At 33.0% G+C, this 42,446-nt stretch carries 35 protein-coding genes and 2 tRNA genes (1 of these 37 cut by a window edge); 20 read left to right on the top strand and 17 right to left on the bottom strand.

Going from position 1 to position 42,446, the window contains the following annotated elements; all coding sequences use genetic code 11:
- Nucleotides 1-246 (top strand): T9SS type B sorting domain-containing protein (locus tag K1X16_RS14705; RefSeq protein WP_225036945.1); only part of this gene is annotated, 246 nt, incomplete at its 5' end.
- Between the two features lie 6 nt (nucleotides 247-252).
- Nucleotides 253-1,266, top strand: a complete 1,014-nt coding sequence (locus tag K1X16_RS14700) for a type IX secretion system membrane protein PorP/SprF (protein ID WP_195871549.1) — start codon at nucleotides 253-255, stop codon at nucleotides 1,264-1,266.
- Nucleotides 1,267-1,457: 191 nt separating this feature from the next.
- On the opposite strand, the gene K1X16_RS14695 is transcribed toward K1X16_RS14700, so the two are convergent.
- Nucleotides 1,458-2,624, bottom strand: a complete 1,167-nt coding sequence (locus tag K1X16_RS14695) for a vWA domain-containing protein (protein ID WP_225036944.1) — start codon at nucleotides 2,622-2,624, stop codon at nucleotides 1,458-1,460.
- Between the two features lie 155 nt (nucleotides 2,625-2,779).
- Here K1X16_RS14695 and K1X16_RS14690 point away from each other — a divergent pair, with 155 nt between their 5' ends.
- Together K1X16_RS14690 and K1X16_RS14685 are read left to right on the top strand one after the other, a co-directional pair.
- The gene (locus K1X16_RS14690; protein ID WP_225036943.1) at nucleotides 2,780-4,996 is read left to right on the top strand and encodes a histidine kinase; all 2,217 of its coding nucleotides are present in this window, start codon (nucleotides 2,780-2,782) and stop codon (nucleotides 4,994-4,996) included.
- Between the two features lie 73 nt (nucleotides 4,997-5,069).
- Entirely contained in the window at nucleotides 5,070-5,804 is a 735-nt protein-coding gene (locus tag K1X16_RS14685; protein ID WP_195871546.1) for a LytR/AlgR family response regulator transcription factor, read from the top strand.
- Between the two features lie 347 nt (nucleotides 5,805-6,151).
- On the opposite strand, the gene K1X16_RS14680 is transcribed toward K1X16_RS14685, so the two are convergent.
- Both K1X16_RS14680 and K1X16_RS14675 read right to left on the bottom strand, forming a co-directional pair.
- Nucleotides 6,152-6,382 carry a PLDc N-terminal domain-containing protein gene (locus K1X16_RS14680; protein WP_195871545.1) on the bottom strand — a complete coding sequence of 77 codons (231 nt, stop codon included), beginning with the start codon at nucleotides 6,380-6,382 and terminating at the stop codon, nucleotides 6,152-6,154.
- A gap of 25 nt (nucleotides 6,383-6,407) precedes the next feature.
- Nucleotides 6,408-7,199 (bottom strand): DUF2797 domain-containing protein, encoded by a 792-nt coding sequence (locus tag K1X16_RS14675; RefSeq protein WP_225036942.1) that lies wholly within the window; start codon nucleotides 7,197-7,199, stop codon nucleotides 6,408-6,410.
- 53 nt (nucleotides 7,200-7,252) lie between these two features.
- Between K1X16_RS14675 and K1X16_RS14670 the strand changes: the two genes are divergently transcribed.
- The gene (locus K1X16_RS14670; protein WP_195871543.1) at nucleotides 7,253-8,770 is read left to right on the top strand and encodes a GH3 auxin-responsive promoter family protein; all 1,518 of its coding nucleotides are present in this window, start codon (nucleotides 7,253-7,255) and stop codon (nucleotides 8,768-8,770) included.
- Nucleotides 8,771-9,083: 313 nt separating this feature from the next.
- On the opposite strand, the gene clpX is transcribed toward K1X16_RS14670, so the two are convergent.
- From clpX to K1X16_RS14640, 6 genes are all read right to left on the bottom strand, one after another.
- Nucleotides 9,084-10,313 (bottom strand): ATP-dependent Clp protease ATP-binding subunit ClpX, encoded by a 1,230-nt coding sequence (gene clpX, locus K1X16_RS14665; protein ID WP_195871542.1) that lies wholly within the window; start codon nucleotides 10,311-10,313, stop codon nucleotides 9,084-9,086.
- A 68-nt stretch (nucleotides 10,314-10,381) separates the two neighbouring features.
- Nucleotides 10,382-11,062 (bottom strand): ClpP family protease, encoded by a 681-nt coding sequence (locus K1X16_RS14660; protein ID WP_195871541.1) that lies wholly within the window; start codon nucleotides 11,060-11,062, stop codon nucleotides 10,382-10,384.
- A 228-nt stretch (nucleotides 11,063-11,290) separates the two neighbouring features.
- Nucleotides 11,291-12,613: a trigger factor gene (gene tig / locus K1X16_RS14655; RefSeq protein ID WP_195871540.1), complete on the bottom strand. Its 1,323-nt coding sequence runs from the start codon at nucleotides 12,611-12,613 to the stop codon at nucleotides 11,291-11,293.
- An 80-nt stretch (nucleotides 12,614-12,693) separates the two neighbouring features.
- Nucleotides 12,694-13,041: a phage holin family protein gene (locus K1X16_RS14650; RefSeq protein WP_195871539.1), complete on the bottom strand. Its 348-nt coding sequence runs from the start codon at nucleotides 13,039-13,041 to the stop codon at nucleotides 12,694-12,696.
- Between the two features lie 24 nt (nucleotides 13,042-13,065).
- Nucleotides 13,066-13,830: an alpha/beta fold hydrolase gene (locus tag K1X16_RS14645; protein WP_225036941.1), complete on the bottom strand. Its 765-nt coding sequence runs from the start codon at nucleotides 13,828-13,830 to the stop codon at nucleotides 13,066-13,068.
- 69 nt (nucleotides 13,831-13,899) lie between these two features.
- A complete protein-coding gene (locus tag K1X16_RS14640) occupies nucleotides 13,900-14,613 on the bottom strand; it encodes a pyridoxine 5'-phosphate synthase (RefSeq protein WP_195871537.1) in 714 nt (237 codons plus the stop codon).
- Between the two features lie 90 nt (nucleotides 14,614-14,703).
- On the opposite strand from K1X16_RS14640, the gene K1X16_RS14635 reads away from it, so the two are divergent.
- From K1X16_RS14635 to K1X16_RS14595, 9 genes are all read left to right on the top strand, one after another.
- The gene (locus K1X16_RS14635; protein WP_195871536.1) at nucleotides 14,704-15,360 is read left to right on the top strand and encodes a CBS domain-containing protein; all 657 of its coding nucleotides are present in this window, start codon (nucleotides 14,704-14,706) and stop codon (nucleotides 15,358-15,360) included.
- 116 nt (nucleotides 15,361-15,476) lie between these two features.
- Entirely contained in the window at nucleotides 15,477-16,355 is an 879-nt protein-coding gene (locus tag K1X16_RS14630) for an NAD kinase (protein ID WP_195871535.1), read from the top strand.
- A gap of 109 nt (nucleotides 16,356-16,464) precedes the next feature.
- Nucleotides 16,465-17,154 (top strand): DUF6089 family protein, encoded by a 690-nt coding sequence (locus K1X16_RS14625; protein ID WP_225036940.1) that lies wholly within the window; start codon nucleotides 16,465-16,467, stop codon nucleotides 17,152-17,154.
- Entirely contained in the window at nucleotides 17,155-17,895 is a 741-nt protein-coding gene (locus tag K1X16_RS14620; RefSeq protein ID WP_195871533.1) for an isoprenyl transferase, read from the top strand. It begins immediately after the preceding gene.
- Nucleotides 17,896-17,905: 10 nt separating this feature from the next.
- On the top strand, nucleotides 17,906-20,491 hold the full coding sequence (bamA, locus tag K1X16_RS14615; protein ID WP_317196440.1) for an outer membrane protein assembly factor BamA: 2,586 nt from the start codon (nucleotides 17,906-17,908) through the stop codon (nucleotides 20,489-20,491).
- 140 nt (nucleotides 20,492-20,631) lie between these two features.
- A complete protein-coding gene (locus K1X16_RS14610; RefSeq protein WP_225036939.1) occupies nucleotides 20,632-21,768 on the top strand; it encodes an OmpH family outer membrane protein in 1,137 nt (378 codons plus the stop codon).
- A 77-nt stretch (nucleotides 21,769-21,845) separates the two neighbouring features.
- Entirely contained in the window at nucleotides 21,846-22,349 is a 504-nt protein-coding gene (locus K1X16_RS14605) for an OmpH family outer membrane protein (RefSeq protein WP_225036938.1), read from the top strand.
- Between the two features lie 68 nt (nucleotides 22,350-22,417).
- Entirely contained in the window at nucleotides 22,418-23,197 is a 780-nt protein-coding gene (murI, locus tag K1X16_RS14600; RefSeq protein ID WP_195871530.1) for a glutamate racemase, read from the top strand.
- 34 nt (nucleotides 23,198-23,231) lie between these two features.
- The gene (locus K1X16_RS14595) at nucleotides 23,232-23,579 is read left to right on the top strand and encodes a GTPase (RefSeq protein WP_225036937.1); all 348 of its coding nucleotides are present in this window, start codon (nucleotides 23,232-23,234) and stop codon (nucleotides 23,577-23,579) included.
- Nucleotides 23,580-23,597: 18 nt separating this feature from the next.
- Here K1X16_RS14595 and K1X16_RS14590 read toward each other — a convergent pair whose 3' ends face one another.
- The 5 genes from K1X16_RS14590 to K1X16_RS14570 form a co-directional block, all read right to left on the bottom strand.
- Nucleotides 23,598-24,113, bottom strand: coding sequence for a gamma carbonic anhydrase family protein (locus K1X16_RS14590; protein ID WP_225036936.1), 516 nt, complete (start codon nucleotides 24,111-24,113; stop codon nucleotides 23,598-23,600).
- A gap of 137 nt (nucleotides 24,114-24,250) precedes the next feature.
- The gene (gene rpsU / locus K1X16_RS14585; RefSeq protein ID WP_195871527.1) at nucleotides 24,251-24,445 is read right to left on the bottom strand and encodes a 30S ribosomal protein S21; all 195 of its coding nucleotides are present in this window, start codon (nucleotides 24,443-24,445) and stop codon (nucleotides 24,251-24,253) included.
- A gap of 332 nt (nucleotides 24,446-24,777) precedes the next feature.
- Complete coding sequence (locus K1X16_RS14580) at nucleotides 24,778-25,641, bottom strand: RNA polymerase sigma factor RpoD/SigA (RefSeq protein ID WP_195871526.1); 864 nt, start codon at nucleotides 25,639-25,641, stop codon at nucleotides 24,778-24,780.
- Between the two features lie 116 nt (nucleotides 25,642-25,757).
- Nucleotides 25,758-28,418 (bottom strand): AsmA-like C-terminal region-containing protein, encoded by a 2,661-nt coding sequence (locus tag K1X16_RS14575; RefSeq protein ID WP_225036935.1) that lies wholly within the window; start codon nucleotides 28,416-28,418, stop codon nucleotides 25,758-25,760.
- 109 nt (nucleotides 28,419-28,527) lie between these two features.
- Nucleotides 28,528-29,232, bottom strand: coding sequence for a queuosine precursor transporter (locus K1X16_RS14570; RefSeq protein ID WP_225036934.1), 705 nt, complete (start codon nucleotides 29,230-29,232; stop codon nucleotides 28,528-28,530).
- Nucleotides 29,233-29,682: 450 nt separating this feature from the next.
- Here K1X16_RS14570 and folK point away from each other — a divergent pair, with 450 nt between their 5' ends.
- On the top strand, nucleotides 29,683-30,813 hold the full coding sequence (gene folK / locus K1X16_RS14565) for a 2-amino-4-hydroxy-6-hydroxymethyldihydropteridine diphosphokinase (protein WP_225036933.1): 1,131 nt from the start codon (nucleotides 29,683-29,685) through the stop codon (nucleotides 30,811-30,813).
- A gap of 160 nt (nucleotides 30,814-30,973) precedes the next feature.
- On the opposite strand, the gene K1X16_RS14560 is transcribed toward folK, so the two are convergent.
- Complete coding sequence (locus tag K1X16_RS14560) at nucleotides 30,974-31,639, bottom strand: class I SAM-dependent methyltransferase (protein ID WP_225036932.1); 666 nt, start codon at nucleotides 31,637-31,639, stop codon at nucleotides 30,974-30,976.
- 125 nt (nucleotides 31,640-31,764) lie between these two features.
- Nucleotides 31,765-32,307 (bottom strand): RNA methyltransferase, encoded by a 543-nt coding sequence (locus K1X16_RS14555; RefSeq protein ID WP_225036931.1) that lies wholly within the window; start codon nucleotides 32,305-32,307, stop codon nucleotides 31,765-31,767.
- A 301-nt stretch (nucleotides 32,308-32,608) separates the two neighbouring features.
- Between K1X16_RS14555 and mutS the strand changes: the two genes are divergently transcribed.
- The 3 genes from mutS to K1X16_RS14540 all read left to right on the top strand — a co-directional run bounded on the left by mutS (nucleotide 32,609) and on the right by K1X16_RS14540 (nucleotide 35,710).
- The gene (gene mutS, locus K1X16_RS14550; protein ID WP_225036930.1) at nucleotides 32,609-35,221 is read left to right on the top strand and encodes a DNA mismatch repair protein MutS; all 2,613 of its coding nucleotides are present in this window, start codon (nucleotides 32,609-32,611) and stop codon (nucleotides 35,219-35,221) included.
- A gap of 292 nt (nucleotides 35,222-35,513) precedes the next feature.
- Nucleotides 35,514-35,585: transfer RNA gene (locus K1X16_RS14545), tRNA-Gly, on the top strand.
- Between the two features lie 41 nt (nucleotides 35,586-35,626).
- Nucleotides 35,627-35,710: transfer RNA gene (locus K1X16_RS14540), tRNA-Leu, on the top strand.
- Between the two features lie 252 nt (nucleotides 35,711-35,962).
- Here the strand turns inward: K1X16_RS14540 and K1X16_RS14535 are convergent.
- Complete coding sequence (locus K1X16_RS14535) at nucleotides 35,963-37,756, bottom strand: cation:proton antiporter (RefSeq protein ID WP_225036929.1); 1,794 nt, start codon at nucleotides 37,754-37,756, stop codon at nucleotides 35,963-35,965.
- Between the two features lie 262 nt (nucleotides 37,757-38,018).
- Here K1X16_RS14535 and K1X16_RS14530 point away from each other — a divergent pair, with 262 nt between their 5' ends.
- Nucleotides 38,019-40,823 carry a triple tyrosine motif-containing protein gene (locus K1X16_RS14530; RefSeq protein ID WP_225036928.1) on the top strand — a complete coding sequence of 935 codons (2,805 nt, stop codon included), beginning with the start codon at nucleotides 38,019-38,021 and terminating at the stop codon, nucleotides 40,821-40,823.
- 248 nt (nucleotides 40,824-41,071) lie between these two features.
- Nucleotides 41,072-42,446, top strand: the 5' end (the start) of a protein-coding gene (locus K1X16_RS14525; RefSeq protein WP_225036927.1) for a SusC/RagA family TonB-linked outer membrane protein. Its footprint extends 1,676 nt past the window's final position; 1,375 of the gene's 3,051 nt are visible here — the first part of the coding sequence; its start codon is at nucleotides 41,072-41,074; its stop codon lies off the right edge, out of view.

Genomic DNA, 42,446 nt, shown 5'->3' with positions numbered 1-42,446 from the left:
ACACCAAATGGAGATGGAAATAATGAAACTTGGAACATTGAAGGTGTTGGAAGTAATGCAAAAATTTATATATTTGACCGATACGGAAAGTTGTTAAAGCAAATAAGTCCAGATGGAGACGGATGGAATGGGACTTATAATGGCAAAGCCATGCCAACAGATGGCTATTGGTTTACAGTAGAATACGACGAACCAAGCAATGGTGAACGTAAAGAGTTTAAAGCCCATTTTACCTTGAAACGATAAAAAATTATGAAATTAAAAAAGTATTGTTTAGTAGCATTTATAGCTTTAGTAGCCAATTTTAGTATGGCTCAAGAAGGTATTCCTATTTATTCTGATTATTTAACAGATAATTATTATCTAATTCACCCTTCTATGGCAGGTGTTGCTAATTGTGCTAAGGTAAGATTAACAGCAAGACAACAGTGGTTTGGTGTAGATGATGCTCCGAGTTTACAAACGTTAAGTATGAATGGGCGAATTGGAGATTCTCCAGTAGCTGTTGGTGGTGTGCTTTTTAATGACTCTAACGGTTATCATTCTACAGTAGGTGGTTATGCTACTTTTGCTTATCATTTAATGTTTTCGAGAAATGAAATAGATTTAAATATGTTGTCATTTGGTTTAAGTGCTGGATTCTTACAGTATAAATTAGATGAAACAAGTTGGTTAGCACCTGGTGAATTTGATGCAGCAGTTGCAGGAATTGAACAAAGTGCAACAAATTTTAATATTGATTTTGGGTTTTCTTATCATTTTGTTGATTTCTATGCGCATTTTACGGCAAAGAATATTTTAGATAATGATGGTGTTAACTTTAATCAAGATGGAGAGTTTGAATTTAAAAATCTAAGAACTTATTTACTATCTACAGGTTATACGTTTAGCAGGTTTGGTAGCGAATGGAGTTATGAGCCTTCTATAATGTATATGTATAGAGATGCAACAGCAGAATCTTCAATAGATATAAATGCTAAGGTTTATAAGGAAATGGATTTTGGTAAAGTTTGGGGTGGGTTATCTTACAGACGTAGCTTAGATGGAGCAGAGTTTCAAGATGGATCAGGTGTAAGTAGTCAAAAGTTACAATACATTACTCCATTTTTAGGTGTAGATTATAATAATTTTGTGTTTGCATATACTTATTCGTATCAAGCAAATACTGTGAATTTTAACACAGGAGGTTTTCACCAATTAACACTTGGTTTCAATTTTAACTGTAGACGAGAAAAATATGAGTGTAACTGTCCTGCAGTAAACTAGAAATAAATAATATCAAAAACGAGGCTCAATGAAAATTGAGCCTCGTTTTTTTTAATAAATATCGAGCTGTAATTTAGTAATATTGAAGTCGAAACAATTTCATTATTAAAGTTTGAAACTGTGCTCAAACTAACACAATAGCTTTATCCTTTTTGGGAATTTGAAATTTCTTATTTTGGAATTTAATTGAATTATTCCCATTTATAGTTTTTCTGTTCAGCTTGAGACTTTAAAGCTTTTATCATAGCACTTTCTAAGCCGTTATTTGAATCTTTAGACTGCTTAGCAATATAATTTCGTCGGTTTAAATTTAAGGCAGCTATGTCATCTTGAAGCTTTTTACGCATCTTCGCTTTTTCTTCAACATAAGTTTTAATTTCAGATTTAGACTTTCCTTTTAATTCTTCAGGCAATTCACTTTCTTTTAAATCATCATAAGAGAATCCGTCTTCTTTTTCGGCATCTACCAAATCCCAAGAACTATTTTTATATAAACGCGAACTTTTACTAACCGTTCTACTTACAGCATTGGCTTTATTGTAACTTCTAGCGTTAGAGTCTTGTTCTGCTTGCATTTCCATTTTAGCGCTTCCAGCACTTCCATAAGCCACATACGTTTTGTTTAACTTCTCATTGAGTTCTAAAATTTTATCATCGTAAGGCGACGCTACATGGACTGTTGCTTGGTTGTGGTTAATAGCCATATAGTTGCCATGTGTTAAATCGGCACCATCTTTCCATTTGGTTGCAATACCTTGATTATAATCGCCACAAAAGATAGTGTTTACGGTAACATCATTTTGATGTGCTAATGTTGAGGCATCTTTATAACTCACGTTTCCTTGCGTATAAGGTTCATTTCCGGCAATGAAAATTAATTTTAAATCTTCTTTATGGTTTCCCCATTCTAATTGATGTAAAGCCGTATTAATTACTTTTCCACAGTATTCATTTCCACCATTTGTCGTTAGTGAGAACAGTGACTTTGAAATTTCGTCCAAATCATCACTAAAAGCAATGACTTGTCTTAAGTAGCCTTCATCTGCATTAAGGTTATCATTTCCGTATTCGTAAAGTGCAATTTTTAAATTTGGACTTTGGTCTTCACATTTTGCATAGGATAATTCATTTACAATTTTCCAAAGTTGTGCTTTGGCTTGGTCAATTAAACCATCCATACTATTACTAGTATCTAGTAGTAATGCGACTTTAATTTCAGGTTTTTTAACTTTTAAAGTTGTTTTAATCACTGTTTCAGAGATGGCTAAATCTTGAGTTCTGTTTTTTGAATTTGCATTACAAGCTGTAAGCGACGCTAGGCTTATTGCAAAAATTAAGGTTTTGAATTCTGTTTTCATGTTTTTTGATTTATGATGTAAAATTCAGATGAAAAAACAACGAATAAAAACCACAATGAGCAAACTGATACTTTCGGTGAGTGACATCGTATATAATTTTAGTAGAAGCGACTTTTTAGGTGTAAAACGGTTTCGAATTTTGAATACCGCATTTTTTGATACCAAATAAAGTATGTAGTTTAGTCCAACTAATTAAAAGTGAAGTGAGAATTTCTAAAACATATTATATACTACTATTATTTTGTCTCATAGGTTTTTTATCCTTTGGGCAAAATAGAGCGATAAAAAGTGCAGATGAAAAGCAGTCATTTACCATTAGAGGTTCTGTATCTGAAAAAGGCACACACAAACCTTATAAAAATGTTGAGATTTTAGTAAATGGAGGTAAGTATGTTACAACCAGTTTTGATGGATCGTTTAATATTCAAGCCAAAATTGGTGATGAGTTAATTATAAAACATCCCGATTTTGAAACTATTTATTACACGGTAAAATCTAATGAGCGCATTAGTATTGAAGTGGTTAATGCTGTTGAATCACGGTATAAAAGTCGATCTCAAGGCGATGTAAAACGCTTTAATCAAATGATAGATTCTGCCGATGCATATCTTAAAAAAGACGCTGAAAAAAGTATAAAATTTATAGGTGATGCTTTAGATGTGAATGTTAATACCATACAAAGTGCTAAAGCGCATGAGTTGTTAGGTGATATTTATGTATACTGGAAGCAACATGATTTAGCAATTTCGGCCTATAAAATTAGTCTGCAAAATACCGAAACAGCTTCTGCGAAATTGAAATTAGCTAAAGCTTACCTTAATAATGAAAATGTTGAAACGAGTATAGAAACATATAAAGAACTCGATGAAAGTACGCTCTCTAATTACGAAAAAACACTGTGGTATGAAGGCATTGGTGATGCGTACTTAACAATGAATCGTTTTGATGATGCTATATCATCTTACGAAGACGGTTTACAGGTCGCTCAAAACCATTTAATAGCACCAAAAGTTACGGATCTAAATTCTAAAATCGCCGAAGTATATAGTGAGCAAGGAGATACTAGTAAAGCAAAAAATTATTTTACAAATTCATTGAGTTTAGCGAAGCAAGAGAATAAAAAAAGAGCCGTTGAAGAACAGGTGAAAGTGGCCGAATTTAATAGTGAAAATGCAGAGTACGAAAGTGAAATTGTTTTAAGAAAGTTGGCTATTGAAGGGATTAAGGATATTGAGGTCGATTCTATTATTTCTAACGAAAGCCCAATTACATCACAAAAACAAAATTATAAGATTGGTAATGCGTATTTGCTCAGTAATGATTTAACTAATGCCATTCCTTACTTAGAAAAAAGTAGGGAAGAAGCTGGAGAAAGAGGTGATTTAGACGTGAAGTTAGATGCCACTCGTAAACTCTCTGAAGTCAATGCCAGATTAGGTAATACTGAAAAAACAATTGCTTATAATGACGAATATAAAGACGTGGTTGACGAATTGTATGCAAAAAAAATACAAGAAATCTCTCAAGCAGCACGTTTTAGTCGAAATATAGCAGAACAACAAAATAGAATAACATCTTTAGAAAGTGATAGAGCTTTGTCTAAAAGTACATATGAACTCACCCAAGAACGAAACAAAAGTCAACAACTTATTATTTATTCCTTAATTGGTGGTTTGATTCTTTTGTTAATCACTGGCTTTTTAATGTTTAAATACATAAAGCAACAACGATTAGCCAACAACTTATTAGCATTAAAATCGTTGCGAAGTCAAATGAATCCGCATTTTATATTTAACGCTTTAAACTCAGTTAATACGTTTATTGCGACTAATGACGAACGTACTGCTAATAAGTATTTGTCGGATTTCTCACAGCTAATGCGTGCCGTTTTAGAAAATAGCGAAGAAGATTTTATTCCATTAAAAAAGGAAATTGAATTATTGAATTTATACACCAAGCTCGAGCATTTTAGATTTCAAGATAAGTTTGATTATAGTATAGATGTTGATGATACGATTGATGTTGAAGAATTTCAGATTCCACCAATGTTATTACAGCCTTATATTGAGAATGCGGTTTGGCATGGCTTGCGTTACAAAACGGAAAAAGGGCATTTAAATATCAACATTCAACCAAAATCTAAAGACGAAATAACCATTATTATTTCAGATGATGGTATTGGTAGAGCACGATCTAAAGCCTTGAAAACAGATCATCAGAAAAAGCAAAACTCAAAAGGCATGAACAATATTAAAAAGCGTGTTGCCATTTTAAATGAAATGTATAAGGACAAAGTTGATGTAACGATTGAAGATTTTCAAGAGTTAGAAGATGCAGGTACAAAGGTGATTGTGACCTTAAAAAAAGATTAATAGTGTTAGAAGCTCGAAGTTTGAAGTTGGAAGAAACTTCGTGCTTCAAGCTTCGAGCTTCAAAATAAAAACGATGAAATTAAATGCCATAATAGTAGAAGACGAAGAAAACAGCAGGTTAATTCTACGAAATTATCTCACTAAGTATTGTCCTAATATTTCAATCTTAGGCGAAGCTTCCAATGTTGAAGAAGCTTTGGTTTTAATTAGAAATAATGACTTAGATGTGGTATTTCTAGATGTAGAAATGCCTTATGGTAATGCATTTGATTTACTGGATAAGGTTGGTGATATTAATTTTGAAACCATATTTGTCACCGCTTATAACCATTATGCGATAGATGCTTTAAATGCACACGCATCGTATTATTTAATGAAACCAATTTCTATTGACGAGTTGATAAAAGCTGTTGATTATGTCACAGAAATTAGAACTAAAGAAGATGCACTTCAAGATCAGGTTTTAGTGGCAAAGACCAATTCGGTGAATGGAAAAATTACCATTCCACAGCAAGATGGCTTCGAAGTTATAGAAACGGCAGATATTATGTACTGTAAGGCAGATGATAATTATACTGAAATTTACCTGAACAACAACAAAAAGAAACTCGTTAGTAAGACGTTGAAGTATATTGAAGAAAGTTTAAAGGAAGCCAATTTTGCCAGAGTCCACAAAAGTTATTTAGTTAACGTCAATGAAATTGTAAAATATGTAAAAGGCAAAGGAGGCAGTGTTATATTAAGTAATGGAAAAGAAATTTTGGTTTCGGCTTCTAAAAAATCTGATTTGTTGTCTTATTTTAAGTGACTAGATTCTTTTGAAAAAGAGATTTCAGAGAGAAGGTTTCTGAGCTTTCAGGTTTTTAAGACTTAAAAAATCTTTGGTCTTTTTAAACACCCAATTATGTGGTAAACTGTTGGGGAGAGTACCAACAGTAACATAAAGATTTCAATATAATATTTTTTAAACTCCAGCGGAGTTTTATATTAATAACAAGCGTAGTTATGGTTTATGCAAACTCCAGAGGAGTGATATGCAATTTAGTCGTCATTCTTCGGTAATTGTTTCGCATCTACGGAGCTTAAAAGGTTGTTGATTCTAATTATTACTATTTTACCACGCTGTGGTTTTATAAATGTATAGTTTTAAGGTAGTTAATTATTTCTGTTAAATTTAGGCTGAAATTTCCGACGTTTATTAGTTACCAACTTATTTCTAAGTAGTAAATAACATATTGAACCTACAACAGGAAAGAATAAAACCACTAAAACCCATACCGTACTCATATAAGGGTTCTTAAACCTAGATCGTGTAATATCAGAAATTGCCCAAAACCAAAATAGTATCGCTATACTAATTAAAGTGATCATTAAAATTAATCCCATAATATGCTGTTTTAAATTAAAACGTTTAAATACTAAGTTCTACAACTAAGCCTTCATTAGCTCTCACATTAAAAACTGTATTGTCTTCAAAGATTAAATACTGACCTTTTATGCCAACTAATTTCCCTGAGTAGTTTGGAGTTTTAGTTAAGTTAAGACTTTTTGGTTTTTCAGGATATTGGTCTACAGGAAATTGAATGTGAGTTTCCGTATTGTTTTCAATAAAATAAGGTAATGCTTCTTCAGGAATAAAGGTTTTTAAATTGTGTCTCCATTCTAATAAATCCTCATCTTTTATATCGTTTTTCAACATGGTTCGCCAATTGGTTTTATCAGCTACATGATCTTTTAAAGCGACTTCGGTAATTCCTGCTAAATAACGGTTTGGCACTTCAACGATTTCTATGGCTTCATGAGCACCTTGATCTATCCAACGCGTTGGCACTTGACTTTTTCTAGTAACACCAACCTTTACATTGCTCGAATTAGCTAAATAAACAATATGTGGTTGGAGTTGCACCTTTTTTTCATACGCTAAATCTCTATCTTCTTTGTCTAAATGCGCTGTGCTTAATTCTGGTCGCATTATCCAATCACCAGTAAAAGGCTTATCAAAAAAACAGGTTTTACAAAATCCTTGACGGTAAATAGGACGATCTAATCCACAGCTTAAACATTGGTGGCCAACACGTTTTATAGCAACGGGTTTATTTAGTAATTGATTGACATGAATAAAATCATTTTCAAATACAAGATAATATTGAATCGGTTCTAAAAACTCGGTTTGCATTTTAGTGAGGACTCCTGTGTAAACCATAAAAGAAATTTAGTATTTTTAGCATTAATTAATAGCGTAAAGATAGCCAATCCATGCCAATTCCTATTGTAAATTCCATTGCGTCTTGGTTTTTAAAAAAGCGATTCCATCAAATTGAATTGTTTTTAAAATACCCTAACGAAGTTCAGAATGAATTACTGTTTAGTTTATTAAAGCATGCTAAAGACACTGAAATTGGAAGACAATACGACTTCGACTCAATAAAAACTTATAGGGAATTTAATGAGCGAGTTCCTGTTGTAAATTATGAAGAATTTCAACCTTTAATTGAACGTTCGCGAAATGGTGAACAAAATATTTTTTGGCCTCGACCAATAAAATGGTTTGCTAAATCTAGTGGAACCACAAATGCTAAAAGTAAGTTTATTCCTGTAAGTTATGAGTCTTTAGAAGAGTGTCATTATGCAGCAAGTAAAGATTTGTTGTGTATGTATTTGAATAATAATGAAGATGCACAATTGTTTACTGGTAAGAGTTTACGTCTTGGTGGAAGCAAAGAATTATATAAAGAAAACGGGACTGTTTTTGGGGATTTAAGTGCTATTTTAATTGATAATATGCCATTTTGGGCAGAGTTTAGTAGTACACCTAGTAATCGAGTGTCGTTGATGAGTGACTGGGAAACCAAGATGCAGGCAGTGGTCGATGAAACGATAGAAGAGAACGTAACGAGTTTAGCAGGTGTACCATCATGGATGTTGGTTTTATTGAATAACGTTTTAGAAAAAACAGGAAAGGACAGCCTTTTTGATATTTGGCCAAATCTAGAAGTTTACTTTCATGGTGGAGTAAATTTTAGTCCCTATGTAGAACAGTACAAAGCTATTTTACCATCGGACAAATTTAGATATTACGAAATATATAATGCTTCTGAAGGCTTTTTTGCCATCCAAGATAAAAATAACTCAAGTGATTTGTTATTAATGTTAGATTATGGGATTTTCTATGAGTTTATCCCCATGAATTCCTATGGCACCGAAGAACAAATAGTTATTCCGCTAAGCGATGTTAAACTTAACACTAACTATGCGGTTATAATAACTACCAATGCAGGCTTATGGAGATACAAAATTGGTGATACTATAAGGTTTGTAAGTTTAAGTCCGCATAGAATAAGGGTTTCAGGCAGAACAAAGCACCATATCAATGCGTTTGGTGAAGAGTTAATTATAGAAAATGCCGAAGAAGCACTACGAAAAGTGTGTGCGCATACATCAGCTGAAATTGTAGATTATACAGCAGCTCCTATTTTTATGGAAGGTAAAGAAAAGGGAGCTCATGAATGGGTTATAGAGTTTAAAAGACCACCAGATAATATGTTAGATTTTGAAGAATTATTTGACAACTCGTTAAAATCTCTAAATTCAGATTATGAAGCCAAACGCCTTAATAATATGACCTTGAACAAACCTAAAATTCATAAGGCAAGACCTAATTTATTTTATGATTGGTTAAAAGAAAATGATAAATTAGGTGGTCAACATAAAGTACCTCGTTTATCGAACTCAAGAGCTTACCTTGAGGCCTTATTACGCCTTAATCAACAATAATACAGTTCTTAATAAGTTACAATTTTATGAATTGAAGTTAACCTTGAAAATTCTTACACTTTATCGAAAATAAAAACACTTGTGTTCATCACATCGTAAATTCAATAGATTTTATCTAATAAAGCAGTCAGGTAAGTCTTACTTTAAATTATGCTTATATATTAGCGGTAAATAAAAATGATTTCATTATACAAATCCCTCTTAACGATATAAGTATTGCGTGCAATATTTAATTAACTAATCCCTAACTAAACGAAAAACCACAATCTCTAATATTGAAATTGTGGTTTTTTAATGACTTATAGCTTTGTGTTTACGAAACGGCTTTAAGCTTTTTAATTGTCGATTTATTCAAACGATCTTCAGCATACGCTTTAGTAACGTTTAGTTTGGTTTCATCAGAACTCGGTAAATCAAACATCGCTTCGGTTAAAATCTCTTCACAAAGCGATCGTAATCCACGAGCACCAAGTTTGTACTCAATAGCTTTTTCTACAATATAATCTAACGCTCCATCAGTAATGGTGAATGTGATGTCATCCATTTCAAACAGTTTTTTATATTGTTTAATAATGGCATTTTTAGGCTCTGTTAATATGGCTCTTAATGTTTTTGCATCTAAAGGATCCATGTGCGTTAAAACAGGTAATCGACCAATGATTTCAGGGATTAATCCAAAATCCTTTAAATCTTTAGGAATAATATATTGTAAGATGTTATCCTTATCTACCACATCAGTTTTCATGGAACTATAACCAATAGCTTGCATGTTCATTCGCTTGGTGATAACACGTTCAATACCATCAAAAGCTCCACCTGCAATAAATAAAATATTTTCGGTATTAACTTCGATAAACTTTTGATCTGGATGCTTACGACCTCCTTTTGGTGGTACATTTACAACTGTTCCTTCTAATAATTTTAATAGGGCTTGTTGTACACCTTCACCAGAAACATCTCTGGTAATAGATGGATTATCACTTTTACGTGCAATCTTATCTATTTCATCAATAAAAACGATACCACGTTGCCCTTTTTCAAGATTGTAATCTGCAGCTTGTAATAAGCGCGTTAAAATACTTTCTACATCTTCACCAACATAACCTGCTTCTGTAAGCACAGTGGCATCAACAATTGCTAAAGGTACATTTAGCATTTTTGCAATGGTCTTTGCCATTAAGGTTTTACCAGTACCTGTTTGCCCAACCATAATGATGTTACTTTTTTGTATTTCAATATCATCATCAGTAGGAGGCTGTAATAATCGTTTGTAATGGTTATAAACCGCAACAGACATTACGCGTTTGGTGTATTCTTGTCCTATTATATATTCGTCTAAAAAGCCTTTAATTTCTTTGGGCTTTCTTAGCATTAATTCTGCACTCAACTCTGAGTTTCCAGATTGCTTAGATTCTTCTATTACAATACCATGTGCTTGCTCAATGCAACGATCACAAATATGGGCATCTAAACCTGCAATTAGTAAACTTGTTTCTGGCTTTTTCCTTCCACAAAATGAACATTCTAATTCTTCCTTTGCCATTTTCTATAGTTTTGATTTCTACAACTGCAGAAATCTCATTTTACGTTTTTATTATTAGTCGTAAGTAATTACGATTTCTTGCGTTCTAAGATTTCGTCAATCATTCCGTAATCTAGAGCTTCTTGTGAGCGCATCCAGTAATCTCTATCAGAATCTTTTTCTACTTGTTCAAAAGAATTACCAGAGTGTTCAGCAATAATAGTATACAATTCTTCTTTTACTCTAATTGTCTCTTTTAAGGCAATCTGCATATCACTTAACTGACCTTGAGTTCCACTACTTACTTGGTGAATCATTACACGAGAGTGTTTTAAAGCAGAACGCTTTCCTTTTTCTCCAGCACATAACAATACAGCTGCCATTGATGCAGCAATACCTGTACAAATTGTGGCAACATCTGGCTTTACAAATTGCATAGTATCGTAGATGCCTAAACCTGCATATACAGATCCTCCTGGCGAATTAATATAAATTTGAATGTCTTTATTGGCATCTGTACTCTGTAAAAATAACAGTTGCGCTTGGATAATATTTGCAACTTGGTCATTAACACCTGTGCCTAAAAATATGATACGATCCATCATTAAACGAGAAAATACATCAAAAACAGCGATGTTCATTTGACGTTCTTCTATAATATTTGGAGTCATGTTTGAAGGATACATGCTCTCTATAATCTTAGAGTAATAGTTGCTATTGATCCCTTGATCTTTTGTTGCAAATTTTTCAAATTCTTTTCCGTAGTCCATATAAATTTTAAATTCTTTTAATTGTTGAGTTTCTTTAAGGTCTTTATTTCTGTGGCCAAATTGAAGGTTGTGACATTAACTTCTTATTACAGAAGCGTTTTAATGGTATTCAACGTGACAGATATTTTACTGTTTGAATTTGTTTAAATTTAGAATTATTACAAAAACAAAAGACGTAAAACTGAAAAAGTTTTACGCCTTAAAGATACTAATATTTTTAAAGATTGCTTAACTATAAAACTCTTTTACAAAATCATCATAAGTGATGTCTTTCGTCTTAGTGTTAGCTTCTGTCTTATATAAGTTTAATAATTTCTGACTCATTAACTGCTCAGACATACGCTTTACTTCATCTTGATTTCCTAAAATACGAGCTGCAATATCTTCTAATTCTTTGTCTGAAGGATTCATTTGACCAAATTGTGCCATCTGACCTTTAATCATTTCCATAGAATGCGCTTTTAATTCTTCAAACTGAACCTGAAGGTTGTGCTTTTCTATTAATTTACCTTCAATAAGTTGGTAACGCATGCTTTTTTCAGACTTTTCGTATTCTTCTTTAGCTTGCTCTTCTGTCATTTCTTCCTCACCTGCTGTTTGCATCCATTTCTGTAAGAAACTTGCTGGTAAATCGAATTTTGTATTTTCTATTAGGTTTTCAGTAACATCGTTTAATAATTTCTGATCGCCTTGTTGTTTAAATTGCTTTTCTGAATCTTCTTTGATTTTTTCTTTCAATTCTGTTACAGACGTTACAATTCCTTCTCCAAATAACTTGTCAAAAAGTTCTTGGTCTAAATCAGCTAATTCACGTTCGTTAATTTCAGTAATAGTAAAAGTAACCTCAATGTCTAAACCATGAGCATCATCGTGTGGTACTTTTAATGCATTCATTAAATCGTGATCGTCATTAAACAATCCTTTTGTTTTTAATGTAATTGTATCACCAACTTTAGATCCAATAAATTTCTTTGGATTAGCTTTTCCTTTCAACTTATCTAAAGTAATCATCGTAGAATTATCGATGTCTTTTTCTTCATTAGTGAAAGTTCCTGTGATTTCAGAAGCTTCTGTCACTTCGTCTTGAGAAACAATTTTACCATATTGTTTTTGAAGATGCTCAACTTGATCATTGATCATTTTGTCATCTGCTACAATATTATAATGTGTGATTGCTTTCTTATTTTTTAATTCTACTTCGAATTCTGGTGCTAAACCTAATTCAAATTCAAAAGAAAATGCTTCAGCATCCCAATCTAAATCGTCTTGTGCTTTTGGTAACGGATTACCTAAAACATCTAATTTTTCTTCAGTCAAATACTTACCAAGAGCATCTTGTAGTAATTTGTTTACTTCATCTACCAATACGGCTTTACCATATTGTTTCTTAACCATTCCCATTGGTACGTGGCCTTTTCTAAAGCCTGGAATGTTAGCAGATTTACGATAATCTGTTAAGATTTTCTCTACTTTATCGCTGTAATCTTCTTTAGCGATATCCACTTTTACAACTGCATTTAATGCATCGATGTTTTCTCTTGTAATGTTCATTTTTCTTGAAACTAAAATTGGGCTGCAAAAATACAACATTTTTTGCAACCCAACAACAGTTTTAAATGTTTGACTTTAGGCTATTTTTTGCCGTCTTTTAAGAATGATTGTAGTATAGATTGCAAAATAGATAAAAGTACACTGAAAAGTAATGCGGTCCAGAAGCCAGAGACACTAAATCCATCTAGTAGATTACTGGCTAATAATATAATTAGCGCATTAATGACCAATAGAAAAAGTCCTAATGTTACAATGGTGACTGGTATGGTTAGAATGACGAGAATTGGTTTTACTAACAAATTCAAAATTGCTAGAACTATGGCAACAATAATTGCACCAATATAGCCATCTACAGCAACGCCATTTAAAATATGAGCTAAAATAAAAACGGCTAGTGCGTTTAGTAAAAGTCTTAAGATGAGATTCATGATTTTAATTTTTTAAATACTGGATTAAGATATGAAATTTATCACAGCATTATAAAAATCCTCGGGGTTTTCAGCATGCAACCAATGACCAGCATTAGCAATCGTTATAATTTCAGAATTTGAAAAATGTCGATGAATAATTGCTTCGTCTGCTTCTCCGATATATTCTGAACGGTCGCCACGTAAAAATAACGTGGCTTTATTAAACGTAGCATGTGCAGGAAGAGCTTCTCCAACTTCTGAAACATTCTCTTTTAGTACCTCGAGGTTAATTCTTAATCCTAATTGTCCTTTTTCTACCCAATATAAATTTTTGAGTAAAAACATACGAATACCTGTTTCATGTATATAACTCGCTAAAGCTTTATCTGCAGCACCTCTGCTTTTTAATTTTGAAAAATCTAAACTGCTTAAGCCTTCTAAAATAGCATCGTGATGAACAGGATAATAGCGTGGAGAAATATCTGCAACTATAAGTTTACTAACCAATTCTGGGTATTTGGTAGCAAAAAGCATGGCTGTTTTGCCACCCATGGAGTGTCCTAATAAAACAATATCACTTAGGTTGTTGTTATTACAATAGTGTTTCAGGTCTTCGGCCATTGCTTCATAATCAAAGTTTTCCGAATGAAAACTACGTCCATGGTTACGTTGATCTACAAGGTGGACTTCAAAATTAGATTCTGAAAATTGTTTGCCTAAGGTTTTCCAGTTGTCACCCATACCTAAAAATCCATGTAGAATTATAAATGGTTTTCCTTCTCCTATGATGTTTGAGTGTAATTTCATGTTTTTTAATTTGAAGTTTGATGTGTGCAGCGTAAAGATTCTTCTAACTTCCTACTTCGTTCTTACAACTTATTTAAGCTTCTCTAAATACTTTCCAATGACATTCTCAACACCCAAATACAAACTCTCAGCAATTAAAGCATGTCCAATTGATACTTCTAATAAGCCAGTTATGTTTTCCTTGAAAAATTTAATATTGTCTAGAGATAAATCATGCCCTGCGTTAATACCTAACTGTAGGGTGTTTGCCAAGTTAGCACATTCTGTATATGGATTTATAGCGTTTTTATTGCCAAGGCTATATTGGTGAGCAAAGGCTTCGGTGTAGAGTTCAATTCTATCCGTTCCTGTATTTTTAGCTCCTTCAATTTGATGTAAATCCGGATCTACAAAGATTGAAGTTCTGATGTCGTTGGCTTTAAATTCTTTGATGACTTCAACAAGAAAATCTTTGTGTTTTATGGTATCCCAACCAGCATTAGAGGTAATAGCATCAACGGCATCTGGTACTAAAGTTACTTGCGTAGGTTTAATCTTTAAAACCATATCTACAAATTTAGGAATAGGATTTCCTTCTATATTGTATTCCGTATAAACTTCAGACTTTAAATCGTACGCATCTTGGTAGCGAATATGACGTTCGTCTGGCCTTGGATGAATGGTGACTCCTTCCGCACCAAAACGCTGAACATCCTTTGCAAACTGCACAACATTAGGCACATCGCCTCCACGACTATTTCTTAATGTAGCAATCTTATTTATATTAACACTTAGTTTGGTCATATCTGTAAAATTTGAATTACAAAAATACAAACAAGACCACGTATATTGTGGTTATTTTTGATTAATTTGCAATATAATTAATACAGTTTAATGGAGCTTCAAGATTATATAATAAACGACATAAAACCTATTAGAACAACGGATAAAATAAGTGATTTAAAATTACTGTTTAATCAGTTAACCTATTCTCATATTCCTATTGATAAGGATGGGGTTTATATGGGTTGTATTTCTGAGACCGATGCACATTGTTTTGATGGAGCTATAACCATTAGTGATTGTAATTATGCGATTGAAGGTTTTTTTGTTAGACAAACTACTAATTGGTTAGATGTTTTAGAAGCCTTCGCTCAAAACGATTCTAATATAATGCCTGTTTTAGATCCTGATAACAAATATTTGGGCTATTATGAGCTAAATGATATTATACACCTATTTAATGAAACTCCTTTTTTTGCTGAACCAGGTGGAATTTTAATAGTTGAAAAAGGTGTTAATGATTATTCTTTCAGTGAAATTAGTCAGATTGTAGAATCGAATGATGCTAAAATTTTAGGAGCATTTGTGTCTAAAATGGAAGGAGATTTGGCAAGAATAACATTAAAAATTAGTAATACTAGTCTTAATGAGGTTATTCAATCGTTTAGACGCTATAGTTATAATATTGTTTCTGGGCATGAAGATGATTCATATATGGAAACTTTAAAAGAACGTTCGCAATATCTCGATAAATACTTAAATATGTAATTTATGGAACGCGGCAATTCAAGAATTTATAATTTAAAAGAATATTTAATGGTGAACAGGATGTCTGTACAGAGCAAAGCCGAAGTGTGTGACCCTAATAACATAATTTTAAACACATGAAAGTAGCAATCTACGGTCAAAAGTACATTAAAGAAACAGCTCAAAAAGCAGTTGAAAAACTAATTGATGTGCTACTACAAAAAGAGGCTCAAGTTTTTATAGAACATGAGTTCTTAGAGGTTCAAGATGCTGCAATTAAACAAAATGCTAAGCTGAGTACATTTAAGGCATTAGATACAACTTATGATTTATTAATTAGTGTTGGTGGTGATGGTACCATATTGAGAGCTATTGCTTATGTTGGTGATTTAGGTATACCAGTGGTAGGGGTTAATACTGGTCGCTTAGGTTTTTTGGCAACGATACAAATTGACGACATACAATCGGCATTAACAGAAATTTTTAACGGAGAATATAAAATTTCAGAACGCGCATTACTGAGTGTTTCAACAGATCCAGAGCATCAAGATATTGTGGAAACGCATTTCGCATTAAATGAAATTGCGATTAGTAGAAAAAATACCACGAGCATGATAACAATTGAAACCCATTTAGACGATGAGTTTTTAACATCGTATTGGGCAGATGGGCTTATTTTATCTACTCCAACGGGTTCAACAGGCTACTCGTTAAGTTGTGGAGGACCAGTGATAGCGCCAAAAGCGAAAAATTTTGCGCTTACACCAATTTCACCTCATAATTTAAGTGCGCGACCGCTCATTCTTCCAGATAATACAACGGTAACGCTGAGAGTTAACGGAAGGGAAGACCAATTTTTAATGTCATTAGATTCTAGGATTGTGACACTTTCTAATGCTACTACAGTAACCGTTAAAAAAGCGAATTTCGTAATAAAAATGGTAGAATTGTTAGATGAAACATTTCTAGAGACACTCCGAAAAAAATTACTTTGGGGCGAAGATCGTCGTAACTAAAGCACGATGATACAATAATTACCTGCAAAAACTGTTTTCTGTAAGACTATTTGTGTCAAATTATTGTGCACAAATCAGAATTGTTATATTTGCAAACTTTGAAAAGTATATGAGGTGTTTTTTTCTACTTTTTTTATTCGTTTTTGTCACCGAAAATGTTGATGCTCAAATTTATGAGATTGGTATATTTGCAGGCGGAAGTAATTTTATAGGCGATATTGGTGCAACAGATTATATCGCTCCAAATCAGCTGGCATTAGGTGTGCTTGCTAAATGGAATCGAAGTCCAAGGCACTCTTTTAGAGCTTCAGTCATTTTTTCAGATTTAGAAGGCATTGATACAAAATCTGATGATCCAAGACGACTAGAACGTGGTTACGAGTTTAATACCGATATACTTGAAATTTCACTAGGTATGGAATTTACATTTATAGAATTCGATCTTCATACAATAGGAAGCAAAGGAACACCGTATTTGTACTCAGGTATGACGCTTACGCATCACGATAATTATTATTATTTATCAAATGGTGAGCGTGTATCAGAAAATACATCGAGTTGGGCTTTTGGAATTCCTATGGTATTAGGCTATAAAACAAACATATCTAATCAAATGATCTTAGCAGCAGAAGTAGGAGCGCGTTATACGTTTTCTGATGAATTGGATGGAAGCATGCCAGATTCTGAAGACAGAGAAGCTTTAAGTTTTGGAAATACTAATAATAACGATTGGTATATGTTTACAGGAATTACATTAACTTACACCTTTGGTAGACGACCTTGCTATTGCAATTTTTAAATGAGTTTAAAAGAACAAATAAATATTAAGAAACTTCCTGCCCATCTAGCAATTATAATGGATGGTAACGGTCGTTGGGCAAAACAACAAGGCTTATTGCGCGTTGTTGGCCATGAAAACGGAACCAAATCCGTTAGGCAAACCGTTGAGGCAAGTGCAGAGTTAGGAATTAAAAACCTAACGCTTTACGCATTTTCTACTGAAAACTGGAACAGACCAAAACTAGAAGTTCAAACCTTAATGAAGCTTTTAGTAAAGTCCTTAAAGAAGGAAATGAAAACATTTGAGGACAATAATATTAAATTGTGTGCCATTGGAAATTTAAACGATTTACCAAAAAATGCACATAAGGAACTTTTAGATGTAATTGAAAAAACTAAGGACAATACAAATATGACATTAACTTTGGCGTTGAGCTATGGTTCTCGTGAAGAAATTGTTAATGTTATTAAAGAATTATCAGTTAAAGTTAAAAATAATATAATTTCTACTGAAAGTATTGATGAATCAATTATAAATAAGCATCTTTACACGCAAAATTTACCAGACGTTGACCTTCTTATTCGCACAAGCGGAGAGCAACGTATTAGTAATTTTTTGCTATGGCAAATAGCCTACGCAGAACTATATTTTACAGATGTTTTATGGCCAGATTTCACAAAGGAAAATCTATATGAGGCGCTCATAAACTATCAAAACAGAGAACGAAGATTTGGAAAAACAAGCGAACAACTTACCTAAAACTGCACTATTGAAATCATATTTTAAATTTTTTAGTGTTGTATTCCTTTTTACAATTTCATTTAACAGTTTTGCTCAAGTAGAGGGCGGAGAAACCTATTTGATTAAGGAAATTTCGGTAACCGGAAACACTAATTTTAGTGAACAAACTATTATTGCCTATTCTAAGCTTAGAAAAGATGAAGAGATTCAGGTAGGAGGTGAAAAAATTGCCAACGCCGTAAAAACATTATGGAAATCTAATCTATTTAGTAGTATAGATGTCTATGTTGTTAATATTGATGGTAATACTGCAGATTTAGAAATTCATCTTAGTGATTTGCCAGAGCTTAAAGACCTTACAATTGAAGGTGTTAAAAAAGGAAAGAAGGACGAGATTATTGATGAGAATAAACTAAAACCTGGTCAGAAAGTAACCGAAAATCTAATTGCTACAACAAAAAATTACCTTACTAGCAAGTATAGAAAAAAAGGGTTTTTAAATACAGATGTTAGAATTAGTACGTCAGAAGTCATTGACTCGGTAGAAAAGGAGCGTGTTGATATGCGTATTCTTATAGATAAAGGCGAGAAAGTAAAAATTAAGACCATTAACTTCGAAGGCAACGAAATAATGTCAGACAAAAAGCTTCGTAAAGCAATGAAAAACACGAAGCAAAAGAAGTTTATTAGATTCTTAAAACGTTCTAAATATATTGAAGATGATTTTAGAGAGGATTTAGTCAGCGTTGTAGACTACTATAAAGAAAATGGTTATAGAGATGCGAGAATTATTTCAGACTCTATTTCATATTTAAATGAAAAAAATATTAGCCTGGACATTAAGGTTGAAGAAGGTGAAAAATACACCTTTGGAAAGATTTCATTTATAGGAAACACTATTTACTCAGATCGACAGCTATCTAATTTATTAGGTATAAAAGAAGGGGATACTTATAATGGTGTAGAATTACGAGAACGTATTGCGGATGAAACTAATCCAGATGCAAACGACATCACCAATGCTTATCAAAATTTTGGATACATGTTCTCTACTATCAATCCAGTTGAAGTAAGTGCAGAAGGTAATGTTATAGATATGGAAATTCGTATCTCTGAAGGTAAGCCTGCTTATTTTAATCATGTTACTGTAGTAGGTAATGATGTTACTAATGACCACGTTATTTACAGAGAGCTTAGAACACGACCAGGAGAATTATACAGAAAAGCTGATATTATTAGAACGATTAGAGAACTTGGGCAATTAGGTTATTTTGATGCACAACAAATTGTACCAGACATTAAAAACCCTAATCCTGTAGATGGAACTCTAGATGTAGAATATTCTTTAGTAGAGCAAGGCTCTAGCCAAATACAGCTGCAAGGTGGTTATGGTGGAGGTGGCTTTATTGGTACTTTAGGCTTGTCCTTTAACAACTTTGCTATTAAAGATATTTTTAAGAAAGATGCTTACAAACCAGTGCCTAGAGGTGATGGCCAAAGTTTAGCCTTAAGACTGCAGGCAAGTCAGTTTTTCCAAACTTATAGTTTTTCATTTAGCGAACCTTGGTATGGAGGTAAAAAACCATTTCAGTTGTCGTCTTCAATTTCGCACTCAAGACAGTTTTTATACGATAATACAACAGGAAGAGCAGATAAGAGCAAGAGCTTTAATATTACAGGTTTAACTTTAGGAGTATCTACTAGATTATCAGAACCAGATGACTACTTTATGTTGTCGCAGGCCATTAGTTACCAGCATTATGATTTACAAAATTATAACACAGGTTTATTTACCTTTGGTGATGGAACATCAAATAACTTATCTTACACGGTAGGTTTAAGTAGAAGTGACCTTAGTGTAGACCCTATTTACCCAACAGGAGGATCTAATTTCTCTGTATCGGCGAAGTTTTCATTCCCATATTCATTAGTTAACGGTGTAGATTACAAAGCTCTAAAAGAAGATAGAGAAGATCAAAATGAAATAATAAGTGATTATCGAGCTAATCAAAACCCAACACTTCAAGAGACAGCTGCTTTTAACGATGCAAATGCTAGAGTGTCAGAGATTGATCAACAGCGCTTTAATTGGTTAGAGTTTTATAAAATTAAATTTAAAGCAGATTGGTACCAATCACTAACTAAAAAACTAGTGTTACGTCCTAGTATGGAATTTGGATTCCTTGGAGCTTATAATAATGATAGAGGCGTTATTCCTTTTGAAAGGTTCTTTGTTGGTGGAGATGGTTTAGCAAACTATTCATTAGACGGAAGGGAAGTTGTTCAGTTGCGTGGTTATCCTAACCAATCATTATCGTCTCAAGATGGTGGTTCTATTTATAGTAAATTTTCACTAGAGTTACGCTATCCAATCACATTAGGTGCACAGGCTAAAATATATGCACTTTCATTTTTAGAAGCAGGTACATCTGTAAATGACTTTAAGGATTTTGATCCATTTAAGCTTAATAGATCTGCTGGTTTTGGACTTAGAATCTTTATGCCAGCCTTTGGTTTACTTGGTATAGACTTTGGTCATGCGTTTGATAATTTACCTGATGGAACAGCTCCTAAGAAATGGGAGACGCACTTCATAATTGGACAACAATTTTAAGTTTGGCACGATATTTTCTAATTGCTTAATAACGATTTCATCATGTTGTTAAAATTTTTAATGATATATTTCGTTAAATTTGAAGATTGGTAACACAAAATGATAACACATTGAGTTTTACACAAAAAATGTCTCAAAACATGAAAACAATAATGATGAAATTTAAAGTTCTTTTTTTACTAACAATAATTGGTCTTGCAACCTGTAGTGTAAGTGCACAACGTGGAGTTAGAATTGGTTACATTGATACGGAGTACATCTTACAAAATGTACCTGAGTATACAGAAGCATCTGCTCAATTAGATCAGAAAGTGCAACAATGGAAATCTGAAATTGAAACGAAACTAAATGCCATCGAACAAAAAAAGAAAGAGCTAGATAACGAAAGCGTTCTTTTAACAAAAGAATTATACGATGAGCGTTATGAGGATATCACTTTTGAAGAAGCTGAAATTTTAGATTATCAGCAAAAGCGTTTTGGGCCAGAAGGAGATTTAATGATTCAAAAACGTCAGTTAATAGAACCAATACAAGATCAAATTTTTGCAGCTGTACAAGAAATTGCAGAAACTAAAAAGTACGATTTTGTTTTTGATAAATCAGCAGACGTTGTAATGCTGTATTCCGCTGAGCGTTATGATATGAGCGAACAAGTGTTAAGAACCATAACAAGAACCTCTAAACGAACACAAGCAAAAAGCAAGAAGGAACGTCAGGAATTAGAAGACGAAGAAGTTGTGCCAGTTGTAGATTCAGATAAAGATGCGCGTCAACAAGCATTAGAAGAGCGTAAGGCAAATCGTGAAAAGGAATTGGCAGAAAAGCGAGCAGAACGTGAGAGAGCTGCAGAAGAGAGAAAAGCGGCTTTAGAGGCTTCACGAGAAGCTAAGAAGAAGGACGCAGAAGAACGTCGTCAAAAAGTAATTGATGAAAGAAAAGCGAGATCAGAAGCTGCTTCTGATGACGCAGAAACAGTTGTTGAAAGCAAAACAGACAGTACAGCAAAAGCTGGAACAGTTAAAAAAATAGATAGTATAAAAGTTGAAGGCACAGTTAAAAAGGATTCAATTAATTCTAAAACGCCTAAAACAGCAGCAGAAATTGCAGCAGCCGAACGCGCTAAAAAATTGAAAGATAGAGAAGCGCGCCAAAAAGCATTAGAGGAAAGAAAACAAAAAATAATAGAACAACGAAAAAAAGCACGTGAAGAGCGTGAAGCACGAGTAAGAAGAAACGATTCTATAGCAAAAGCTAAGAAAAACGAAGACAATAATTAACAATTTATAACACGTAATACAATTAAAATCAAATGAAATCAAAGATTCACGAAAACAGAAAATTAAATAGATTGGACATGAGTAAACATTTCAAAACTTTATTATTTGCAGCAGTACTTTTTATTGGTGCTACAAGTTTTACAACAGCACAAAGTAACGTTGCCCATATAAACAAGCAAGAATTAATAAAAGCAATGCCTGCTTATGCGCAAGCTCAAACTGAAATTGAGAAACTGAGTCAAACGTATCAAGCAACAATTCAAACGTCACTAAAAGAATTAGACGTTAAATTAAAGCAATACAATTCTGAAGCTGAAACACAGTCTGAGCAGACTAATATGGATCGTATGACAGAAGTAGAAGGTATCAAACAAAGTTTAGGTGAGTACCAGCAACAAGCACAGAAAGATTTACAAGAAAAAGAATTTAACCTTTTAAAGCCAATTGTTGAAAAAGCAGATAACGCTATTAAAGCAGTAGCTAAAGCTCAAGGTATTCAGTATGTTGTAGATTCTGCAATGCTAATTGTAGCAGATGGTAAGGATCTTATGGCAGACGTTAAAAAGCAATTAGGATTGTAATAATTCTAAATTAACAAAATATATAAAAAAAGTCGCTTATTGTTAAGCGACTTTTTATTTTTGTAGTAATGTGTAATAGACCAATTGGCATATTTGACTCTGGAATTGGAGGTACTTCTATCTTTAAGGAGATTCATGAGCTATTACCAAATGAAAGTTGTATCTATTTAGCGGATAGCAAAAATGCACCTTATGGTAACAAGTCTACAGATGACATCGTTCAGTTAAGTATTAAGAATACTGAATATCTTATTAGTAAAGGGAGTAAAATTATTGTTATCGCTTGTAATACAGCAACGACAAATGCCATAACTTACTTAAGAGCCAATTATAATGTTCCATTTATAGGTATAGAACCAGCCATAAAACCAGCAGCTTTAAACACACAGACAAAGGTTATTGGTATTTTAGCAACTAAAGGAACGTTAAGCAGCGAGCTATTTCATAAGGCTTCAGATTTGTATTCTAAGAATATAAAAATTATAGAACAGGTAGGTGAAGGTATTGTGCCTTTAATTGAAAAGGGGCAATTAGATTCTGAAGCCATGCAAATGTATTTAGAAACCTATTTAGAACCTATGTTAAAGCAAGATATAGATTATTTGGTTCTAGGTTGCACGCATTATCCTTACCTCATTCCTAGGCTAACTAAAATGCTTCCAGATCATGTGAAAATTATTGATTCTGGTAGAGCAGTGGCAAAACAGACGCAAACCGTATTGTCTCAACTAGATGTTCTAAATGATTCAACTGAACAACCAAGTATTCAGTTATTTTCAAACGGTGATATTTCAGTACTAAATTCAATTTTAGATTATAAATTTGATGTGGCTTATTTAGATTTTTAGTAAGGTTTTCATTTAATGCCCTACTAACCTAAGTATGAAATTACTATTTATTTATAATGCTAACTCAGGCAAATTAAATGCCTTGTTTGATGCAGGTCATAAACTTATGAGTCCTTCAACCTATAAATGTTCATTGTGCGCATTAACGCATAACACGTTTTCAGAAAATCGTAGTTGGAAGGAGTTTAGAGCAGAAAGTAATCTTGATATGGAATTTTATCACAAGGATGAGTTTGAAACAAAATTTCCTAATGTAAACATGACCTATCCTGCTATTTTAAAACACGAGGCACAGCAAATTTCAACAGTTTTAAATGCTGATGTTTTAAATGAAATATCAAATGTTGAAGACTTAATAGTACGCTTGAAACTTCAACTTTAAAATGATACCATTTAGTCGTTATTCCTTAAACCAACTGGAATATTCAACATAGTTATTAGCAATTCTATCAATCTCGCCAGAGATTAACTCCTTACTAATATCTTTTACTTTTTTTGCAGGCACTCCTGCATAAATACTACCAGATTCTACAACTGTATTTTTCGTAACTACAGCACCAGCAGCGATTATACTATTGCTTTCTATCACGCAGTCGTCCATAATAATGCTTCCCATACCAACGAGTACATTATCTTTAATGGTACAACCATGCACAATAGCATTATGGCCAATAGAAACGTTATTACCAATGGTTGTAGGTGATTTTAGATAGGTTGCATGAATGACTGCTCCATCTTGAATATTCACCTTGTTGCCCATTTTTATAAAATGTACATCTCCTCTAATTACAGCATTAAACCAAATACTACATTGTTCGCCTATAGTAACATCTCCTAATATAGTTGCATTTTCTGCGATAAAACAATCCTCTGGAATGTGTGGTTGCTTTCCTCTTACTGATTTAATTATTGGCATAATTTATTTTTTAATATGTTCTGTTTGGTTTTAAAACCTTCAAGATAAAATGAAAATTTGAAGTAATCAGAATTTATGGTATAAAAAAAGAGCAGCACAAGTGCTACTCTTTTAGTATTTTGGTATATAAAAAGTATCTATATATCTTCAGCGTCTCTTAAACCTTGAATATATTCAGCTTTCTGAATTTCTCTTCTTCTTTTTACAGAAGGTTTTGTAAAATAACGTGATTCTCTCAAGTTTTGCATAATCTGCACATTTCTGTGTTTACGCTTGTAACGCTTAAGTGCACGTTCTATATTTTCTCCTTCTTTGATTTCGATTTTAATCATTATCGATAATATTTTTGTTAACTAATTCTTGCAAATGGTCGGCAAATATATGCTAACTATTTGAAAATAAAAAATTAATTCAAGGTTTTAGAATAATATTTTTCATTGGTGTCTGAAAAATGACAAAAGACCACTTCGCTTTTAGAACTAGGAACAAAGATTTAACTCTTGCTAACGAACAAAACGCAGTTTTTTAAAAGAGAATTTATGCGCTATTGTTAGCTTTAAAATTTAATCTAATGACTAAAACTTATAGTCCACCTGTTGAACGAACAACTGACCAAGTCTTAATTCTCGTATCTAAAAGCGTAGCGGTCTAACCGTCTTTTTTATTATCCTAAATACGTCTTTAAAATCTTACTCTTACTTGCGTGTCTTAATCTTCTAATCCCTTTTTCTCTAATTTGTCTAACACGCTCACGTGTTAAATCGTAGATACTTCCAATTTCTTCAAGTGTCATTGGTGGTTGGTCGCCAATTCCGAAATTTAAACGAATAACATCACTTTCCTTTTGAGTCAAGGTTTCAAGTGCACGCTCTACTTCTGTATTTAAAGACTCTTTCATTAACTCTTTATCTGGTCTTGGTGATTCACCAGAACTTACCACATCGTACAAACTAAAAGTCTCACCATCTTTTAATGGAGCATCCATAGAAAGGTGACGACCAGAGTTTTTCATAGATTGTTTTACCTCACGAACACTTATATCTAGTTCGCCAGCAATTTCATCTGCGTTTGGCGGTCGTTGATTAACTTGCTCTAAATGAGAAAATGCTTTATTAATTTTATTAATAGTACCAATCTTATTTAATGGTAATCTTACAATACGCGACTGTTCCGCCAAGGCTTGTAAAATTGCTTGTCTAATCCACCATACAGCATAAGAAATAAACTTAAAACCTCTAGTTTCATCAAAACGTTTTGCGGCTTTTACTAAACCTGCATTTCCTTCATTAATTAAATCTGGTAATTTTAAACCTTGATTTTGATATTGTTTTGCTACCGAAACAACAAACCTTAAGTTGGCTGTTGTTAGTTTATCTAATGCTGCTTGATCACCTTTTCTGATAAGCTGTGCTAATTCCACTTCCTCATCTGCGGTAATCAACGGAATTTTACTTATATCCTGTAGATATTTATCTAATGATTTATCCTCTCTGTTGGTTACCTGTTTGGTGATTTTTAACTGCCTCATATATCCTTTTTAAAATTTAGTGAACCTTCAATGTAACCAAATTATTAAGAAAAGCAAATAAATGTGTAATTATTAACATTAATTGGCAAAAAATGATTACTTTTTCAGTTCGTAGATTACATATCGGTTGAATCTGCCTCCTTTTTGTTATTTTTCTTTCCGCCTAAGAGTCCTCCTAAAATATTACCAACACCTTCTTTAATCTTATCCTTATTTTCTTGTTTTGTACTGTCTGCCTTTGTCATTGTAGCCGTAGAGTCTGTTTTAGTAGTGTTATCATTTTCACCAGCTAAACCACTTAATAGGTCTTTAACTTTATCTTTTCCTTGACCAATTAATTTTTGTTTTTCAATTTCAATTAATTGTTTTGTTAGGTTAGTGACACCACTCGTTAAATCTGTTTTAATATTTGGACTAGCAAATGTGCCACCAATATTCGCAGTTACAGGTACGGTTAGATTATTTACCTCATTATCATCAATCTTGCCAATTAAACGATTCACTTCACTTCCTAAATACTTAGCAGGTACTTGTAAAACGGCACTGTAATTCATGGTGTTTGAAAAACTGTGAGATCCAGAAACTTCAATAGGAATATCTTTATAATTAAGAGTAAATGGTTTTACAGAAACCTGTCCGTTATCAAAACTTAAATTGGTCTTAACATCTTTTAAATCTAATTGATCGAAGTCTATAAAATCTAATTTACTGTCTAAACTTGTAAGCAAAGGACTATTATTCGCATCAACTTTATTAGTTAGAATTTCAGCTAAAGCACTACCAGACATTGTTGTTAAATCTGGCGAAAAACTTTCGTCTAAAAATCCACTGACATCAATGGTAGAGTTTAGTTTTCCTTGCAATATTTTAGCTATTGGTGCTAAGGCTTTCAACATTTCTAAATCATTAAACGATTGTGAAATATCGAAGTTTTGCATGCCTAACTTTACATCAAAAGCTGGTTTGTCTGATTTCGTAGACACATTACCATTAATTCCCAATTGACCATTAAAAATATCTGTGGTCATGTTTTTTAGATTCGCATTTTGGTCTTTAATAATGAGTTGTCCTTTTACATTCTTTAAATTTAAATTATCATAAACAACCGTATTTGCATGGGCTGTGATGGTACAATCTAAAAAATCTGGAATTTTGAGTGATTCAGCATCAGACGTTGTTTTGTTCGATGTTTCTGTTGCCGTTTCATCTTCAACCATAAAATCTGAAAGCGCAAACCTATTGGAATTTAAATTAAAATTACCTTCAAGCTTTTTGTCACTTAATAAAAATCCTAATAAGTTATTAATACTTCCTGTTGCTGAAAAATCACTTGTTCCTGTTAACGCATCAAAACTATTTAAGCTAACTGTTCCTGGTTTAAACGTTAAATTGGCTTTGTTAATTTGAATAGGATTCACAATATCTTCAGACGAAAATATAAAGTCGGAAATAGAAACACTACCGACATTTTTTATGCGTTGATAAGCATTGGTTTCAATGGCGTTCATGTCAAAAGAGGTATCTATATTTCCTTTTAAAATACCACTCAATTCGTTTTCTAACTCAACAGGATACGCTTTTGTAATATTCGCCAAATTTAAAACACCATCTAATTTGGCTGCAACCAACATGTTTTTGGTGAGGTTTTTTATTGAAGCTTCAGACTTAAAAACATCCTCATCTACTTGAAAATTCAATTTATTGATGTTAACAAAGGTATCATCCACATTTCCTGTAGTGTTTTTTACTGAGGCATCAATTGAAATATTTCGAACACTTTTTGGAAGGTCAGGAAACTTGAAGGATGCATTATCTGAATTTAGATTAATATCTAAAGTTGGTATAGTGTCATCTGAGACTAATCCTTTAACAATTCCGTTAACGGTAAAGTTTCCTGTGGTATTGACGTTCTCAACATTTTTAGCATACGTTTTTGGAATAATGGCTAAAAAATCTTTGAATGACGCTTCTGGATTCTTAAAACTGATATCAATTTGTTGTCCTGCTTCAACAAGTTGCACAAAACCTTCAAACTCTAAAGGCAAAGCATTGATGTAGCCTGTGTTCTCTCTAAATGTATATTTCTGTTGCTCTAAGTCGAGGTCAATAAGCGCATCTAATTTAATGCTGTTGTTGCTTAAGTATTCTGTACTGTCCATTGCAAACGTAATATTTGCTTCTGTATTTGTATCTAATTCCGATTTTCCACCAGAGAAAATACCTGTTCCATTATGGTTAATTTCGCTAAGATAAAAGGTGATGTTAGAGGTGTCATCTATATAAGTAAATGCACTATTGTTAAGCTCGTAGTTATCAATATCAAAGCTAAAACCACTAGAATTTTCTGTGTCTGTAGGTGTGGTTTCAGATTCACTTTCTTTAACAATATCGTAATTAACAGCACCTGTTTTGTTAGTTTTTAGGACTAAAAGCAGTTCATTGGCAATTATTTCATTGACTTCAAGAGGTTCTTCGGTACCTTGTAATAATTGCATAACACCCATTTCAAAAGACAGTGACTTTGCGGTTGCTAAAGTTTCGCCTTCAAAAGGAGCACGATTAGTTATTTTTAAATTATCGACGCTAATTTCGGCTTTAGGAAAACTACTGATAAGACTTAAGCTAATATCATCGAAAGATAAGTCGGCATTCAAGTTTTCATCTGCATAATTCTGAACAATAGTATCTACTTTAGATTCTAAAACAAAAGGAATGGCAATAAGAATCGCAATAAATATGAGTAAAACGATTCCGATAATTTTTAAAAATTTCTTCATAAGGTGTATTATTGTTTTTAAAACTGTGTCTTTTATATATACGCAAAATTCTGTATAAAAGTTGCTAATATCATTAAGTTTAAGAAGATTTTAGTGTTTTGCTTAGTGGTTAAAGTAAATTTATTTCCTCATTTAGTTTTAACTTGAAGCGTTTCCTAAATAGATACACGCCAAGGTATAAAAACGGTGTATCTAATAATGCGACTAAAACCTTAAAAGTAAAGCCGCTTACGAGCAGGCCTGCGAAGTTTTTCCAATCTATAATGCCGAAGGTACACAGCAAAAACAGAATTGTAAAGGTGTCTATAAATTGAGACAACCAAGTTGAAAAATTATTTCGTAACCATAGATGTTTGCCTTTAGTTAGTCGTTTCCAGAAATGATAAATTTGAATATCTACAAACTGCGCAAATAAATACGTTACCATACTGGCAAAAACAGCAAGAGCCGTGTTTCCAAATACTTTGTTAAATAGGGTGTCATCGACGTAAGACCATTCTGTAGCAGGAACGCTTGAAGCGGTATAGATAATTAGAAGTGAAAATAATGAAGCGAAAATGCCCACAATCACAATGTCGTTTGCACGCTTTTTTCCATAAATCTCACTGATTAAATCTGTAATTAAAAAGGTGATTGGATACGGTAAAATACCAACCGAAATCTCAAATAGTTTAGATCCAAAAAATTCAACTTCAAAAGGATGCCAATAAAAGAATTTTTGAAAAATTAAGTTAGAAACAACAAGCGATGTTATAAAAAGACCACCAAGGATGAGGTAAATGCGTTGCGCGAGTAATTTGTCTTTTAATGGCATATTTGGGAGTTGGCAGTTTGTTTTGTGTAAATATAAGGGATAATTCTGAGGGAAGACGGAAGAAAAAGTCCGAAGACAGAGGCGGACTGTGAGATGTTGGTTTGAAGAAAGTGGTATGAAGTTTAATGCTCTCAAACATACTAAGTCGTAAAGAAAAAAGTTGTAAGTTAACTGATGTTGAGTTGTTTGTTGTTAAGCTGTAGGTTCTGGAAAGAAGTTTTAACGGTCTTTTAATCTGTTCTATGTGGAAAATATTTTGGTACTAATATTTTTTACGGCTTGAGATGCAATTTTATTTTTGGATAATTACTGTTTGTCTGCTAGTTCGACTTAAGTCTTCATTCTTGGTTCTAACAGCCAAGCGGTCTTATATCTTTTTTAAACATTTATCAACAAGACGAGCATATCATTAGCATAATAGATTTTGTTTTAGTTATTTTTGAAGTTTCAATGAAACCAACCAAAACCATTCACATAGCATTAGGAAGTAACAAAGGGCACAAATTGCAATATTTGCAATCTGCTGTAGATGCTATTTTTGAACGTATTGGTGCTGTTAAGAAGATTTCTAAAGTTTATAAAACGCCAGCTTTGGGATTTGAAGGTGACGACTTTTTTAATGCTTGTGTAAAGGTTGAAACTGAATTGAAGCCAAAAAAGGTTTTAAAAGAATTACAAACTATTGAGTCGGATTTAGGACGAAAAACTAAAACGACAAAAGGCTATGAATCGAGAGAAATAGATTTAGATATTTTGTTTTTTGAAGATGAAGTAATTGAAGAGAAAACATTGATAATTCCGCATCCTCGACTTCAAAACAGGAAGTTTGTTTTACAACCGTTGGTAGATATTGCAAAAGATGTTGAGCATCCACTATTAAAAACATCCATTGAAGACTTATTATTAGAATGTAAAGACGATTCGGAAATAGAACCGGTTAATATTTGGCTTAAAAACCCGAAAAAAGCCTACACGTTTAACAATTATAATTACATCGCTTTAGAAGGTAATATTGGTGCAGGAAAAACGAGTTTGGCAAATAAGATTTCTAATGATTTTAATACGAAATTAATTTTAGAGCGTTTTGCAGACAATCCGTTTTTACCAAAATTCTATAAGGAACCAGAACGTTATGCCTTTACTTTAGAAATGTCTTTTTTAGCGGATCGTTACCAACAAATTAGTGACGATTTATCGCAACTGGATTTGTTTAAGGATTTTATGGTGAGTGATTATGACGTGTTTAAATCGTTAATATTCTCAAAAATAACCTTGCCAGAAGACGAGTTTAGGTTGTACAGAAAGCTTTTTTACCAAGTATATAAAGATATTGCCAAACCAGATTTATACGTGTATCTCTATCAAAATACAGAAAGACTTCAGGCAAATATTAAAAAACGAGGTCGTAATTACGAAAAAGACATAAAAGACGATTACCTCGAAAAAATCAATTCAGGTTATCTCGAATTTCTAAAAAGCCAGCAAGACATGAATGTTAAGATTATAGATATTTCGGATCGGGATTTTGTGAAGTCTCGTGCAGATTATTTGTGGTTGTTGAGTCAGATAAATGAGTCCTGAGATGTTTGTATACGATAGGCAGTACTTATAAGTCATTAGTTTTGTCATTTCGAGCGAAGCCGAGAAATCTCATTATTCTAATATAGTAAAGGTTTTAGTCTGTTTACATTCGTATAATTTAGTGAAATTCCTGTCAAACATTCTCTGTGGATCTCTGTGTTTACTCAGTGAAACTTCGTGTAATAGTTTCCAAAAGCTTAGTCACAATAATCCCTTTTTCATCTTCAGGAACAATTTCACTTAAGGTTTTTACAGCTTTAACTTCTAAATTAAAAGGCGTTTCCAACACATTAACACCACTCTTTTTTTTAATTCTAATCCCTTGACCAGAAATAATGTCAATATTCGGTTTAAAATTCCCAACAGGTAAATGTTCCGTTAGAATCACATATTTATAATTCTTTAGTTTTCTAACAATTGTTTTAATTTCAATATTAGATAAATGTTGTAAAACCTGTCTTAAAATCACACAATCTGCTTTTGGTAAGTCATCTTCCACAATATCTAAAGAAAGGAACTCTAAATTGTCAGCTTTGAACATTTTTTTGTTGCGTTCAATCAGGTTCTCAACAATATCAATTGCCATATACCTTTTAGTGTATTTGGTCAATTGTTTACCTATATTAAAATCTCCACAACCCAAATCGCAAACCGTCAGAGAATTATTATGAGATTTTAAAAAAGTAATAACACTATTTAAATAAGGTTCAACAATCATAGCATTGTGAGAGCCAGATCCAGAGTAGAAGTCAAAGTCTTTTCCGCCCCAAAGATGCATGTCGTAAACTTGTTGCATGGCGTCTTTTGTTGGCCAAGGTTTTTTCATTGAATTCAAATTAAGATTTGTTCTTTTTGTCATTCCGAGCTTGCCGAGGAATCTCATTAAAAATATGTGAAAGTTAAAGTTGAGATTTCTCGGCAAGCTCGAAATGACATTCATTGGTCTAACGTCTAACGTCTAACGTCTAACGTCAATTTCGAAAACACATCCCAAACCACAACACCACAACTCACCGAAATATTTAATGAATGTTTAGTCCCAAATTGCGGAATTTCAATAACCACATCACTAGCATCAACTACATCTTGAGCCACACCTTTAACTTCATTACCAAAAACAAAGGCATATTTTTCATTCGGTTGCGGTTGAAAGTCGTTGAGCATGGTTGCGCTTTCCGCCTGTTCAATGGAACAAATAGTTATGTTTTTAGCCTTTAATTTTTTGACAATATCTAAAGTGTTTTCAGCATATTCCCAATCAACGGTTTCGGTACTTCCTAAAGCGGTTTTTCTAATATCGTTATGAGGCGGAGTTGCTGTAATTCCACAGAGATATATTTTTTCGATTAAAAAGGCATCACTCGTTCTAAACACAGAGCCAATATTATTTAGGCTTCTAATATTGTCTAAAACAATAATAATGGGCGATTTTTCAGCTTTTTTAAATTCTGAAACTTCTAATCTATCTAATTCTTCGTTTTTTAGTTTGCGCATGTTCATTGCTTAGGAGACCTTGCAGGTTTTTAAAACCTTGCAGGTCTAAAATGTTAATTTGTAAATAATTTTCACTCGTAAAATGTTCTCAAGTGTATTCGTTCTGTTTAGTGTGAAGTTTCTACTTAAAGTTCAATTTCAAAAAGACCTGCTAGGTTTTAAAAACCTGCTAGGTCGAGTAACGTTATCAACATCTGTAAATAACTTATAGTTCTACGGCTTCAATAACCCTCAAAATATAAGTAAATTTGTAATCTCGCTAATTATTGAGACAAAAATATAACTTAAAACCAGATTTCCATTGGCTAAAAAGGCAAAAAAAGTAACACCATTAATGAAGCAGTATAATGCCATCAAGGTTAAATATCCTGATGCCTTATTGTTGTTTCGTGTTGGCGATTTTTACGAAACTTTTGGTACCGATGCTGTAAAGGCCTCTAAAATTTTAGATATCATTCTTACCAAACGCGGAGCTGGAAGTGATAGCGAAACGGAGTTAGCTGGTTTTCCGCATCATTCCTTAAATACCTACTTGCCAAAACTGGTAAGGGCAGGTGAACGCGTTGCTATTTGCGACCAGTTAGAGGATCCAAAGCAAACTAAAACCATTGTAAAACGTGGTGTCACAGAATTGGTAACACCAGGAGTGGCTTTTAATGATGATATTCTACATTCAAAATCTAACAACTTTTTAGCGTCTGTTTATTTTGAAAAACAACGCATTGGAGTATCGTTTTTAGATATTTCAACTGGCGAATTTTTAACCTCTCAAGGGAATGCAGAGTATATTGATAAGTTGCTTCAGAATTTTAATCCGAGCGAGGTTTTAATTTCAAAACAAAGTCGAAAGGTGTTTTCGGAAACCTTCGGAAATGATTTTCATACCTTTTATTTGGAAGATTGGGTATTTCAAGCCGATTATGCGCATGAAACCTTAACCAAACATTTCAATACCAAAACGCTAAAAGGCTTCGGAATTGAAGATTTGTATGAAGGAATTATTGCTTCTGGTGTTGTATTGCATTATTTAGGGGAAACGCGTCATAATAAGTTGGAGCATATTGCAACAATTTCAAGAATTGCCACCGACGATTATGTGTGGATGGATAAATTCACGATTCGGAATTTAGAACTTTACAATTCCACCAATGCCAATGCTGTAACGTTGATTAATGTCATTGATAAAACCATTTCAGCAATGGGAGGACGAACGCTGAAACGTTGGTTAGCGCTACCTTTAAAGCATGCCGAAAAAATAAAACAACGTCACGAAGTCGTAAAATACCTATTGGAAAATGAATCGGTGCTTCAAAAGATTCAAGGGCAAATAAAACATATTGGAGATATAGAGCGTCTCATTTCAAAAATAGCCACGACTAAAGTGAGTCCGCGTGAAGTGATTCAGCTTAAAAACTCTTTGGAAGCCATTGTGCCTATAAAGTCAGTCGCTGAATCGTGCGAGAATGACGCTCTAAAAGTATTAGGCGATAATTTACATCGCTGTGATTTATTGCGTGAAAAAATAAAGGAAACCTTAAACGAAGAGGCGCCAGTTAATGTCTTAAAAGGACATACAATTGCCAATGGGTTTTCGGAAGAATTGGATGAACTACGTGGTTTATCACAATCTGGAAAAACCTATTTAGACAACATGCTAAAGCGCGAAAGTGAGCGTACAGGCATCACATCGTTAAAAATTGCGTCTAATAACGTTTTTGGTTATTATATTGAAGTTCGGAATTCACATAAAGATAAAGTTCCAGAAGAATGGATACGTAAGCAAACCTTGGTCAATGCAGAACGTTACATTACCGAAGAACTTAAAGAATACGAAGCTAAAATCCTAGGGGCAGAAGAGCGCATTTTAGTAATTGAACAACAATTATTTTCGGAATTAGTCACTTGGATGCATCAATTTATTGTGTCGGTACAACAAAATGCGCAACTGATTGGTCAACTAGATTGTTTATGTGGTTTTGCGAGTTTGGCAAAATCTAATAAATACGTGTATCCTCAGATTGATAATAGTTTCGATTTGGAAATCAAAGATGGTCGTCACCCTGTGATTGAACAGCAATTGCCAATTGGAGAGCCTTATATTGCTAACGATTTATTTTTAGACAGAGAATCGCAACAAATTATTATGATTACTGGTCCGAATATGTCTGGTAAATCGGCAATTCTGAGACAAACAGCCTTAATAGTATTGTTAGCACAAATTGGAAGTTTTGTGCCGGCTGAAGAAGCACGAATTGGCTTGGTCGATAAGATTTTTACGAGAGTAGGAGCAAGTGATAATATTTCGATGGGAGAATCGACCTTCATGGTGGAGATGAATGAAACAGCTTCAATTCTAAATAATATTTCAGACCGCAGTTTGGTGTTGTTAGATGAAATAGGAAGAGGAACCAGTACCTATGATGGGATTTCTATCGCTTGGGCCATTAGTGAATATTTGCACGAGCATCCATCAAAACCAAAAACATTGTTTGCAACGCATTATCATGAGTTGAATGAAATGACGGAGACCTTCAACCGGATTAAAAACTTTAACGTCGCTGTAAAAGAATTAAAGGACAATGTGCTTTTTGTAAGAAAACTAGTTGAAGGCGGAAGCGAACACAGTTTTGGTATTCATGTGGCTAAAATGGCTGGAATGCCACAGCAAGTCATTCGTCGTGCGAATAAAATTTTATCAAAATTAGAGAAATCACATTCTAGCGAAGAGTTAACAGATAAAGTAAAAAGCTTGAAAGATGATTTGCAATTAAGCTTTTTTAATCTCGATGATCCGCTTTTAGAAGATATTAAAGATGAAATTTTACACACAGACATTGATACATTAACTCCGGTTGAAGCCTTGATGAAACTCAATGAAATTAAGCGAATGTTGGTTAAGAAAAAGCAGGCTTAAAAAAAAATAGACCATTTTTCTGTTAGAAACAAGATTATAGACTAATTGCTCTTAATAGATAAAGTGAATTGGTTTGATTGTTCTTTTTGTTGTTTAATTGTTCAAAACGAGCAAAGTAGCTTAACTTTTGAAGCTTTAGAAATCTAATAATTATGACATCTTAAATGAATGTATTTTATTAGAATTGGACGCTAATTAAAATTTTTTAATTTATTTTCAAAAAAGGCTTTGCTTTTAAGATTAAAATTTTAAATTTGCATCCGCTTTTACAGCGAAAATGTTCATAAAAATTGCGAAAGTAGCTCAGGGGTAGAGCATCACCTTGCCAAGGTGGAGGTCGTGGGTTCAAATCCCATCTTTCGCTCGATATAATATACCAATTTTAGTTACTGTCCGTAACTAAATGCTGAAGTGGTGGAATTGGTAGACACGTTGGACTTAAAATCCAATGTCCCTTGGGACGTACGGGTTCAAGTCCCGTCTTCAGTACAGATGAAAAGCCGAAAACGAAAGTTTTCGGCTTTTTTGGTTTAAAAATTGGAGGTTAGCTCGCTTTCCGTCCTGTTTTTAATCAAAAAATACATTCCAAATTATTGGATTGGCTTTTCTAAAAATGTTGTAAAGGGGCTTGGCGAAGCCAATTCCTTATGCGTCTTTAAATGAAAAGTTAAAACGAATTACAGCTAAAAACACAAAAGCCTTTATCGAAAAATAAAGGCTTTTGTCATTTAGAAAAAATAATTACTCAATATAAATAATCTTTTCGTCCGCATCGATATGATCATCGTACCTAAATGGACGTTTTGTTCCTGTACTTTCTATAATAACCAATGGTAGTAAATCTTTGTCTTCACTGAACTGAGATTTAAGCCATTCTCGTGTTGATATTTTTTTACTGACAGAAACTTCAACTTCCTTATAGTTGGAATCCTGTACTTTTTGTATCCACGATTGAATATCGACCTTTCCAGAGAACAAAGTTGAAGCTGAAATCGAATTTAGGATATTTATACTGCCTCCTTCGCCACTGTGAGGTGATATTGCTACAAATTTTTCAGGAATAAATACAGTGTCATTAATAAGCTGTGATGCCAACATATTAATTTCATTATTGACCGTTAAGGCTATAAATGTTCGGAAATCTTTGGCAACCGCTTCATTCAACGTAGATTCCTCTAAAATATTACCATGAACATAATCAAAGCCTTTACTTTTTGCGTTTTCACAATTGGTTTTGTTAGCATCTATAAAAACCACTTTGTTGTCGTCAGCCAAGTGTTTTCCTAATAACAATGCCAATGGATTGGCGCTTAAAAATAGGTATCCTTTTCTCGAGAATTGTTTTACCAATTCTCCTCGTTTTTTTAACCAATTTGTAGACCAGGTTAATAGTACTGGTACAGAAAGTGTGGTTATAATGGCCATAAAAACAAGTATGGAGAATATTTCTTGAGTGATTATACCTTTTTGTAAACCAATACCAGCAATAACAATTTCTACAGCACCACGACCATTCATTCCTGTTCCAACCGCAAAGCCCTCTCTCCAGCCATTTCCGCTTGGTAAATAGAATAAAATTGTACCAACTATTTTTCCAACAAAGGCGACACCTACTATTAATAGCAAAAGCATTAAGTCTGTTTTAAAAACATCTAAGGTGACGTGAAAACCTGCTGTTACGAAGAATATAGGGGCCATAAATCCTATAGAAACGTCGTGAAAAACACGCGTAATGTCTTTAGTTATTTTTTCATGAAAAACACCATCTTTTATAAAAACACCTGCAATAAAGGCTCCTAAAATACCATGAAGTCCTACGAGTTCCGCCAATTCTGAAAGCCCAAAAACGATGAGAAGTAATAATGTAAAATAAGTGGTTCTGTTATCTATGTTTCGACTAGCCATCCATTTGCCAATTCTCGGAAGCACATAAAGCCCGAAACCTGTAGAAAATGCAAAAAACAATATTATTTTACCAGCTATAATTAGTATCTCAGACATGTTTACAGCACCAGCATCAATAAAACTGGAGAGTCCGGCAAAAATAATTAGAGCTAAAGTGTCCGAAATTAACGCACCTGCCATTAAAACATAGGCAATTCGTGTGTCTAATAAATCGAGATCAACTAAAATACGACTTTTTGTAGCTAAAGACGTTACTCCAACTGCAATACCTACAAAGAGTCCTGCCATTGTTGTACCACCAGAAAACGTAACCACAAAATAACCTAAAGCAAATGGAACCACAAAACCTCCAACCGCAGCAAGTAGTCCTGCCCATGAAGCTTTACCTAAGTCTTTAAAGTTTATTTCCATACCAATGTATGCCATTAGTAAGATAACACCAGCTTCAGATATAATGTGTAACGTACTAGATAATTCTACTAGACCGAGTAGAGACGGACCGATTATGACACCTATCAATAATTCTCCTAAAATAGCTGGATATCCAATACGTTTAATTAACGCACCAGCACCCCAAGCCGAGAGTAGTACAATGAATAAATTTAAAATGTCGAATCCAACTTCCTCCATAGTGTTGTTTGTTTATTGTGATATGTGTAATTTCCTAAATATCGGATTTTTTTTTTAGAATGTATCATCAACATACGTATTTTAGGATTGTTATAACGTTAAATTAAAGCTTTGTAACCGATCAAATTTAACTATACATATTTATAAATTACCACTACACATAGTGCTAAAATCGTTTATTTGCTTATATTTAGAGCCTTAACACAATTGAATTTTGTGTTTATTCTTTAAATCGATTCATCTTCTATAGATTTTAACTTAAATGAAATTAATTAAAAGTATTCTCTACGTTTTAATGGTTGTTTTTACTATAGCAACTGATGCTCAGGAGATTCCTCCTATTCAAATTTTTACACCTCAAGACTATGGTGCCGAAGATCAAAATTGGGCAATAGATCAGTCTTTAGATAACTATATTTATGTTACTAATAATAAAGGTTTATTAGAATATAATGGGGCGTCATGGACGCTTTATAATGCTCCGAATTCTGGAATTTTAAGATCAGTTAGAATTGTTGGTGATAAGATTTATACAGGAGGTTACATGGATTTTGGTTTTTGGACCAAAAACGAGCAAGGTAGGTTAGTATACTCCTCTTTAGTTAAACATAAAGATCTCTCGATTAAAGTAGAAGAAGATTTTTGGGGAATTATTAATATTGAAGGTTATGTTTTGTTTCAGTCTTTTGAGAAGATCTATATATACAATATCGCTGAAGACAGTTTTGATATTATACATTCTGATTCACGAATTAATAAAATGTTTAATGTAAATGGATCTATTTATTTTCAAAAAACTGATTTAGGTATTTATAGGATAGAAAATGGTGAACAAACATTAGTATCTTCTTCAGAAATAATTAAACGTAAAGAGGTAGTTAATATTTTTAAGTCTAATTCTGGATTATTGTTTTTAACTAAAGAAGATGGTTTTTTTGATTTAACGAATGGAGAAATACATCCGTGGAATCAAGATTTAAATAATTTATTAAAAGGGTTTAGTATTTATAGTAGTGCTAGATTAAATGACGAAAGTTTTGTTTTAGGTACAATTGCTAATGGCATGTTACATGTCAATAAAAATGGTAAGTTACTACTGCAAATTAATCAATCCTATGGATTAAGTAATAATACCGTTTTGTCTTTAATGGATGATAGTTTTGGGAATATTTGGCTTGGATTAGATAATGGTATTAATGTTGTTAATTTAAATTCACCTTATAAAGTTTACACGGATAAACAAGGTGTTTTAGGCACAGTGTATGCGTCTGCAAAAACGGATAACTATTTATATTTAGGTACTAACCAGGGGTTATTCTATAAGTTAATTGATACAAATGATCAGTTTAAGTTTATTGAAGGTACAAAAGGTCAGGTTTGGAGCTTGGCAATTGTGCAAAGTACATTGTTTTGTGGTCATGATAAAGGAACATTTATCATTAATGGCACTCAAGCAAAAAAAATATCCAGTGAAATTGGAACGTGGGGAGTAAAAGAAGTTAAGGGGTTTCCTAATCTTTTAGTTCAAGGTAATTACAAAGGTTTAAATGTTTTAGAACGTGTAGATGATGCCTGGAGGTATAGAAATAAAATTGAAGGTTTTAATACATCTTCAAGATATTTTGAGTTTGTTAATTCAAATGAATTGCTGGTAAATCATGAACATAAAGGTGTTTTTAAAATAAAGGTTGATGCAGATTTTCGTAAGGTTATAGACTATAGTAAATTGCCAATTAGTAAGGGTGACAAGTCGAGCATAGCAACATATAATAATAGAATACTCTATAATTATGAAGAAGGTGTTTTTGGTTATGATAGTACATCCGAAACATTTGTAAAGGATACAGTCCTAAGTAAATTACTTAGTGGCGAAAATTATTTTTCAGGTAAACTTTTAAGCGATAGTAATGGGAAAAAGCTTTGGGGCTTTTCTAAAGATGCTATTATTTATGTTGAGCCAGGGAAATTATCTAGCGAGCCACTAGTTAACTTAGTGCCTATTTCTAGTGAGGTACGTAAAAGTAAAACGGCATTTGAAAATATCCATGACTTGTCTAACAACAATTATTTAATTGGTACAACTGAAGGCTATCTAATCATTGACCTAAATAAATTAGAGCTTAAAGCATTAGATATCAATTTAAATAGGGTTGGATTTGGTAAACACCCAGACGAACTCTTTCCATCAGATTTAGTGAAGCCAGAACTGTTTTCTAATAAAAATAATAATATTAAGTTTCAATATAGTGTAACTAATTTTAGCAAGTTCGCCACAACGAGCTACCAGTATAGGTTAATAGGGTTATATGATAATTGGAGTAACTGGTCTTTAAGTTCAGAAGTTGTGTTTAAAAATTTAACCCATGGTGATTACACCTTTGAAGCTAGAGCAAGGTCAAATGGTATGATGTCTAATAATGTGTTATCTTATAGTTTTACTATAGAAAAACCATGGTACATTAAACCTTTAGCTATAGTGTCTTATTTTATTTTCGCTATACTTTTTATTTATATTCTGTACTACTTCAATAGAAAGCATTATAAAAAGCAACAACAAAAGCTTATTGCTAATAAGGAAAGAGAATTAAAATTAGAGCAATTAGAAAACCAGCGTCAGTTAATTCAGATCAAAAACAAAAACTTACAACAAAATATAGATAATAAGAGTAGAGAGCTTGGAATGGCAACAATGAATTTGGTAAAGCGAAATGAGTTACTTAATAATATTAAGAGTGAACTATCCAAAAGTAAATCACTTAACGATGTTAATAAAGTCGTAAAACGCATAAACTCAAGTATAAATGATACTAATGATTGGGAGCTGTTTGAGGAAGCCTTTAATAATGTGGATAAAGATTTTATGAAAAAGATTAAGGCAATTCACCCTTCTATTACTCCAAATGATTTAAGATTATGTGCGTATTTAAGACTAAACTTGTCTTCAAAAGAAATAGCTCCACTTTTTAATATTTCTCATAAAAGTGTGGAAGTGAAGCGTTATCGTCTTCGTAAAAAAATGGGCTTAGACCACGAACAGAGCTTATCTAATTATATAATTGAACTATAGCGCCTATACAGCGACAATTTTCAACTATACATTACCTATACAAGTCTGGTTTTTGGGACTTTATTAACTAATTATAAGTGATTTGTTAAGTTAAAGTTAATTCCGAGAATTCCGTAATTTAAAGGGTTAAGCAATGCTGTTTTGGTAATTTTTAATCGCATTTATTGCACTGTATGTTTTTTGTATAGCCTGTTTTTGGTAAATCAAGATTTTTATTTTCTAATATTACGTTATCTAATAAACTAATTATGAAAATAAACTTTTTAACGCTCATTTCTTTCTTGTTTACAATGGCAGTATTTGGGCAAAATGTAGATGTTACTGGAACGGTTACTGAAGCTTCTTCAGGGCAACCGTTACCAGGTGTTAATGTAGTCCTTAAAAACACATCTAAAGGAGCTTCAACAAATTTTGATGGCGAGTTTACGTTATTAGACGTGCCATTAAATTCTGTAGTCGTTATTTCCTATTTAGGTTTTTTAACGCAAGAGATTACTATTGTTAATAGTGAACCTTTAAATGTTGTTCTAGTAGAAGATACGGAATCTCTTGATGAGGTGGTCGTTATTGGTTACGGAACACAAAAGAAACGAGATGTTACAGGAGCAGTATCTATTGTAGATTCAAAAACATTAGATGAACTTAAGCCTGTTAAAGTAGAACAAGCACTTCAAGGTACGGTATCTGGTGTGAATGTAACATCACAATCAGGTGCGCCTGGTGCAGGACTAGATATTAGGATTCGTGGTATTTCTACTAACGGTACTAATGGTCCTTTAGTCATTATTGATGGGTATCAAGGTGATTTGGGTATTGTAAATCCTAACGACATTGAATCAATAACAGTACTTAAAGATGCCCAAGCAGCTATCTATGGTACAATTGGTGCAAATGGTGTTGTTTTAATTACAACAAAGAGTGGTAAAAAAGGTGGTAAAACTCAAGTTTCAATCAATAGTTATACAGGTTTTCAAGAGGCAACACGTCACTTATCATTATTGAATGCTACTGAGTATGCTTTAATATTGAATGAAAGCTATGCAAATGGTGGTCAAGCATTACCTTTCCCTAATGTTTCTGGATTAGGGCAGGGCACAGACTGGCAAGAAGAAGTTTTAAACAAGTCGGTGCCATTAATGAATCACGATTTTAGTATTTCAGGGGGCTCAGAGAAGATAGCCTATTCTATTAGTGGATCTCACCTGTATCAGCAAGGTATCGTCGGACCTAAAAAGTCTGATTTTAGAAGAAATACGGCGAGAGCTTCTATTAGCGGAGACATTTCAGATAAACTTAAATTTAATACGAATATTACATATACGTATTTAGATAGAGATTCTGTAAACGACTTTGGTTTAGGTTCGGTGTTGTTTAATGCCTTAAATATTCCGGCAACGTATTCTACACATGATACCAATGGAGATTTTACTTTAATTCCAAGCAGTCCTGGATTAGGAATTGAAATTATTAATCCATTGGCACAAATAGAGAACACTTATAATGATTATGATTTAAAGAAATTAAATGGTACAGCATCTCTAGAATACCAAATGCTAAATAATTTAAACGTCACTGGTAGAATTGGTTTTAATACCGCTAACAGTGAAAGTAAATCATTTGCTA

It is taken from the genome of Winogradskyella sp. SM1960 (assembly GCF_020179375.1).
In the GTDB taxonomy this organism is placed as follows: domain Bacteria; phylum Bacteroidota; class Bacteroidia; order Flavobacteriales; family Flavobacteriaceae; genus Winogradskyella; species Winogradskyella marina.
The sequence above is the reverse complement of the archived record's forward strand: the minus strand, read 5'-3'. Positions and strand labels throughout refer to the sequence as shown.

Bases quoted from the DNA above. Each gene is read 5' to 3' on its own strand.
- K1X16_RS14605 (WP_225036938.1), top strand. From the start codon at position 21,846: ATGAGTAAACATTTCAAAACTTTATTATTTGCAGCAGTACTTTTTATT.
- K1X16_RS14580 (WP_195871526.1), bottom strand. From the start codon at position 25,641: ATGAGGCAGTTAAAAATCACCAAACAGGTAACCAACAGAGAGGATAAA.
- K1X16_RS14570 (WP_225036934.1), bottom strand. From the start codon at position 29,232: ATGCCATTAAAAGACAAATTACTCGCGCAACGCATTTACCTCATCCTT.
- K1X16_RS14575 (WP_225036935.1), bottom strand. From the start codon at position 28,418: ATGAAGAAATTTTTAAAAATTATCGGAATCGTTTTACTCATATTTATT.
- K1X16_RS14530 (WP_225036928.1), top strand. From the start codon at position 38,019: ATGAAATTAATTAAAAGTATTCTCTACGTTTTAATGGTTGTTTTTACT.
- K1X16_RS14670 (WP_195871543.1), top strand. From the start codon at position 7,253: ATGCCAATTCCTATTGTAAATTCCATTGCGTCTTGGTTTTTAAAAAAG.
- murI (WP_195871530.1), top strand. From the start codon at position 22,418: ATGTGTAATAGACCAATTGGCATATTTGACTCTGGAATTGGAGGTACT.
- K1X16_RS14590 (WP_225036936.1), bottom strand. From the start codon at position 24,113: ATGCCAATAATTAAATCAGTAAGAGGAAAGCAACCACACATTCCAGAG.
- K1X16_RS14595 (WP_225036937.1), top strand. From the start codon at position 23,232: ATGAAATTACTATTTATTTATAATGCTAACTCAGGCAAATTAAATGCC.
- K1X16_RS14635 (WP_195871536.1), top strand. From the start codon at position 14,704: ATGGAGCTTCAAGATTATATAATAAACGACATAAAACCTATTAGAACA.
- K1X16_RS14625 (WP_225036940.1), top strand. From the start codon at position 16,465: ATGAGGTGTTTTTTTCTACTTTTTTTATTCGTTTTTGTCACCGAAAAT.
- K1X16_RS14640 (WP_195871537.1), bottom strand. From the start codon at position 14,613: ATGACCAAACTAAGTGTTAATATAAATAAGATTGCTACATTAAGAAAT.
- clpX (WP_195871542.1), bottom strand. From the start codon at position 10,313: ATGGCAAAGGAAGAATTAGAATGTTCATTTTGTGGAAGGAAAAAGCCA.
- K1X16_RS14675 (WP_225036942.1), bottom strand. From the start codon at position 7,199: ATGGTTTACACAGGAGTCCTCACTAAAATGCAAACCGAGTTTTTAGAA.
- K1X16_RS14630 (WP_195871535.1), top strand. From the start codon at position 15,477: ATGAAAGTAGCAATCTACGGTCAAAAGTACATTAAAGAAACAGCTCAA.
- folK (WP_225036933.1), top strand. From the start codon at position 29,683: ATGAAACCAACCAAAACCATTCACATAGCATTAGGAAGTAACAAAGGG.
- K1X16_RS14620 (WP_195871533.1), top strand. From the start codon at position 17,155: ATGAGTTTAAAAGAACAAATAAATATTAAGAAACTTCCTGCCCATCTA.
- K1X16_RS14685 (WP_195871546.1), top strand. From the start codon at position 5,070: ATGAAATTAAATGCCATAATAGTAGAAGACGAAGAAAACAGCAGGTTA.
- K1X16_RS14610 (WP_225036939.1), top strand. From the start codon at position 20,632: ATGAAAACAATAATGATGAAATTTAAAGTTCTTTTTTTACTAACAATA.
- K1X16_RS14700 (WP_195871549.1), top strand. From the start codon at position 253: ATGAAATTAAAAAAGTATTGTTTAGTAGCATTTATAGCTTTAGTAGCC.
- tig (WP_195871540.1), bottom strand. From the start codon at position 12,613: ATGAACATTACAAGAGAAAACATCGATGCATTAAATGCAGTTGTAAAA.
- K1X16_RS14555 (WP_225036931.1), bottom strand. From the start codon at position 32,307: ATGCGCAAACTAAAAAACGAAGAATTAGATAGATTAGAAGTTTCAGAA.
- K1X16_RS14645 (WP_225036941.1), bottom strand. From the start codon at position 13,830: ATGAAATTACACTCAAACATCATAGGAGAAGGAAAACCATTTATAATT.
- K1X16_RS14650 (WP_195871539.1), bottom strand. From the start codon at position 13,041: ATGAATCTCATCTTAAGACTTTTACTAAACGCACTAGCCGTTTTTATT.
- K1X16_RS14660 (WP_195871541.1), bottom strand. From the start codon at position 11,062: ATGGACTACGGAAAAGAATTTGAAAAATTTGCAACAAAAGATCAAGGG.
- rpsU (WP_195871527.1), bottom strand. From the start codon at position 24,445: ATGATTAAAATCGAAATCAAAGAAGGAGAAAATATAGAACGTGCACTT.
- K1X16_RS14535 (WP_225036929.1), bottom strand. From the start codon at position 37,756: ATGGAGGAAGTTGGATTCGACATTTTAAATTTATTCATTGTACTACTC.
- K1X16_RS14560 (WP_225036932.1), bottom strand. From the start codon at position 31,639: ATGAAAAAACCTTGGCCAACAAAAGACGCCATGCAACAAGTTTACGAC.
- K1X16_RS14695 (WP_225036944.1), bottom strand. From the start codon at position 2,624: ATGAAAACAGAATTCAAAACCTTAATTTTTGCAATAAGCCTAGCGTCG.
- K1X16_RS14680 (WP_195871545.1), bottom strand. From the start codon at position 6,382: ATGGGATTAATTTTAATGATCACTTTAATTAGTATAGCGATACTATTT.